This window comes from Bradyrhizobium sp. 62, assembly GCF_023073035.1.
Lineage (GTDB): Bacteria > Pseudomonadota > Alphaproteobacteria > Rhizobiales > Xanthobacteraceae > Bradyrhizobium.
Genome location: NZ_JADPIT010000015.1, coordinates 539645 through 589824, shown reverse-complemented (window position 1 = coordinate 589824; position 50180 = coordinate 539645). Strand labels below are relative to the sequence as shown.

General features: G+C 63.6%; 68 protein-coding genes and 2 tRNA genes. 34 read left to right on the top strand and 36 right to left on the bottom strand.

Going from position 1 to position 50180, the window contains the following annotated elements; translation table 11 throughout:
* Together IVB47_RS13265 and IVB47_RS13260 are read right to left on the bottom strand one after the other, a co-directional pair.
* Nucleotides 1-664, bottom strand: a 664-nt coding sequence (locus IVB47_RS13265; RefSeq protein ID WP_276576870.1) for a carboxyl transferase domain-containing protein, incomplete at its 3' end; no start/stop codon positions are given.
* Between the two features lie 24 nt (nucleotides 665-688).
* On the bottom strand, nucleotides 689-1861 hold the full coding sequence (locus tag IVB47_RS13260) for an isovaleryl-CoA dehydrogenase (protein WP_027569937.1): 1173 nt from the start codon (nucleotides 1859-1861) through the stop codon (nucleotides 689-691).
* Nucleotides 1862-1973: 112 nt separating this feature from the next.
* Between IVB47_RS13260 and IVB47_RS13255 the strand changes: the two genes are divergently transcribed.
* Nucleotides 1974-3002 (top strand): AraC family transcriptional regulator, encoded by a 1029-nt coding sequence (locus tag IVB47_RS13255; protein WP_247462047.1) that lies wholly within the window; start codon nucleotides 1974-1976, stop codon nucleotides 3000-3002.
* Nucleotides 3003-3087: 85 nt separating this feature from the next.
* On the opposite strand, the gene IVB47_RS13250 is transcribed toward IVB47_RS13255, so the two are convergent.
* The 3 genes from IVB47_RS13250 to IVB47_RS13240 form a co-directional block, all read right to left on the bottom strand.
* A complete protein-coding gene (locus IVB47_RS13250) occupies nucleotides 3088-3387 on the bottom strand; it encodes a DUF3551 domain-containing protein (RefSeq protein ID WP_027569935.1) in 300 nt (99 codons plus the stop codon).
* Nucleotides 3388-3659: 272 nt separating this feature from the next.
* Nucleotides 3660-4145: an Lrp/AsnC family transcriptional regulator gene (locus IVB47_RS13245; RefSeq protein WP_247463149.1), complete on the bottom strand. Its 486-nt coding sequence runs from the start codon at nucleotides 4143-4145 to the stop codon at nucleotides 3660-3662.
* Nucleotides 4146-4405: 260 nt separating this feature from the next.
* A complete protein-coding gene (locus tag IVB47_RS13240) occupies nucleotides 4406-4711 on the bottom strand; it encodes an ETC complex I subunit (protein WP_007591346.1) in 306 nt (101 codons plus the stop codon).
* 259 nt (nucleotides 4712-4970) lie between these two features.
* Between IVB47_RS13240 and IVB47_RS13235 the strand changes: the two genes are divergently transcribed.
* Complete coding sequence (locus IVB47_RS13235; protein ID WP_027569934.1) at nucleotides 4971-6140, top strand: OpgC domain-containing protein; 1170 nt, start codon at nucleotides 4971-4973, stop codon at nucleotides 6138-6140.
* A 41-nt stretch (nucleotides 6141-6181) separates the two neighbouring features.
* On the opposite strand, the gene IVB47_RS13230 is transcribed toward IVB47_RS13235, so the two are convergent.
* Entirely contained in the window at nucleotides 6182-6376 is a 195-nt protein-coding gene (locus IVB47_RS13230; protein WP_027569933.1) for a hypothetical protein, read from the bottom strand.
* A 334-nt stretch (nucleotides 6377-6710) separates the two neighbouring features.
* Between IVB47_RS13230 and IVB47_RS35415 the strand changes: the two genes are divergently transcribed.
* Nucleotides 6711-6842, top strand: coding sequence for a hypothetical protein (locus IVB47_RS35415; RefSeq protein ID WP_256374433.1), 132 nt, complete (start codon nucleotides 6711-6713; stop codon nucleotides 6840-6842).
* A 367-nt stretch (nucleotides 6843-7209) separates the two neighbouring features.
* On the opposite strand, the gene IVB47_RS13225 is transcribed toward IVB47_RS35415, so the two are convergent.
* The 4 genes from IVB47_RS13225 to IVB47_RS13210 form a co-directional block, all read right to left on the bottom strand.
* A tRNA-Pro gene (locus IVB47_RS13225) sits at nucleotides 7210-7286 on the bottom strand.
* A 126-nt stretch (nucleotides 7287-7412) separates the two neighbouring features.
* Nucleotides 7413-7898: a DUF192 domain-containing protein gene (locus tag IVB47_RS13220; protein WP_247462045.1), complete on the bottom strand. Its 486-nt coding sequence runs from the start codon at nucleotides 7896-7898 to the stop codon at nucleotides 7413-7415.
* Between the two features lie 111 nt (nucleotides 7899-8009).
* Nucleotides 8010-8642 (bottom strand): cold-shock protein, encoded by a 633-nt coding sequence (locus IVB47_RS13215; RefSeq protein ID WP_018457757.1) that lies wholly within the window; start codon nucleotides 8640-8642, stop codon nucleotides 8010-8012.
* A gap of 195 nt (nucleotides 8643-8837) precedes the next feature.
* The gene (locus IVB47_RS13210) at nucleotides 8838-9599 is read right to left on the bottom strand and encodes an NAD-dependent protein deacetylase (RefSeq protein ID WP_247462043.1); all 762 of its coding nucleotides are present in this window, start codon (nucleotides 9597-9599) and stop codon (nucleotides 8838-8840) included.
* A gap of 294 nt (nucleotides 9600-9893) precedes the next feature.
* On the opposite strand from IVB47_RS13210, the gene IVB47_RS13205 reads away from it, so the two are divergent.
* On the top strand, nucleotides 9894-10058 hold the full coding sequence (locus IVB47_RS13205) for a hypothetical protein (RefSeq protein ID WP_007610153.1): 165 nt from the start codon (nucleotides 9894-9896) through the stop codon (nucleotides 10056-10058).
* 67 nt (nucleotides 10059-10125) lie between these two features.
* Here the strand turns inward: IVB47_RS13205 and IVB47_RS13200 are convergent, their stop codons facing one another.
* Nucleotides 10126-10419, bottom strand: a complete 294-nt coding sequence (locus IVB47_RS13200) for a hypothetical protein (RefSeq protein WP_035975008.1) — start codon at nucleotides 10417-10419, stop codon at nucleotides 10126-10128.
* Between the two features lie 281 nt (nucleotides 10420-10700).
* Here IVB47_RS13200 and IVB47_RS13195 point away from each other — a divergent pair, with 281 nt between their 5' ends.
* Nucleotides 10701-10931: a hypothetical protein gene (locus IVB47_RS13195; protein WP_247462041.1), complete on the top strand. Its 231-nt coding sequence runs from the start codon at nucleotides 10701-10703 to the stop codon at nucleotides 10929-10931.
* A gap of 76 nt (nucleotides 10932-11007) precedes the next feature.
* Nucleotides 11008-11133, top strand: a complete 126-nt coding sequence (locus IVB47_RS35410) for a hypothetical protein (RefSeq protein ID WP_106943514.1) — start codon at nucleotides 11008-11010, stop codon at nucleotides 11131-11133.
* Here the strand turns inward: IVB47_RS35410 and IVB47_RS13190 are convergent.
* Nucleotides 11130-11327, bottom strand: coding sequence for a hypothetical protein (locus IVB47_RS13190; RefSeq protein ID WP_247462039.1), 198 nt, complete (start codon nucleotides 11325-11327; stop codon nucleotides 11130-11132). The genes IVB47_RS35410 and IVB47_RS13190 overlap by 4 nt on opposite strands.
* Here IVB47_RS13190 and IVB47_RS13185 point away from each other — a divergent pair.
* Nucleotides 11326-12033, top strand: coding sequence for a hypothetical protein (locus IVB47_RS13185; RefSeq protein WP_247462038.1), 708 nt, complete (start codon nucleotides 11326-11328; stop codon nucleotides 12031-12033). The two genes, IVB47_RS13190 and IVB47_RS13185, sit on opposite strands and share 2 nt — an antisense overlap.
* 56 nt (nucleotides 12034-12089) lie before the next feature.
* Here the strand turns inward: IVB47_RS13185 and IVB47_RS13180 are convergent, their stop codons facing one another.
* Nucleotides 12090-12242, bottom strand: a complete 153-nt coding sequence (locus IVB47_RS13180) for a hypothetical protein (RefSeq protein WP_197031199.1) — start codon at nucleotides 12240-12242, stop codon at nucleotides 12090-12092.
* 302 nt (nucleotides 12243-12544) lie between these two features.
* Here IVB47_RS13180 and IVB47_RS13175 point away from each other — a divergent pair, with 302 nt between their 5' ends.
* A complete protein-coding gene (locus tag IVB47_RS13175; RefSeq protein WP_247286144.1) occupies nucleotides 12545-12772 on the top strand; it encodes a hypothetical protein in 228 nt (75 codons plus the stop codon).
* A gap of 238 nt (nucleotides 12773-13010) precedes the next feature.
* On the opposite strand, the gene IVB47_RS13170 is transcribed toward IVB47_RS13175, so the two are convergent.
* The gene (locus IVB47_RS13170) at nucleotides 13011-13187 is read right to left on the bottom strand and encodes a DUF2934 domain-containing protein (RefSeq protein ID WP_084462276.1); all 177 of its coding nucleotides are present in this window, start codon (nucleotides 13185-13187) and stop codon (nucleotides 13011-13013) included.
* A gap of 160 nt (nucleotides 13188-13347) precedes the next feature.
* Nucleotides 13348-13644 (bottom strand): HU family DNA-binding protein, encoded by a 297-nt coding sequence (locus IVB47_RS13165; protein ID WP_007591377.1) that lies wholly within the window; start codon nucleotides 13642-13644, stop codon nucleotides 13348-13350.
* Nucleotides 13645-14055: 411 nt separating this feature from the next.
* Here IVB47_RS13165 and IVB47_RS13160 point away from each other — a divergent pair, with 411 nt between their 5' ends.
* The 7 genes from IVB47_RS13160 (at nucleotide 14056) to IVB47_RS13130 (ending at nucleotide 17937) form a co-directional block, all read left to right on the top strand.
* Nucleotides 14056-14241 (top strand): hypothetical protein, encoded by a 186-nt coding sequence (locus IVB47_RS13160; protein WP_007591378.1) that lies wholly within the window; start codon nucleotides 14056-14058, stop codon nucleotides 14239-14241.
* A 245-nt stretch (nucleotides 14242-14486) separates the two neighbouring features.
* Nucleotides 14487-14789 carry a hypothetical protein gene (locus IVB47_RS13155; RefSeq protein WP_247286145.1) on the top strand — a complete coding sequence of 101 codons (303 nt, stop codon included), beginning with the start codon at nucleotides 14487-14489 and terminating at the stop codon, nucleotides 14787-14789.
* 126 nt (nucleotides 14790-14915) lie between these two features.
* Nucleotides 14916-15188, top strand: a complete 273-nt coding sequence (locus IVB47_RS13150) for a hypothetical protein (protein ID WP_027569928.1) — start codon at nucleotides 14916-14918, stop codon at nucleotides 15186-15188.
* Between the two features lie 309 nt (nucleotides 15189-15497).
* Nucleotides 15498-15704 carry a hypothetical protein gene (locus IVB47_RS13145; RefSeq protein WP_035962874.1) on the top strand — a complete coding sequence of 69 codons (207 nt, stop codon included), beginning with the start codon at nucleotides 15498-15500 and terminating at the stop codon, nucleotides 15702-15704.
* A gap of 206 nt (nucleotides 15705-15910) precedes the next feature.
* Complete coding sequence (locus IVB47_RS13140; RefSeq protein WP_027569927.1) at nucleotides 15911-16420, top strand: hypothetical protein; 510 nt, start codon at nucleotides 15911-15913, stop codon at nucleotides 16418-16420.
* A gap of 170 nt (nucleotides 16421-16590) precedes the next feature.
* The gene (locus IVB47_RS13135; protein WP_155809978.1) at nucleotides 16591-17601 is read left to right on the top strand and encodes an acyltransferase; all 1011 of its coding nucleotides are present in this window, start codon (nucleotides 16591-16593) and stop codon (nucleotides 17599-17601) included.
* A 132-nt stretch (nucleotides 17602-17733) separates the two neighbouring features.
* A complete protein-coding gene (locus IVB47_RS13130) occupies nucleotides 17734-17937 on the top strand; it encodes a DUF3072 domain-containing protein (protein ID WP_051462968.1) in 204 nt (67 codons plus the stop codon).
* 139 nt (nucleotides 17938-18076) lie between these two features.
* Here the strand turns inward: IVB47_RS13130 and IVB47_RS13125 are convergent, their stop codons facing one another.
* The 3 genes from IVB47_RS13125 to IVB47_RS13115 all read right to left on the bottom strand — a co-directional run bounded on the left by IVB47_RS13125 (nucleotide 18077) and on the right by IVB47_RS13115 (nucleotide 19120).
* On the bottom strand, nucleotides 18077-18307 hold the full coding sequence (locus IVB47_RS13125; protein WP_027569924.1) for a hypothetical protein: 231 nt from the start codon (nucleotides 18305-18307) through the stop codon (nucleotides 18077-18079).
* A gap of 337 nt (nucleotides 18308-18644) precedes the next feature.
* Nucleotides 18645-18914, bottom strand: a complete 270-nt coding sequence (locus IVB47_RS13120) for a hypothetical protein (protein ID WP_247286148.1) — start codon at nucleotides 18912-18914, stop codon at nucleotides 18645-18647.
* 5 nt (nucleotides 18915-18919) lie between these two features.
* The gene (locus IVB47_RS13115) at nucleotides 18920-19120 is read right to left on the bottom strand and encodes a hypothetical protein (RefSeq protein WP_027569923.1); all 201 of its coding nucleotides are present in this window, start codon (nucleotides 19118-19120) and stop codon (nucleotides 18920-18922) included.
* A 302-nt stretch (nucleotides 19121-19422) separates the two neighbouring features.
* On the opposite strand from IVB47_RS13115, the gene IVB47_RS13110 reads away from it, so the two are divergent.
* The 3 genes from IVB47_RS13110 (at nucleotide 19423) to IVB47_RS13100 (ending at nucleotide 21449) form a co-directional block, all read left to right on the top strand.
* The gene (locus tag IVB47_RS13110; protein ID WP_247462035.1) at nucleotides 19423-19821 is read left to right on the top strand and encodes a VOC family protein; all 399 of its coding nucleotides are present in this window, start codon (nucleotides 19423-19425) and stop codon (nucleotides 19819-19821) included.
* Nucleotides 19822-20049: 228 nt separating this feature from the next.
* A complete protein-coding gene (locus IVB47_RS13105; RefSeq protein WP_247462033.1) occupies nucleotides 20050-20502 on the top strand; it encodes a VOC family protein in 453 nt (150 codons plus the stop codon).
* 308 nt (nucleotides 20503-20810) lie between these two features.
* On the top strand, nucleotides 20811-21449 hold the full coding sequence (locus IVB47_RS13100; RefSeq protein ID WP_247462031.1) for a glutathione S-transferase: 639 nt from the start codon (nucleotides 20811-20813) through the stop codon (nucleotides 21447-21449).
* Between the two features lie 109 nt (nucleotides 21450-21558).
* Here the strand turns inward: IVB47_RS13100 and IVB47_RS13095 are convergent, their stop codons facing one another.
* From IVB47_RS13095 to IVB47_RS13085, 3 genes are read right to left on the bottom strand one after another with little or no spacing between them, the layout of a single operon-like run.
* Nucleotides 21559-21726 carry a hypothetical protein gene (locus IVB47_RS13095; protein ID WP_155809976.1) on the bottom strand — a complete coding sequence of 56 codons (168 nt, stop codon included), beginning with the start codon at nucleotides 21724-21726 and terminating at the stop codon, nucleotides 21559-21561.
* Between the two features lie 5 nt (nucleotides 21727-21731).
* On the bottom strand, nucleotides 21732-21977 hold the full coding sequence (locus IVB47_RS13090) for a hypothetical protein (RefSeq protein ID WP_247462030.1): 246 nt from the start codon (nucleotides 21975-21977) through the stop codon (nucleotides 21732-21734).
* A 57-nt stretch (nucleotides 21978-22034) separates the two neighbouring features.
* Nucleotides 22035-22289 carry a PilZ domain-containing protein gene (locus tag IVB47_RS13085; RefSeq protein WP_007610106.1) on the bottom strand — a complete coding sequence of 85 codons (255 nt, stop codon included), beginning with the start codon at nucleotides 22287-22289 and terminating at the stop codon, nucleotides 22035-22037.
* 224 nt (nucleotides 22290-22513) lie between these two features.
* On the opposite strand from IVB47_RS13085, the gene IVB47_RS13080 reads away from it, so the two are divergent.
* The 7 genes from IVB47_RS13080 (at nucleotide 22514) to IVB47_RS13050 (ending at nucleotide 28086) form a co-directional block, all read left to right on the top strand.
* Nucleotides 22514-22588 (top strand) — tRNA-Glu (locus tag IVB47_RS13080).
* Between the two features lie 103 nt (nucleotides 22589-22691).
* Nucleotides 22692-23339: a hypothetical protein gene (locus IVB47_RS13075; protein ID WP_247462028.1), complete on the top strand. Its 648-nt coding sequence runs from the start codon at nucleotides 22692-22694 to the stop codon at nucleotides 23337-23339.
* A 165-nt stretch (nucleotides 23340-23504) separates the two neighbouring features.
* A complete protein-coding gene (locus IVB47_RS13070; RefSeq protein ID WP_027569917.1) occupies nucleotides 23505-24131 on the top strand; it encodes a pilus assembly protein PilZ in 627 nt (208 codons plus the stop codon).
* A gap of 104 nt (nucleotides 24132-24235) precedes the next feature.
* Nucleotides 24236-24493, top strand: coding sequence for a hypothetical protein (locus IVB47_RS13065; protein WP_027569916.1), 258 nt, complete (start codon nucleotides 24236-24238; stop codon nucleotides 24491-24493).
* A 577-nt stretch (nucleotides 24494-25070) separates the two neighbouring features.
* Nucleotides 25071-26111: a PrsW family glutamic-type intramembrane protease gene (locus tag IVB47_RS13060; RefSeq protein ID WP_247462026.1), complete on the top strand. Its 1041-nt coding sequence runs from the start codon at nucleotides 25071-25073 to the stop codon at nucleotides 26109-26111.
* A 74-nt stretch (nucleotides 26112-26185) separates the two neighbouring features.
* Complete coding sequence (locus IVB47_RS13055; protein ID WP_027569914.1) at nucleotides 26186-26764, top strand: HdeD family acid-resistance protein; 579 nt, start codon at nucleotides 26186-26188, stop codon at nucleotides 26762-26764.
* 236 nt (nucleotides 26765-27000) lie between these two features.
* On the top strand, nucleotides 27001-28086 hold the full coding sequence (locus IVB47_RS13050; RefSeq protein ID WP_346730794.1) for a 3-deoxy-7-phosphoheptulonate synthase: 1086 nt from the start codon (nucleotides 27001-27003) through the stop codon (nucleotides 28084-28086).
* A 55-nt stretch (nucleotides 28087-28141) separates the two neighbouring features.
* Here the strand turns inward: IVB47_RS13050 and IVB47_RS13045 are convergent, their stop codons facing one another.
* From IVB47_RS13045 to epmA, 3 genes are read right to left on the bottom strand one after another with little or no spacing between them, the layout of a single operon-like run.
* The gene (locus tag IVB47_RS13045; RefSeq protein WP_027569912.1) at nucleotides 28142-28393 is read right to left on the bottom strand and encodes a hypothetical protein; all 252 of its coding nucleotides are present in this window, start codon (nucleotides 28391-28393) and stop codon (nucleotides 28142-28144) included.
* Between the two features lie 30 nt (nucleotides 28394-28423).
* On the bottom strand, nucleotides 28424-29518 hold the full coding sequence (locus IVB47_RS13040; RefSeq protein ID WP_247462024.1) for a lysine-2,3-aminomutase-like protein: 1095 nt from the start codon (nucleotides 29516-29518) through the stop codon (nucleotides 28424-28426).
* Entirely contained in the window at nucleotides 29515-30579 is a 1065-nt protein-coding gene (gene epmA, locus IVB47_RS13035) for an EF-P lysine aminoacylase EpmA (protein WP_247462022.1), read from the bottom strand. Before epmA ends, IVB47_RS13040 begins: the two co-directional genes overlap by 4 nt.
* Before the next feature lie 162 nt (nucleotides 30580-30741).
* On the opposite strand from epmA, the gene efp reads away from it, so the two are divergent.
* The 3 genes from efp (at nucleotide 30742) to IVB47_RS13020 (ending at nucleotide 34024) form a co-directional block, all read left to right on the top strand.
* On the top strand, nucleotides 30742-31308 hold the full coding sequence (gene efp, locus IVB47_RS13030; RefSeq protein WP_027569909.1) for an elongation factor P: 567 nt from the start codon (nucleotides 30742-30744) through the stop codon (nucleotides 31306-31308).
* A gap of 23 nt (nucleotides 31309-31331) precedes the next feature.
* Complete coding sequence (locus IVB47_RS13025) at nucleotides 31332-32954, top strand: M23 family peptidase (RefSeq protein WP_247462020.1); 1623 nt, start codon at nucleotides 31332-31334, stop codon at nucleotides 32952-32954.
* A gap of 83 nt (nucleotides 32955-33037) precedes the next feature.
* Nucleotides 33038-34024 carry a DUF808 domain-containing protein gene (locus tag IVB47_RS13020; RefSeq protein ID WP_247286159.1) on the top strand — a complete coding sequence of 329 codons (987 nt, stop codon included), beginning with the start codon at nucleotides 33038-33040 and terminating at the stop codon, nucleotides 34022-34024.
* 30 nt (nucleotides 34025-34054) lie between these two features.
* Here IVB47_RS13020 and IVB47_RS13015 read toward each other — a convergent pair whose 3' ends face one another.
* Nucleotides 34055-34558 (bottom strand): cupin domain-containing protein, encoded by a 504-nt coding sequence (locus IVB47_RS13015; RefSeq protein ID WP_027569906.1) that lies wholly within the window; start codon nucleotides 34556-34558, stop codon nucleotides 34055-34057.
* A 21-nt stretch (nucleotides 34559-34579) separates the two neighbouring features.
* Nucleotides 34580-35059, bottom strand: coding sequence for a carboxymuconolactone decarboxylase family protein (locus tag IVB47_RS13010; RefSeq protein WP_027569905.1), 480 nt, complete (start codon nucleotides 35057-35059; stop codon nucleotides 34580-34582).
* 54 nt (nucleotides 35060-35113) lie between these two features.
* On the opposite strand from IVB47_RS13010, the gene IVB47_RS13005 reads away from it, so the two are divergent.
* On the top strand, nucleotides 35114-35638 hold the full coding sequence (locus tag IVB47_RS13005; RefSeq protein WP_247462017.1) for a MarR family transcriptional regulator: 525 nt from the start codon (nucleotides 35114-35116) through the stop codon (nucleotides 35636-35638).
* A 28-nt stretch (nucleotides 35639-35666) separates the two neighbouring features.
* Here the strand turns inward: IVB47_RS13005 and IVB47_RS13000 are convergent, their stop codons facing one another.
* The 3 genes from IVB47_RS13000 to IVB47_RS12990 all read right to left on the bottom strand — a co-directional run bounded on the left by IVB47_RS13000 (nucleotide 35667) and on the right by IVB47_RS12990 (nucleotide 36513).
* A complete protein-coding gene (locus IVB47_RS13000) occupies nucleotides 35667-35843 on the bottom strand; it encodes a hypothetical protein (RefSeq protein ID WP_247286161.1) in 177 nt (58 codons plus the stop codon).
* 85 nt (nucleotides 35844-35928) lie between these two features.
* Nucleotides 35929-36180 carry a hypothetical protein gene (locus IVB47_RS12995; protein ID WP_247286162.1) on the bottom strand — a complete coding sequence of 84 codons (252 nt, stop codon included), beginning with the start codon at nucleotides 36178-36180 and terminating at the stop codon, nucleotides 35929-35931.
* Nucleotides 36181-36252: 72 nt separating this feature from the next.
* On the bottom strand, nucleotides 36253-36513 hold the full coding sequence (locus IVB47_RS12990) for a hypothetical protein (protein ID WP_027517762.1): 261 nt from the start codon (nucleotides 36511-36513) through the stop codon (nucleotides 36253-36255).
* Nucleotides 36514-36646: 133 nt separating this feature from the next.
* On the opposite strand from IVB47_RS12990, the gene IVB47_RS12985 reads away from it, so the two are divergent.
* Nucleotides 36647-37876: a lytic murein transglycosylase gene (locus IVB47_RS12985; protein WP_247462015.1), complete on the top strand. Its 1230-nt coding sequence runs from the start codon at nucleotides 36647-36649 to the stop codon at nucleotides 37874-37876.
* 6 nt (nucleotides 37877-37882) lie between these two features.
* Here IVB47_RS12985 and IVB47_RS12980 read toward each other — a convergent pair whose 3' ends face one another.
* The 3 genes from IVB47_RS12980 to recJ form a co-directional block, all read right to left on the bottom strand.
* Nucleotides 37883-38680, bottom strand: coding sequence for an aldolase (locus tag IVB47_RS12980; RefSeq protein ID WP_247462013.1), 798 nt, complete (start codon nucleotides 38678-38680; stop codon nucleotides 37883-37885).
* 109 nt (nucleotides 38681-38789) lie between these two features.
* Nucleotides 38790-39599, bottom strand: coding sequence for a glucose 1-dehydrogenase (locus IVB47_RS12975; protein WP_247462011.1), 810 nt, complete (start codon nucleotides 39597-39599; stop codon nucleotides 38790-38792).
* Nucleotides 39600-39642: 43 nt separating this feature from the next.
* Nucleotides 39643-41484 (bottom strand): single-stranded-DNA-specific exonuclease RecJ, encoded by a 1842-nt coding sequence (gene recJ, locus IVB47_RS12970; protein ID WP_247462009.1) that lies wholly within the window; start codon nucleotides 41482-41484, stop codon nucleotides 39643-39645.
* Between the two features lie 280 nt (nucleotides 41485-41764).
* Between recJ and IVB47_RS12965 the strand changes: the two genes are divergently transcribed.
* Nucleotides 41765-42841 carry a methyl-accepting chemotaxis protein gene (locus tag IVB47_RS12965; protein WP_027569898.1) on the top strand — a complete coding sequence of 359 codons (1077 nt, stop codon included), beginning with the start codon at nucleotides 41765-41767 and terminating at the stop codon, nucleotides 42839-42841.
* Nucleotides 42842-43000: 159 nt separating this feature from the next.
* Here IVB47_RS12965 and IVB47_RS12960 read toward each other — a convergent pair whose 3' ends face one another.
* Nucleotides 43001-43987 (bottom strand): helix-turn-helix domain-containing protein, encoded by a 987-nt coding sequence (locus IVB47_RS12960; protein WP_027569897.1) that lies wholly within the window; start codon nucleotides 43985-43987, stop codon nucleotides 43001-43003.
* Between the two features lie 501 nt (nucleotides 43988-44488).
* On the opposite strand from IVB47_RS12960, the gene IVB47_RS12955 reads away from it, so the two are divergent.
* From IVB47_RS12955 to IVB47_RS12945, 3 genes are all read left to right on the top strand, one after another.
* Nucleotides 44489-45499, top strand: coding sequence for a formylglycine-generating enzyme family protein (locus IVB47_RS12955; protein WP_247408721.1), 1011 nt, complete (start codon nucleotides 44489-44491; stop codon nucleotides 45497-45499).
* A gap of 237 nt (nucleotides 45500-45736) precedes the next feature.
* Nucleotides 45737-46480, top strand: coding sequence for an SDR family oxidoreductase (locus tag IVB47_RS12950; protein ID WP_027569895.1), 744 nt, complete (start codon nucleotides 45737-45739; stop codon nucleotides 46478-46480).
* A gap of 10 nt (nucleotides 46481-46490) precedes the next feature.
* Complete coding sequence (locus tag IVB47_RS12945; RefSeq protein WP_247462008.1) at nucleotides 46491-46907, top strand: cupin domain-containing protein; 417 nt, start codon at nucleotides 46491-46493, stop codon at nucleotides 46905-46907.
* 20 nt (nucleotides 46908-46927) lie between these two features.
* Here the strand turns inward: IVB47_RS12945 and IVB47_RS12940 are convergent, their stop codons facing one another.
* The 3 genes from IVB47_RS12940 to IVB47_RS12930 are packed head-to-tail and all read right to left on the bottom strand — an operon-like array spanning nucleotide 46928 to nucleotide 49985.
* Nucleotides 46928-47932 carry a 4-hydroxythreonine-4-phosphate dehydrogenase PdxA gene (locus tag IVB47_RS12940; RefSeq protein WP_247462006.1) on the bottom strand — a complete coding sequence of 335 codons (1005 nt, stop codon included), beginning with the start codon at nucleotides 47930-47932 and terminating at the stop codon, nucleotides 46928-46930.
* Entirely contained in the window at nucleotides 47929-49491 is a 1563-nt protein-coding gene (locus IVB47_RS12935) for a tripartite tricarboxylate transporter permease (protein ID WP_247462003.1), read from the bottom strand. The genes IVB47_RS12940 and IVB47_RS12935 overlap by 4 nt, the downstream gene beginning before the upstream one ends.
* Before the next feature lie 11 nt (nucleotides 49492-49502).
* Nucleotides 49503-49985: a tripartite tricarboxylate transporter TctB family protein gene (locus tag IVB47_RS12930; RefSeq protein ID WP_249806628.1), complete on the bottom strand. Its 483-nt coding sequence runs from the start codon at nucleotides 49983-49985 to the stop codon at nucleotides 49503-49505.
* Nucleotides 49986-50180 lie beyond the last annotated feature (195 nt).

The following is a 50180-nucleotide window of genomic DNA, read 5'->3' as shown; positions in this document are numbered from 1 at the left end:
TCGCCGCCTTCACCAGCGGCGGCCCGCCGAGGAAGATCGTGCCCTGGTTGCGCACGATGATGCTCTCGTCCGACATCGCCGGCACATAGGCGCCGCCAGCGGTGCAGGAGCCCATCACGATCGCAATCTGCGGGATGCCTTGCGAGGACATCTGGGCCTGGTTGTAGAAGATGCGGCCAAAGTGACGCTCGTCCGGAAAGATCTCGTCCTGCAGCGGCAGGAAGGCGCCGCCGGAATCGACCATGTAGACGCAGGGAAGATTGTTCTGCCGCGCCACGTCCTGCGCGCGCAGATGCTTCTTCACGGTCATGGGATAATAGGTGCCGCCCTTGATGGTGGCGTCATTAGCGACGATCACGCATTCGCGGCCCGCGATGCGCCCGACCCCGGTGACGACGCTCGCCGAATGCACGTCGCCGCCGTAAAGGCCATAGGCCGCGAGCGGCGACAGCTCCATGAACGCGGTGCCGGGATCGACCAAGAGGTCGACGCGCTCGCGCGCCAGCATCTTGCCGCGCGAGGTGTGGCGGTTGCGCGAGACCTCGCCGCCGCCGCCGGCGACCTGGCTCAGCTTTTCGCGCAGATCCGCGACGAGGGTGCGCATGGCCTCGGAATTGCGCGCAAAGTCCGATGAAGACGTATCGATGCTGGAATGGAGCGGCATGTTTATTCCAATTGCGTGAAGGTTTTAAGCCGTCTCAGCCATCAATTCGCGACCGATCAGCATGCGCCGGACCTCCGAGGTGCCGGCGCCGATCTCGTAGAGCTTTGCATCGCGCCACAGACGTCCGACCGGAAATTCGGAGGTGTAGCCGACCCCGCCCAGCGCCTGGATCGCCTCACCCGCCATCCACGTCGCCTTCTCGGCGGAATAGAGGATCGCAGCGGCGGCGTCCTTGCGCAAGCTGCGCGCGTGATCGGCGCGGTCGCAGGCACGCCCCACCGCATAGACATAGGCGCGCGTGGCCTGCCAGGTCGCATACATGTCGGCAAGCTTGCCCTGCATGAGCTGGAAGTCGCCGATCGGCTGGCCGAACTGCTTGCGCTCGTGCATGTAGGGCACCACCGCGTCCATGCAGGCCGCCATGATCCCGAGTGGCCCGCCAGAGAGGACGGTACGCTCATAGTCGAGGCCGGACATCAGCACCCTGACGCCCTCGCCGACCTTGCCGAGCACGTTCTCCTCCGGCACCTCGCATTCGTCGAAAAACAGCGGATAGGTGTTGGAGCCGCGCATGCCGAGCTTGTCCAGATGCTGGCCGTGGGTGAAGCCCTTGGCCCCCTTCTCGACCAGGAAGGCGGTCATGCCGCGCGGGCCCGCTTCCGGATCGGTCTTTGCGTAGACCACCAGCACGTCGGCATCGCCGCCATTGGTGATCCACATCTTCGAGCCGTTGAGTACGTAGCGGTCGCCGCGCTTGTCGGCGCGCAGCTTCATCGAGACGACGTCTGAGCCGGCGCCGGGCTCGGACATCGCGAGCGCGCCGACAAACTCGCCGGAGATCAGCTTTGGCAGATAGCGCTCGCGCTGCGCATCATTGCCGTTGCGGCGGATCTGGTTGACGCAGAGATTGGAGTGCGCGCCGTAGGAGAGCCCGACCGCGGCCGAGCCGCGCGAAATCTCCTCCATCGCGACGATATGGGCGAGATAGCCCATGTTGGAGCCGCCATATTGCTCCGGCGCGGTCATGCCGAGCAGGCCGAGGTCGCCGAAGCGCTTCCAGAGGTCCGCCGGGAACAGATTGGCTTTCTCGATATCGGCGGCACGCGGGGCGATCTCCGCCTCCACGAAGGCGCGCAGCGTGTCGCGCAGCATGCTGATATCTTCGCCCAGATCGAAATCGATGCTCGGGATATTCAAGGCGATTCCTCCGTGTTTTGGGGACCAAACCTAGCGGCATCGGGGCCCTTCTGCGGTCGAAAAGGTTGCATTTTCCGCCAAACTTGGCGAGGATTCTTCCAGAGGATGTCCGATGCCTTTTCAAGTCGCAACCGCGATCCCGCGCCGTGCCGTGACCCCTGCCGCCTTCGTCCGCGGCGTCGTTGCCGCTTACGAACGCTACGGCCGCGATCCGACCGAGGCGCTGAGCCGGGGTCAGGTAACGCCAGACCTTGTCAATTCTCCGGATGGGCGGGTCACGGCCGGCCAGTTCGAGGCGCTGGCCGGTCATGCCATGCGCGAACTCGACGACGAGGCGCTCGGCTGGTTCTCGCGGCGGCTGCCCTTCGGCACCTACGGCATGCTGTGCCGCGCCTCGATCACCGCCCCGACGCTGGAGGTCGCGCTCAAGCGCTGGTGCCGGCACCACCGCCTGCTGACCGAGGACGTGCTGCTCGATCTCGCCGTCGGCGAGGAGACCGCCGTGGTGTCCATCCGCGAGCTGCGTGACCTCGGGCCTTTACGCGAATTCTGCCTGGTCACCCTGCTCCGCTATGCTCTCGGCTTTTCCTGCTGGGCCGTGGATTCCAGGATCGCGCTTCGCGCCGCGGAATTTCCGCACCCCGAGCCCGGCCACGTCTCGGTCTATCCGACCATCTTTTGCCGAAACATCCGCTTCGATGCGGACCGAGCTTCCATCACCTTCGACAAGCATTATCTGTCGCTGCCGCTCACCCGTAGCGCGGCGGACCTCGACAACATGCTCAAGGGCGCGCTGCGGCTGACCGTGCTACCCTATCGGCGCGACCGGCTCCTGGTCGAGCGCGTTCGCCGCGTGCTCCGCAATGCGCGCGGACGCAGCCTCGGAGCCGAGGATGTCGCGAGCGAGCTGGCGCTCTCCACCCGCACCATGCATCGGCGCCTGCGCGATGAAGCGACCTCGCTGCGCGATCTCAAGGAAGAGGCAAAATTCGAGCTCGCCAAGCAGGAGCTGATGCGCGGTCGTAACCCGATCAAGCGGATCGCGGAGATCGCGGGCTTCCGCAACGAGAAGAGCTTTTCCCGCGCCTTCCGCACCTGGGCCGGCGCCTCACCGCGCGAGTTTCGCGGCAGGTATCGCTGACGGTATCGCTGACGCGCGGGCTGTCATGCTGTTGTAGCCTCCGAGATCCAACTCGGAGGCCGCAACATTTCGAAACCGGTCTCGATCAGTTCGAGTTGGTCTGCCCACCCGGGCGAAGCTTGGTGCGCGACTGCGTCTGCTTCGGCTGGAAGGCAAGCGCGTCGGTCGAAGTCTTCGCGCCGCCGCTCTGCGAGCACGAGCCGCCGATGCCGCCGGCCGCGGCCCGGCAGGCCTCCATCGTCGGATAGCCGCAGCCGTGTGCGGCCTGGGCGCCATTGGTGATGCAGTAGTCTTCTGCCTGGGCAGCCGGCGCGGTCATCATGAGAAACGCAGATGCAAACAGCGTCGCAGCGGATGCGACGAACGTCTTCGAGGTCGGGGTCATGTTGTCTTTTCCTGCTTCAGGGTCCCAGAAAAGAGGCCTCGGCATGCGACGCAGGCTGAGGTTCACAGCTCGCATGTAGGCCAGCGCCAGGAACCGGCAATCACGGCTCGGCGCATTGCAGAACTTCCCAAATCACATGTCACAGTTAGGTGAGTTACTTATGTTTTATCCGTCTTATCCGAACCTGTATCCCGACAAGGGGATCACTCCCGCGCCTTCGGAATATTGGATGTCGTTGTGCCCGCCACGCTTTGGCACCCGTCCCCGCCGAACTATCCTGCCGCCGCGATCTCCTGCAACGGCAGCGGCACGTCCTTCGCCACACCCAGCACCGGGAAGCTCCGGACGTTCTTCACGTTCGGCATCGCGGCGAAATGCAGGAGCTGCTGGCGCATGCTCTCGACGCTCGGCGCCACGCATTTGAGAAGATAGTCGGTGTCGCCCGAAATCCGCCAGCACTGCTGGATGCGCGGGATCGCGGCGATCGAGCTCTCGAACGCCGCCAGCACCGGCTGGGCCTGGCTGCCGAGCTGGATCGAGACGAACGACACCACCTCGTAGCCGAGCAGCCGCTCGTCGATGACGGCGCGCACCGCCCGGATCACGCCGCTACTGAACAGCGATCTCAGCCGCCTCACGCAGTTGGGCCCGGACACCCCGACGCGCAGCGCCAGCTCGTTGTTGCGAACCCGCCCGTCCTGCTGCAATTCGGAGAGTATTTTCAGATCGACGCCGTCGAGTTGGTCACGCCCCGCCATACCCCACCTCGCCATGAGCCTGTCTTGCGCGGCAGCGAAGCACGGGGCGGAATGGCTGCCAAGGGCAGGACGATAGGAGGTATCCGCATGGTTGGCCGAGCTTGTCCCGGCCATCCGCGGCTTTTCACGGGGAGGCTAAAACGTAGATGCCCGGGACCCGGCTCCATCAAGGCTTCGCCGGGCATTCGGTGTTGGGCCGGCGACGCTTCAGCGAGACGGCAAGCCCGGGCACGACGAGAGTCTCGACGCGTGGCCCGCCTTCAATGCGTCCAGGGCTCGCCGCGGCGGAACGAGAAATTGTCCGCATAGGCGACTGGACGGCGCACCGATTCCTTCGGCTCGATCACCTGATAGGCGATGCCCTTGCGCTCGCAATAGGCGACCGCCTCTTCCTTGCTGTGGAAGTGCAGCGTGATCTGCTGCTTCATGTCGCCGGACGAGGTCCAGCCCATCAGCGGCTCGACCGCGCGCGGCTGCTCGGGCTCGTAGTCGAGCTGCCATTCCTTGGTCTTCGACCGGCCGGATTGCATCGCGTTCTTGGCGGGCTTGAAAATGCGTGCGGTCATGGATGATCCGGGCCTCTTGTTCGTCTTTTCGTCCGATTTCGATGCGTCACGGTAGCAGTTGGTGGAAACCGCGGGCATAGTATAGAGACACCTTTTGGGAACTGATCGGTGATTCCGGCCCCCGGGATGGCTCGCCGATGGGTATAATCATTATGCTGCATCGTGACAATTGCGTACCCGCCTTCCGCGCCGGGGTCTCGCCCGGCGCCCCTGCTTCGTTGACATCTCCCTGTCCGTCCCCTCCGAAAGCTCCCGTCGCATGTCCTTCCTGAACATCAACGCCACGCTCCCCGAGAAGGGCCGTGACCTCAGGCTCGACCTGTTTCGCGGCATTGCGAACTGGGCGATCTTCCTCGACCATATCCCCGACAACGTGGTGAACTGGATCACCACCCGCAATTACGGCTTTTCCGACGCTGCCGATCTGTTCGTCTTCATCTCCGGCTACACCGCATCCTTCGTGTATGCGCGGATGATGCTCGAGCGCGGCTTCCTGGTCGGCGCCACCAGGCTGACCAAGCGGGTCTGGCAGCTCTACGTCGCTCACATCATCCTGTTCGTGATCTACATCGCCTCGATCAGTTATCTGGCGCTGCGCTTCGGCGATTCAGAGATGATCAACGAGTTCAACGTCGCCGGCCTGGTCGACAACGCCACCGAGACGCTGCGCCAGGGCCTGTTCCTGCGCTTCAAGCCACTCAATCTCGACGTGCTGCCACTCTACATCGTGCTGATGGGACTGTTTCCGCCGGTGCTCTGGTTCATGCTGCGCAAGCCAGACCTCACCATGGCGCTCTCAATCGTGCTGTGGCTCGCCGCCCGGCATTTCGGCCTGAACCTGACCGCCTATCCGGCCGGCCAGTGGTACTTCAACCCGTATGCCTGGCAGGTGCTATTCGTATTCGGCGCCTGGTGCGCCATGGGTGGCGCGCGGCGCTCGATGACGCTGATCAACGCGCCGGTCACCCTGTGGCTCTGTCTCGGTTACATGCTGTTCGCGCTGGTCATGACCATGGCTGGTCGTTTCCCGACCCTCGGCGGCATGTTCCCGGAATGGCTGTTCTCGGCATTCAACCCGAACGACAAGACCAACCTCGCGCCCTACCGCTTCATCCACTTCGTCGTGATCGTGATCCTGGTGATCCGCTTCGTGCCGAAGGACTGGCCGGGCCTGGAATGGAAAGGGTTCGACCCCATCATCGTGTGCGGCCAGCAGTCGCTCGCCGTGTTCTGCGTCGGCGTGTTCCTGTCCTTCGTCGGTCATTTCGAGCTGTCGATGAGCTCGGGCTCGCTGTTCGCGCAGATCTTCGTCAGCGTCGCCGGCATCGCGATCATGACGACGGTGGCCTATTACATCTCCTGGTCGAAAAAGCAGGACAAGCCGCTGAAGCCGCCGCCGCCCAAGCCTGCGGCCGCAAAGGCCGCTTGAAGGGCAGCAGCGATACCGCGCCGGACGACAGCGACGCCGCTTCAGGCCGCCGCTTCGCTATCGTACTCGGTGAATTTCTTGTAGATCCAGTCGCGGCCGTCGTGGCGGCGCCAGACCTTGCCGTAAACGAGCTGCCCGTTGATCGAGCGGCGCGGCACGAGCACGGTCCAGAGGTGCCAGATCTCGGTCCAGCTCGCCTGCGGACCGGTGGTTCGGACGTTGCGATCGAAAGACATGATGCAGAACTCACAGGATACGAGCACTGCGACGAACTGTGATGTCGTGTGAGCACGAATTCAGGCAACCCATCGCGAGCCGGACCGATCTGATAACAGCCGCGAAGGCGGCCGCAACAACCGCTCGCCCTTAACCTAACCGGTCAACCTTACTTCCTGTGAGCGCGTGGCAAGACCGGTTGAAAGCGCTCGCCGATTTTCCTAGACTGTGTGCGATTTGAGAATGAGCGCGTCGTTTTGAGGACGCGCGGTGATTTCCAGGCTGACGCGAATTTTTGAAAACGATTGATGGGCGGGGGCCACCACGATGAATTTGCAATGTGCATGTCTGCGCTTGGCGCTGCATTCGACGCCGCCTGCTCTGCCCGCCAAGACGCCGGAGCAAGAGCCGCGGAAGGTCGCCAACGACAATCAGCTGGCCTGGCCGTTCCTGCCGTTTCCGTTCGGCTGGTACGCGACGAACTGATGGTTGGAAAAGCGTAACGCCGCGCAAGCGGAATATCATCGCTTGGCGGCGTCCGTTAGGCATTGGGCGCTGAAATCCCCCAACACCTATATGTCTAGGGCGACGCCTAAAGGTTCGACAAAGTTTTACGATTTCCGCGCCGTCCGACCCGCCCAATGCCTTGAAAAATCGCGCGGAAGTCGCGTTGCGCAGGGAATGAGCGCCGAGGGTTTAGGAAGGCTTTGGCAGCTCCGGCATCTGCATCGAACGCGGCTGGTCGGCTTGGCCTGGATCGCCGCGCTCGGCTGGAAACCGCGCTCGCCTGGATCGCCTGGCGCCTCGCCGAATGGCTGTTGTTCTCTGGTGCCGTTCCGACCCACCTCCGGACTGGTCGGGGCAGCTGGATTCGAACCAACGACCTGCAGTACCCAAAACTGCCGCGCTACCAGGCTGCGCTATACCCCGAATGTCCGGCGAGCCCCGTCGATACACGCTTCCCAAAGCGCCAGCAAGCCTTCCAAAGGCGCCAGCAAGCTTCCCAAAAGACCGTCAGGACGGGGGCAATGGCCCTGCCAATAGCCCCTTGCCCGCCTACTTGCTGCCGAACAGCGGGTGGCCGACGCGGTCGCCGGCGCGGATACCATATTTTTGCGCCGTCCCCGCCACCACCTCCAGAACGGCCCGCGCGGGCCCCCTGGATGAGATGATCTTTGTCGACATCGGCTCGGTATTTTCGGCGATGCGCAGGATGCGGCCGTCGGCGCGAATGAAGATCATGTCGAGCGAGACGTAGGTGTTCTTCATCCACATCGACACCTCCTGCTCAGGATTGAAGTCGAACAGCATGCCTTTGCCGTCCGCCAGGTCCTTGCGGTACATCAGGCCGGTCTGCTTCTCCTCCTCGGTGGTCGCGATCTCGACCGAGAACACCTGCACGCCGTTCCTGGTGACGATCTCGACCGGCTGCAAGCTGGCGGCGCGGACGGGTGCGCTCCCGACGGCACAGCCGGCGATGACGAGGATGGCGGCAAGCCAGCCCTTCGCAACGGCGAAGACGGCCTTTCGATCGAAATTCATGGATGGCTCTCGAGGCGTGGGACTGGACCAGTCCTTACGTGTCGGTCGCCGGAAAAGCCAGAGGCGCGCCGGCCAGCCAGCGCGCCTCTGCTCACGATCGCGGGAATGGAATTAGTGGGACGAAACCGGCGATCCCGTCTCGGGATGGATCTCGGCCGCCATCATGCCCTTGGAGCCGGGTCCGAAGCGGACTAGGACATACTGGCCGGGCCGCAACTCGGTCATGCCGAAGCGGCGCAGCGTCTCCATGTGCACGAAGATGTCGGGCGTGCCCTCGCCGCAGGTCAGGAAGCCGAAACCGCGCAGCCGGTTGAACCATTTGACCTGAGCCCGTTCCAGCCCGCTGGTCGCGGTCACCGTGACATGGGTGCGCGGCGGCAGCATCTGCGCCGGATGGATCGCCGTGGATTCGTCCATCGAGACCACACGGAACGCCTGGTAGCCCTTGGCGCGCTGAATGCACTCGACGACGATGCGGGCGCCCTCGTAGGCGGTCTGGAAGCCGTCGCGCCTAAGCACGGTAACGTGCAGGAGCACGTCGGGCCAGCCATTGTCGGGAACGATGAAGCCGTAGCCCTTTGAGGCGTCGAACCATTTGATGACGCCGTGAACCTCGACGAGGTTGGCGCTGCTCTCACCAAGTCCGGTGAACGGACTGAGTGCGCTGTCGCGACCGCCACCGCCGTGTTCGCCCACCGCGGGAACTCCGACCTTCTTGGACTCAAATCCGTCCGACGACCCCATAACCCCGGACCCCACACATGCCATGCAACCCGCCTGAATGGCGGCGCCGAATCACGCGTCTTTAGAGAATCTTCTCAACTCGACGCGACGCGAATCTTTCGACTCAAAAGATAACACTCCCGGTTGCGACGCATAGACAAAAAAGAGATTCGGCGGAACCTATGAACAGCTTGCACAGCCGCGAATCAAATTGCCTCAATTACCAACAAAGGGCCCGAGCGTTTCGCCGATGTCGTGGCGGATCACGAGGTCGGCGATGTCGTCCTGCTCGGTGGGCTCGCGATTGACGATCACCAGACGTGCGCCTGATCTCTTCGCCATCATCGGAAAGCCCGCGGCCGGCCATACCACCAGCGAGGAACCGATCGCGATGAAGAGGTCGCAGGCTTGCGACAGCGCGGTCGCGCGCTGCATTTCGTCCTCAGGCATCATCTGGCCGAAGGAGATCGTGGCGGTCTTCACCGGCTCGTCGCACACGGTACAGTTGGGCGCGGCGCCCTCCTCGTCGAAGCGGCGCTTGACCCAATCAAGCGGATAGGCCTGACCGCATCCGATGCAGCGCGCATACGTGGTGTTGCCGTGAAGTTCGATCACGTGGTCGCTCGCGACGCCTGAGGCCTGGTGCAGATTGTCGATGTTCTGGGTGATGATCGCGGGAACCTTGCCGGCACGGTAGAGCGAGGCGAGCGCGCGATGGCCGCGGCCGGGCCTGGCCGCCGCAAAGACCTCCTCCATCGCGAAGCGCCGGCGCCAGGATTCGTCGCGCGCCTCCTGGCTGGCGACGAACTCGTCGAATGGGATCGGGCGGTTGCGCGTCCAAATTCCGCCCGGCGAGCGGAAGTCGGGGATGCCGCACTCGGTCGAGATGCCGGCGCCGGTGAACGGCACGATCCGTTTGGCTTCGGCGATCATGTCGCCGAGACGCTCGACGCCGCTGCGAAGATCCGATGCAATCAACGCGGCCTCCCGTTTTGCTTTGCCGATTGGCTTGGCCGATCGGTTTTGCCGATTTGTTTTTGCGCTAGCTGCAACATGCGCAAGCGACAAGATTGTTGACGCGGTTATCCACCGCGGCGCACGACGTGGTCGGCAATTTTTTCCGCCCCTCGCTTATCACAATCCTGCAATGCCTCCTCCCCATTGACGCCCCAATCAGAAGCGCCAATGCATGTGTTGACGCGACTCAACGTGATTGCGGCGGCAGTGCTTGAGTTCAGTAGGACACATGCTCACGTGCAGAGGGGATTTGAAATGACCGAGGACGAACAACGTAAAATCCGCGAACGCGAAGAGATCGCCGCCCGTGTCGCCGCCTTCCGTGCCACCCAGGAAAAATTCAAGCGCGAGCGTGACGAGTATTTCGTGTCGACGCTCGACAACGCGCGCAAGGTGGAGCGGCCCTCGCTCTGGCCGTAACGACACCACATCACCGAGCATGAAAAAAGCCCGGAGCGTTGCTCCGGGCTTTTCATTTGGTCAGCCGTTACCAGTGACGGTAATAATGGTGGCGGCGGTAGTACGGTCCATCGCCGTAGTAGGCGTACGGACCGGGGCCGTAAGCATAAGCGGGGCGGCCATAGTAGCCGTACCCCGGGCCGTAGCCGTAGCCGTAAGGATGGGACGCGGCGACGGCGCCCGCGGTGATGGCGCCGGCAGCGAGGCCGAATGCGAGACCCGGACCGATGCCGCGGCCGCGCGCCTCGGCAGGCGCAGGCGCCGCGACCGCGGTCACGCCGACGGCCGCAACGGTAGCCAGAACTGCCAGTGTCTTTCTCATCATCAATCTCCTCCTTCGTATCTCGCATAGACAACGCCGGCGCGGTGCGATGGTTGCGTGCAAGGCTGTGGAACCGGGCTGGGATTAAATCCGCCACGCATGGAACAGGCGCGCGTTCCGCGAATTGCTTGTTCAAGTGCGGACGCCTCCGCCATCCGGTTGAGGCAACAGCACGAAGACCCCGTCAGCATCACCAATGCTGGCGGGGTTTTCAGTTTCACGGACGGCAAATTGGCAACGCAGCACAATTGCTGCCAGCGGGGAGCGTCCAGGAGGATAAAGTGCCGATATCCAGATTGCTGGCCCGTATCCGCAGGCTGGTTCCCAGATCCGGCGATCAGCATTACGACGAGATCGTCCGCAGTTTCGGCGTCGGCACGCTGCGCCCGCCGCCGACGCCGATGAGCGACGGCGAGTTGGCGCGGGCCATTGCCGAGTTCCTTAAGGAACAGCCGTCGAGCGAGTCCGTAGGCGCCCTCGGCCGGCGGCTCGACCCCAGCACCCCGCTTTGAGGCGCCAGTCCGTCTTGTCCGGGAACAGGCGCTTCGCGCGCACGTTGCCGTAACTTCAAGGAGAAAAGAGGCCGACATGCCCGTTTGGCTCGAAGTCCTGCTCAACCTGTCCGGTTATGCCGGTTTCGTGGCGCTCGCCTCACATGGCACCGCGTGCCCAGGGAATTGCGCCGACCATCAGATCTCCGGCGACGACCGTTAATTCGTGTGAGGTGGCTGGCCCGCCGTGCGCATCAGCCTGTCGGCCTTGACCGCGACACGCGTGTCCTCGAGCTGTGGCCGCAGCGAGAAGCTGATCACCACGAACGCCAGACAAAAGAGCGTGCCGACGATGGCGACGCGCCGGTAGGTGTGGCGGTCGCCCTGATAAAAGCTCGGTTGTGAAAAAGGTGTCATGAATTCGTTCTTGGCAAAATTGCTCGTTGGCCAAAGTCGCTTGTTGGCAAAGTCGTTTCCAGACGTCGCCAGACACACCTATCCCAAGCAGCGGCAAGCGCAACGCGATTGGGCTTTTAACCTAACCGAACAGGGTTATCGGCTTCGCGGCAATCTTCCGTTAGGAATTGGCCAAGCGTCTCCAGAACTTGGCGAGCCGCCTCAAGCTCTCGCGAAAGCCGCGGCTGCGGAGCTTGTGGCGATCCGCCGTCCGGCTTTGTTCCAGCTTCACCTGCCTTTCGTTCTCGAAGAACGAATCGGAATCGCAGAAATCGGCGCGAAGCAGGTCTTAACACTTCGTTTGTACGCAAACGGTGGCATCATCGCCAACGATCGCGCGCTCACATCGCGTCTTCGGATTTCGATCGCGGTGGCACCTGCGGCACCGACGGCCTGCCTTTGCGCAAGCGCGGGTGCCGGTCATACCAAAACACTTTTGCGATCTCGGCAAACATCTCGAGAAACCAGCACGCATCCATGTCGCGTCTCCCTCGCCTCATCTCGTAGCGAGGAGACGCCAACGGGACTGTGCCAAGCATCACGCCGGCTTGGTCAGGAAGGGCATGTCCCGCATCGACACAGAAGCCACGGCTTGTTCTGCATCCGACTCTATTTCGTTCGCAAGGAACGAATCGGAGTCGAGGAATCAGCGCAAAACGATCCCTAACGATCGGTGAAGGCAGGCGCGATTGGCCTGTTATCATCGACGTAGTGCGACGCTCATCACGCCGCGCGCTTCACCGTCTCCTTCCCCGACAGATCCTTCTCCGAAAAGCATTCGAGGATCTGGATGCGGAGTTCTTCCGCGGCCGGACCTTCGAGCTTCCTGAGCTGATTCCAGAGCCTGATCACTTCGCGTTGTTTCTCGACAGTCATGGGCACCTCCAACCAAATGGTCGCCGCCAAAAGAGATACTTCACTAGAACAAACTAAGAACAAAAAGTCCAGCCTTTCCCCGCGAAATTCGCGGGGTCCATCGTCTCGAGCCTTTCTGAGCCTTCCGCGCGTCGGCGCGGTTGCTTTTTGGTTTTTCAACCTTAAGTTCGAGAACGCGGCCGGCGGCGCGGCGCTGAAATCCCATCGCGGCCAGCCAGGAAGGCCCCGTGCGAAAGCGCGGGGTTTTTCTTTTGGGGAACGCGCCATGGCCCTCCCCGTTAGTCATTCCGGAGCGAGGGACCGTGACCAGAAAATACTACGCCGTCGAGGTGGTGCGTCAGATCGAGGAGACCGTGGAAATCATGGTCGAGGCGCCGGATCAGACCGCCGCACATGATGCAGCGCTCGCGCACCTGAAGGCGCGCGGCTCCGAGTATCAGTGGCTCAATCCCAAATGCGATCTCGTCGTCTGGCGCGAGCGCCAGGTCGATACGCCGGCGATCGTCGACGTCTCCGTGTCGGCGGAGTAGCCGCCGGAACGAATTTTTTCGTCTCGCGTTGTCAAGCCGAACTCAGTGGTGCTGGCGGCATGTCGCGACGCGGCCGACCAGCTTGAAGAGCCCCGGTCCCTAAGCCCGGGGTTTTTCTTTTAGGCGGCCGCCATCCAAGCGGTGGCCGAACAGCAAAGCAGCCACCCGGGCGTTACGCCGGGTGGCTGCTTTGAGAACTGTCGACGCTCGCGCCTGTCCGCCTCTTAGACCAGCAAAGTCAGACCGGCAGATTGTCGGTCATCCCGGGCGGGACTTCGCTTTGCTTGGTCCGCTCGGCGAGAAGCTCCTTTTCGGCCTCGTACCAGAAGGTGTCCATCGTGCCCGCGGGCTCGCCGGCCTCCTTCCAGAGGTGATAGGCGCGGTTTCGAATCTCTACTTCACTGAGACCAGTCATGTGATTTCTCCCTTTCGGAAGCAAAGCCTGACGACGCCCGAGAGTTCCCTAAGAGAGTTCCTTATTGGTTCAGCACAAGCAAGCGGTCATTGCAGCACTCCGCGGCAGCACTCCGCGAAAAAGAGGGTCCACAACGAAAACGCGAGCCCTTGGCGAGCCCTTAGACGGAGTCCTTGGCCACCTTCAGCGGCGAGGCCTTCACCGACTTGCTCGCCGGCTTCGCGGCGAACTGCATCGGCTCCTTGGTGAAGGGATTGACGCCCATGCGGGCTTCGGTCGCCGGCTTGTTCACAACCGACATCTTGACGAAGCCGGGAATGACGAACTCGCCGGACTCGTTGAGCTCCTTGTAGCCGACGGTTGCCATGTACTCGATGACCGACTTCACGTCGTTCTTCGACAGCTGCGTACCCTCGGCAATTGCATCGATCAACTGAGTCTTGGTCATCTTCGCCATGTCTGAATTTCCTTCTGTGCGCGCGAGCAGGCTTTGCTCAGGACGCGGTCCAACCGCGCAACGCGCTTCTGATTCATGCCAACTTTCATGAAGTGACGGGGCTTAGAACCCATCGACGCCCAAAACGCAAGCAGGGGGTTCTGGGGGAGCCCGGACGCCCCGGCAAAGATGCCGCAGCTTGCGCCGTTTCCGCGTTGAACCATTTTCTTCCTGAGGCGTCTAACTCTTTGAAGTCCCCAAGCTTCACCCCCATCAGAGAGCCCCGCTTCCCCCAGGCGGGGCTTTCGCCTTTTCCGGGGGACCCGGCCGCGCAATGCCGATCAGGCTGGCCCCCAGGTCTGCGCCTGGGGCCCCGCGGGTGACCGTCACAAGGCAGGTTCTCTTTTCCGGTCATCTCCTGCATAATGCGGCATGGCAAAAACAAAAGTGACCTTCAAAACCGTCCGCATTGCAGACAACGACTGGAAAATCCTGGCGGATTACCCGGACAGCGAACAGCGCGAAATCAAGGGCTTCACCAGCAAGGCAGATGCCGACGACTGGATCAACGGCGACCGCAAGATCGCGTGGCTCCGCTCCCAGGGATACGCCAAGTAAAGCGCGCATAAAGTCAGGCGCGCATCGTGTGACGCCCTTAGGGGTATAGGCGCGCTTCGTCCCTCCCCGTTCCAGATGTTCTTTCCGTGCCGGCGCATTGCCGAGCAGGCGGCAATGCCCGCTTGTCTATCGCCTCGCGGGGGGCGCCTGCTCGAGAAACCTGTGGCCGGGCATGCGCCGTTGAGACTTCGGTAACCTAACGCCTCCAAGCTCCTCTCAGTATCGTTGCGTTGGAGTAACTCAAAGTGCTGGATTTTAACGAGCTGCGTGAACTCGCGGCCGATGTTCGCGTGTTCGTCGAAATTGCCGAAGACAAGGCCGAAGCGCTTCGCGCCGTCATCACCGCCTATGACGTGGTGCTCGCGATCTTCCCGTCCGGAGAGGGCATGGGCCTCCACGTCATCAAGGGCGGCGAGATCCTGGACCAGATTGCAAAATCACGAACCAATGCGAGCTACAGCCACACGGCCATCGCGGTTCCCGACCTGGAGCATGCGGAAGTGCTCAAGCACCTGACGGGCCCGGCCGACCAGCGCATTGCGGCTTAGAGCGTTTTCAAAGGAAGTCGATAGCGGTTCGCGCGCAGACGAGAATTTTTGCACTCCGGAACGCCCAGTTTTAGGAACACGGCTTCTGCACTCCCGTTGGCCCACTCAACCAACCAGGAGTTTGAGATGAAGAAGTTCATCATTGCGACCGCCGCCCTCGGCCTCATGTGCGGCTCTGCCTTTGCCCAGACCCAGACCGGCCCCGCCGCGCAGTCGGACAACATGCAGAAGCCCGGCATGAACAACACGGACAAGGGCACGATGACGAGGGGCACGACGGGCATGAGCCATGACGGCACGAGCAAGGGCGGAATGGTGAGGCCCGACGCCTCCGGCCAGGGCGGCTCCGGCCCCGGCAGCGACCAGGGCGGCACCAAGACCCGCAGCAACATGAAGTAAGCCGGTTTCCTGTATCGCTTGCCTCTTGGCCGCGTCGCTTTCCAAAAGGCGGCGCGGCCATTTCATAACGGGTCCCCGATGGAAACCTGTCGCCCGAAGCCGCGTTGTCCAACGCACTGCCGGGTGACAACCGGACGCAATGGGGATGTTGGACGCGGCGCATTTTTCCGGTTTCTGCCCGCGACATCAACGCATCGGTACGCGCTGACAACTAACCTGTTCCCGGCAAGTGCACTCTTACAAAGTGCACCCTCAATACTGCACTCCTCACATAGGTGCGCGCACCGGAACGGTCAGGTCTCGCGCGAGTTGACCTATTACCAGGACAAGGAGATCGTCATGAGCGTTGAAGGTAAAGTGAAGGAAGGCGCCGGGTTCATCAAGGAAGAGATGAACGAACACGGCAAGTCCCCTGAGAGCCAGAAGAAAGCCCAGGAAGGTCGCGACTTGCGCAACGAAGGCCGGATCGAAGATGGCAAGCCGCCGAAGACGACGAAGCCCGGCACCGGTCACTAGACCGCGTTTCGAAAACCCCGTTTGCTAAAAAACCGCCCCTGGTCATGTCAGGGGCGGTTTTTCACGTTCATGACCAGGCGATATGTGACCATGCGATCTTTCGGTGGTGCAATCCTCCAACGATAGCGGACGTCTCGAACCATGCAGCGCGATGGTGGTAGAACGCTCCGGCTGTTGTATGGTCGGACGTTTCTTACGAGGGGCTGATGAAGATTGCCATTGTTGTCGCCGGCGTGATCGTTGTTGCCGCGGCCGTTCTCGTGGCGGTCCAGCCGAGCTTTCTGAAGCCTGCGTCACTGGCACTCGTGCAGAAGTCCGACATCCTCGGCTTTTCGCCCGGCATGACATTCGACGAGACCAACAAGCTCATCACGCAACGTCGCTACCGCTGCCGTCAGCTTCGCGATTCCTACGTCCTCGAATGCGCAGTCGACGGCGCCAAGGTCACGATCTTTGCCGACGACGTCGACCCCAAGAATCCGGACCCCAAACATCCCATCTGGCGCGTCAACGCGGAGTTGAGCAATCCGGGCCCCCAAGACGCTGCCGTCAAATCGATATCCGACCAGTTCAACGCCCAGCCAACCGGGGATGCCCGGGAGGGATGGATATGGACCGTCGGGCGTGGGCTGAAGCTGAGCTACGACGGCGCCGCCTTGAAGCTGGTGGACGAGGCAGAGGAAATCAGGCGGGGCAAGCAGGAAGCAAAGCGCTAGGGAGTGCTCCTGTGGTCGTGCCTTGGAGGAAGGGCACAGCAATCAATCCGCCTCAGATGCATGCCTCACCCTAACGCATCCGACACCCATTCTATCGCATCCGCGCAACTGTTCCTTAATGGGTTTCTCGCCTAAATTGCACTATTCTGGAATGAACGTGGCGAGGCTTGGTGCGAATCTTCGCGGGTGTACAGGCGATGCGCGGCGTCGCTGCGCTGTCGGTGGTCTGCGGACACGCGATCAGTGCGCGACCCGACATGGTCGGGCCGGAGCTTGCCGAGGGTGCGCTGACGATACTTGCGAGCGGCGTCGACATCTTTTTCGTGATCTCCGGCTTCATCATCGCGACCACCGCGACGGCACAACACAACCCGCTGGATTTCGCTTTCAGACGGGCCCTCCGAATTTTTCCGCTCTATTGGCTGGTGTTGCTGGCGGCGTTTGTCAGCTCCTCCTGGATCGCGCTGGCGCCGGGCGGCCGACCCGCTCTCGATCTCGGAACCATCTTCGCATGGACCTATCCGAACTGGTACCTTGGCCCAGCCTGGTCGCTGGCTTTCGAACTGCACTTCTACGTCGCCGTCGCCATCGTCCTGGCGATCAAGCCGGACCGGCTGTTCGAGATCTTGTTCGCTGGATTCGCCCTGGTCATTCTTGCTCTCGTCTTCGGCCTGGAGGCCGGGATCTACTTTCATCCGCTGGTGCTGGAATTCGGTGCCGGCGTTGTCATCGCCTATCTCCAGAGAAGCGGACGATTGCGCTTTTCGCGCCACTTCCCCGCCGTTTCCGCGGGCCTGTTCGCGGCCGGGTGGTACTGGATTTTCGTGCGCGGCGCGGCCGACCCGCAATTCGCGCGCGTCCTGACCTATGGCCTCGGCGCGGGATTGCTGATCCATACCGTGGTCGCTGTCGAGATCGAAGGACGCTCCTTCTCACCGGTGCTGCAATGGCTCGGCAAGATCTCGTACGCGTTGTATATCGTCCATTATCTGGTGGTGAAATGGATCGCCAGCTTCGACGGACTGTGGCTTCTGTCGACCGTCGGGACAATCATCGCGGGCATCCTGCTCTCCATCGGTCTCGCCGCCGCCTTGCACGTCGCCGTTGAGGCACCGATCCTCGATTGGGGGCGCAAGCTAAGTCTGATGCGCAGACGCCGATCGCTGCCGGCCGTTCCGTGATCATCTCCCGACGCTGATCCGGGCAAAGTGCGCCCCTGGCTGCGTCAGGGGCCGGCCACGAACAAATAAGGAACAAAAAGCATCAGTCGGCATTGAGCCTGAAAAGGAGAGATCGCCGTGACTGACAACAAGATGGCTGGCAACACCGCAGGCAACACCCAAAAGGATCCGAAGGATTGGGTCTCCGGGGACGACCCGATGACCGGCGCCCAGGAATCCTACCTCAAGACCCTCGCCGAGCAGGCCCACAAGCCCCTCCCCAAGGAGGATCTGACCAAGGCAGAGGCGTCAGAGCTGATCGACACGATGCGGCAGAAGGCCGGGCTCGAGAAGTAAACGGCGCTGCATTTCGAAACCCGAAAGATGGGCGGCGGCTGACAGGGAGGCCGCCCATCGCCGCCTCTCACGAAGCGCCAATTCACCCCCATCATCGCCGGCGAGCGCGGTCCTCTGCGGCAGGTTCGCGGCCAGACAGCTAATCGCTTTCGACGACCCTCACAGCCAGCTCAGCGACCGCACGCCGGCCGGCGGCGACGAGGCCGTCGATCTCGCGTGTCTCGTGCTTGGCGCAGTGGATGATCCGTTCGGCGACATACCGGCGCGCGGTGTAGGCTTCCATCACCTCAGGCATCATCTCGCTGACGCGCTCCAGCGCCCTGTCCATGTGCGACAGCGTTCGTTCGTTGAACTCCTCCAAAAGCAACATCACCTGTCCTCAATCTCATAATGAATACGGCTAGTGTGTTGGCGGGCGGACGCCGATCGAGGCATGCACGCTCCGTCCCGCGAGACGGGAGAGCCTGACTCCACCGATGATCTGAAGTGCCGCCAATACTGGAGAATTGCAGGCGTTCGGCCAACGCGGCATTCACAAACGTTAAGCGTGATGCGTTTCGTTGGCACCTGCGGCGTCAGTGCACTGTCCCGTAAGGTAGCCGTCGGTGCTTGCGAACAGCACCGCGATCACGCAGTTAACTGCGTGTCACCGTAATGCGTAATTCCCGACGCATAGGCCAAGATCTGACCCCACGGTCATTGCCAGATCACTTCGGCAGACCGCGAATTGCCAGCTTGACGACTGTAAGGACAACGAAGGCGGGCGCGCCGTAAACGATTGCATTCACGGCCCAAGTGATGGCGACGCCCAGGAAAACGGAACTGCCAACCGCTCCCCAGAAAAGGTAGGCTGCGGATATGCCCGGCATCTCCCATGCCATCACAGCGATGGAGTAGTCGGTGAGCTGCTCCATGACGAGCAGCACCGTCGAGACGAGCGCCCCGATTGCCAGTGCGACGATGAGAACGGATTTCATTGTGTTCAAAGGCCCAACAGCCCCATCAAGATCGGAATCATAAAATAAGCTGCCAAGCCGAGGAGGCCTCCTACGGCAAGCTTCACCCAACGCCGTTGGATTTTCGGCTCGAGCCATGTCGCCAGTTTGACCCAGAGCGCATACGCCCATCCAGCAACAATCGAGCGGATCAGTGCAAACAGAAGCTCACCTAGGATATTGGCCATGGCCGTTAGTCGCGTCATTGCCGCGAGGAGTTCATCTGCGAGCGGCTACACAAGCCTGTCCACCCGTGAGTGAGGTGGCCAATTCTGCGGTTTGCGTCACCGTTCTGACGGCCCGGTTCGCGCTGTGGGGCGCTTCGCGTGAAGGGGCTCGTGGTCTAGCGCTTGAGCACTGCCATCGCAATTCATGCCCTTAGTTCGCTCGCTCGGCGCGGCGTCGTGACTGCTGACATCAGGGTGGCAGCAGCGGTGTGCGACGAGCCCCGCGATGCCGCTCAAATCTGCGGTCAACCAAAGGACATGCCATGAAGTTCGCCTCCACTCGCCTGATCGCCACCGACATCAAAAGCATGGTTTCGTTCTACGAAACGATCACCGGAGTTTCCGCCGAATGGCTCGCGCCGGTGTTCGCCAAGATCGTGACGCCGGGCGCCAACCTGGCAATCGGCGCAGCCGAGACGGTCGCGCTCTGGAAAGAAAACAGTGCCGAGCCCGGCGCCAATCGGACCGCCGTGATCGAGTTTCAGGTTGAAGACATCGATGCGGATTATGAGCGCCTGAAAGATAAGGTCACGCTGGTGCACGAGCTGAAAACGATGCCATGGGGCAACAAGACGTTCCAGTTTCGTGACCCCGAAGGCACCGCAGTATCGCTCTTCATGCCGCCGGCCGAGCAGGCCGGAAAGCGCCTCGCGACGCAATAGGCCGCGGCAGCAGACCGCCCCGCACACACTGCCAATGGCGCGTGGGCGCCACTGGATTTACGGTGAAAGTGCATTGAAATTTCGCCGGCTGATTTACTTCATCAGCCGGCTTCGCCCTCATGCACATGTGCACCCGCCCCCTGCCCCTCCTCGGATTTTCCTGCTATCTCCTACTCCCCTCGGCTCGGCCGAACCAAAAACCCTCCATCCACCCAGGGAGCAACAACCATGCGATACCTCCACACCATGCTGCGCGTGCGCAATCTCGATGTCGCGCTGAAGTTTTACCAGGATGCGCTGGGGCTGAAGGAGGTGCGGCGGATCGAGAACGACAAGGGGCGTTTCACGCTGGTGTTCCTGTGCTCGTCGGACGATCTCGAGGCGCTGAAGAAGCAGCCGCAGACGCGCGGCGCGCCGCTGGTCGAGCTCACCTGGAATTGGGACGGGGAAAAATACGGCGAGGACCGCTTCTTCGGCCATCTCGCCTATGAGGTCGACGATATCTACGCCACCTGCGAGAAGCTGATGAAGGCCGGCGTCACCATCAACCGGCCGCCGCGCGACGGCAACATGGCCTTCGTCCGCTCGCCGGATCTGCACTCGATCGAGATCTTGCAGAAGGGCGACCCGAAGCCGCCGCAGGAGCCGTGGTCGTCGATGCCCAACATCGGCCATTGGTAGAGCCTTTCCGCGGGAACCAGCCCCTGCCCTAAGCGTTCTCTCTTCGACAATGCAATTGGAGGAGGACACGATGGGACGCGGAATTTTGTTGTGGATGCTGGGTGTGCCGATCCCGGTGATCATCTTGCTGTGGCTGTTCTTCGGCCGCTGATCGCCTGACCAGCTTGACCTTGCAATGAAAGCTCCGCCTCGGGCGGAGCTTTTTGCATGCGGACCTTTGGCATGAGAGGATCGGCGCAATCAAGCGTCGCTCGCCGCAGTGAATTCCGCTATTACCCGCGCCGAAAGAAACGCCTGGGGAGGATGATGTGCCGGACCAAAAACTGACGATCTGGGGCCGCGCCAATTCGGTCAACGTGCAGAAGGTGCTGTGGTGCCTCACCGAGCTCGGCCTGGCTTACGAGCGCATCGACGCCGGCATGGCTTTCGGCAAGACCCGCGAGGCCGACTATCTCGCGATGAACCCCAATGCGCGGATCCCGACGCTGGTCGAGGGCGACTTCACGCTGTGGGAGTCCAATTCGATCATGCGCTATCTCTGCCTCGCGCACGGGCGCGGCACGCCGATCTATCCCGAGGCGCCGAAGCTGCGCGCCAGCGTCGACCGCTGGCTCGACTGGACGCTGTCGATGGTGCAGCCGGTCGACCGCCCGGTGTTCTGGGGCCTCGTGCGCACGCCGCTTGCCGAGCGCGACATGATCCAGCTGCAGAAGGATGCGGATGCCGCCGCCGAGGTCTGGGCCATCGCCGACCGTCTGCTCTCCACGCGTCCGTTCATGGACGGCGATGCATTCACCCTCGCCGACATCGCGATCGGCGCCTATGCGCGGCGCTGGCGCGGCGTCGAGGGCATCACCCGGCCCGCGCAGCCGCATCTGACGCGCTGGCTCGACGATCTCGGCAAACGGCCCGGTTTTGCGCAATTTGTGGCACCGCCGATGTCGTGAGCGGTGACGCCGCTTAAACCTCGTTGAGAGCACGATGAATCGGCACTTCGCCGCGTGCCGCCGGAAGGTGGCGGCTACTGTGCATGGGGTTGTTTTCGCGTTTTTTTGTTTAGGGCCAACCGCGCTCGAAAAGCAGCACGCAGAAAATCAGCACGAGCGTCACGGCCGCGGTGGCGAGCCGCGCGGTCCAGCTCAGGCCGCGGCCGATCCACCACAGCAGCGCGCAATACATCACGAACGGGACGATGATTTCGGGCCGCATGATATCCGGTGGCATCGAGGTCAGCGCCTGATCGTGGTCTCGACGCTGATCGAGCCGCCGATCTTGACGCAGGTGCCGGTGCTCTCGACCAGATGGAAGCCGCGGCCATAGGCGGCGCAGGAGCCCGCTTTCGCGCTCCCGCCGGCACCCTTGAGCGGCAAGGCCTTGCCGGCCTGTGGACGCTCCGCAGGCGGCAGACGCAAGGCTTCCGCCGCGGCCGCGGACATGGTCAGCAACGAGATCAGGATGAGGAGCGGCGCACGCATGCGGGCCGTTCTAACCCGAACCGGCGCCGCGCGCCATCGAGGTCACTTTGCCCGGGGTCAGATGAACTTGATGCCGGCCGATTTGCCGCGGCGCCATACCACCTGGCAGCTCCGCCCGGTCCGCGCATCGCGCGCGAACGCCATCCGGATCACGCCCGGAAGCTGGCTCGCATCCTCGTCCAGCGTGATCTTGGCGCCCGTGGCGGAGATGTCCTGGACCAGGCATTGCCGCGCCGCGAATCCGCCCTCGAGCGTGATCCAGGCATGCTGCGACAGCGACTTGCGGGCTGCGCGCTTCTTGGGCGGTGGCATCGGCTCAAATTCTCCCCCTCCAGCGCTAGCTCAGGGAACCTAAGAAACCGTTGAATTCGCCCCGAATGATCCGGCGGAGGATGCTATCCACCGGTGCCAAAAGACCGTTCCCGAACGGCTTGCCCAGGGCGCCAAAGGCCATTATAGGTTCGCCCGCTGCAGCCGCCGGGCATGACTCGGGCGGCCAGCGGCCGTGCCGCGAAAAGCGGCGGGGCCCTGGGTTTGCTCCCTTCGTCTATCGGTTAGGACGCCACCCTTTCACGGTGGAGAGAGCGGTTCGATTCCGCTAGGGAGCGCCATTATCCGGGCGTTTTGGATGACGCGGCGATATCTGCGGCCCCCGCATGAACCTCCCTGCCCCTCGGCTCCGACCAATGTCCAGATGGAACCGGATGCAGGCCCATGGCGCAGGAGAAATCTCCCTCGGACGACCAGGCCGGGATTGCCTCGCCGGCGCCGCCGCCATGGATCCACCGCACGGCAGCCTACGCGCCGGAGCGCCGCGCTAGAATGCTCGAGCACATGGCGCGCGCCAGGTCGCTGCCTCGCGCCACGGCTGCACCGGAGCCGTCGCAGGCGGCCGGCACGACCATCGTCAGTGACGCTTTCGGCTACGCCGTCCTGTTCGGCATGGTCGCGCTCCTGTTTCAGTCGCGCGTCCCGCTCTACCTCGGCGCCTTCCTCTTCTTCACCGATGGCGAGCGCATCGAACTCGCTCTTGGAAAGATCGGCATCCGTCTCGAGCCCGGCACGATCGGTCCCGGCATCATCAAGGGCTTCGTATCGCTGTTCGGATGGTTCGCGCTGCTGGCATCGCTGAAGGCGTCCGTTCCCGCGTGGCTCGCGGCATGGATGCTGCCGGATGCATCATGGTCCTTCCTCGCCGGCATCGCTCTCTTGTTCGTCATCGTCGAAGCATTCGCAACGCGCGCGATGCGGCATGCATTGCCGTGGTTCGGATTAGAGCGCGGACCCGGCAGCCAGACCTGCGCGACGATCAAGCTCGTCATGGCCATTGGCGTGCTGGCGCTGCTGGTGCTGCTCGGATGACGCAATCGTGAGATCGCGGGCCTGCTAATCGCGGCGCTATGCCGCCCATCCCGACCCGCGCGTTTACCAAAAATTTACCCCTGCTCGTGAGCGCCGGTATCATTTGCTTAGAATTTGATTGCTACCGTGGAATTACGGAAAACCTCCGCAACACGATTGGCGCCCATGTCCGTCGCAGAGTTCCTCAGACAGCGTGCCGTGCAAGTCACCGTGAGTGGCAGCTACTCGCTGCCGCGTTGGTACGATTGCGAGGGCAAGCTCCGTACCTTCGCCTGCCGCACCAGCCGCGTTTCACCGTTCCGCATGATGGTCGACGTTCCCGTGGTCGGGAAGGTCGGCGAGCGCGTGACCTCCTACTTCCAGGACTTTGGGGAATTCCAGTGCACCATCAGCGCGACGCTGAAATCGGGCTTCCTGATGGAGCTCGACATGACGCGGGCCCGGCGCGCCTGGATGTCGGAAAAGCTGACCTGGCTCGAGAAGAAGCAGAAGGACGCCAGCGTCCAGGAGCTGCGGAATGACGCGCGCTTCGTTCCGCAGGTCGCGCACACCTTCCTGACGCTCGCCGACGGCAGCACCCATGCCTGCTTCATCATCGACGTCTCCACGGCCGGTGTTGCGATATCCTGCGAGTACGATCCGCCAGTGGGAACTCCGCTTGCGGTCGGCGCTTGCGTCGGGCGCGTGATCCGCAAATTCGAAAACGGGTTCGCGGTCAAATTCGCGGAAAAGCAGTCGCGGGATGACGTCGTCCGGCTGATCGTCCGCACGCCCATGCTGCAATCGGCCTGATCCTCGCGCCGCGCCGCCCTATCGCAGCCCCATTCCGGGGTCAGCTTTTGAAGGTCCGCGGCTCTTGCCGGGCATCATCTGCAGACTTGCGATCGGGGGACCGAATGGCAGTCGAGAAAATCACAGTCGAAAAGATCACCTGGGACAGGGTCGGCCGGGTCACCGAGCCCGGACGCTACATGTACACCTTCGGCTGGCTCACCATCACCGCCGGCGATCTCGACATCTGGAAGCAATACCCGCAGGCCGCGTTCACGCTGATGGCGCAGCATTCCGAGCCGGACGCGTCCATCGGCGAGGAATTCCATCTCGGCGCCTTCGACGTCGCGCCCGACGCACCGCCGCCGTTCACCACGCATTGAGTCAAAGCGGGCTTGGGAGCGGCGGCCCTTGCAGATAGCACAGGCCGCGGCGGGAACGCGTGGCACGGGCGTTGCTTTATCATTGCCATGACTCCCATCCCCACTCACATCCCTGCCGTCGACCAGGCCTTTCTGCTGTTGCTCATCGTGCTCTGTCTCGGCGCGTGCCTCATACGCGCCTTTTGGGAGCTGGAGCAGATCCGGGCACACCGGATCTCGTCACCCTCTCGTGCAACGAAGCGTGACTAGGCCGGCTTGCCAAGCCATGCCTCGCCCGGAGGGGCTATCCCGGTTCTGGACTTGCCGCGGCGACACGTTCATCGTGAATCGAAGAAACCTGCACATTGCCTTGATCTAACTTACCAATCACGATCCGACGACGGGCGCGCGACCGTTGTCAGGGATGACGAGGTGGTTCTGTCATGCGATTGATTGCACTCCATATTCTACACTTCGGCGACCGTCTTGATGAACGCAGGCTGTCACGCTTGTTAAGAGACGCGACAGCAAGCGCATGACAGAAGGTCGCATCGGACGATGTGGATAAGCGGATCAAGGGAACCTATTTTCGGCGCCGATGTACCTGATTGAAGCGTTACCCACCGTCATCGGAACGGCCGCCATTGCCCCGGCGCTGCTGATGCTGTGGCTTGTCATCGCCGCCGAGGAACGCCCGGGACCGCCGGCCCAGGTCTGGACCGCGTTCCTGCTCGGCGCGGCCAGCATTTCGCTGCTGGGCCTAGCCCGCGCCCCTTTCGCCAAAATGGTCGCGGCCCCGGACAACCTCTGGGCGGCGCTGGCCATGCATTCGATCTTCGGAGTCGCGCTGCCCGAGGAAGCGGTCAAGGTGATCGCCATCGTGCTGGTCGCCTCGACCAAGCGGCGGACCTTCGCCAATCCGATGGACACCGTGGTCTATGGCGCCGCGGTCGGCTTGGGCTTCGCCGCCTACGAGAACCTCGCCTATCTGGTCCAGCACGCCGAGATGTGGCGCTCGCTGGCCGCCTTGCGCAGCGTGCTGACGGTGCCGTTCCACGGCGCGCTCGGCATTATCGCCGGCGCTTATCTGACTATCGCGCGCGCCGGCACGGCGCTGGGTGCGAACCGCCATCATCGCGACTGGGCCCGTCTCTCCAGCCGCCTGCTGATCTTCGCAGGCCCGCTCGCCCTGCATTCGGCCTTCGACTTCCCGCTGCTCACACTCCAGCGCATGCCGGATCTGGATCCGACGCTGCGGATGTGGTTGGGCGGCGCGAGCCTGCTGATCGGCTTCAGCTCGATCGCCTTCGCCATCCGACTGGTACGGCGCGTCGCGCGCCATCACGCACCCCGAACCGACGTCGCGCGGGAGCGCCTCAGCCAGCTCCGCCGGATGTGGGCGCTGCTGCTGGCCGGTGGCGGCGTCGGGTTTCTCGGGCTCGCCTTCGTGCTGACCTCGATCCATCACTGGCTCATCAACCCCGAGCGCAATCTGACGCTGGCCCTGATCCCGATCGGCCTGGTCTCGATCCTGCTCGGCCTCGCACTTCTGATCGTCACGACCGCGATCTATGTTCTCGGCCGCAACCGCATCCGCACCAGCGGCGAAGGTTTTTCGTCGGCGCACGGCGGCGGCTGAACCGCGGGATGGCAAGCGCGGTGTGCGCGTACTAGACTAGATCGAGCACACACGTCTCGATCCGGAGCCTGCCCATGACATCGCCTGAGGATCTTTCCCGGCTGCAATCCGCCTTGAGCCGGAGGGTCAAGGCGCATTGGAAGGCCTTCCTGTTCGAAGGCATCCTGCTTTCCGTGCTCGGCGTAGCCGCGCTGATCCTGCCGCCGCTCGCAAGCCTTGCGATTGCGATCTTCCTGGGCTGGATGTTCTTGATCAGCGGCATCGGCGGATTGATCGCCACCTATTGGGCACGCAGCACGCCGGGCTTCTGGTGGTCGCTGATCTCGGCCGCGCTCGCCGTGCTCGCAGGCATGCTGCTGCTGGCGCGGCCGATGCAGGCCGTGCTGACGCTGACCATCGTGCTCGGCGCCTATTTCCTCGCCGAAGGCGTCGCCACCATCATGTACGCACTGGAGCATCGTCGCGAGCCGGGCGGCCGCTGGTCGTGGCTCCTGATCTCGGGCCTCGTCGACATCGCGATCTCGTTCATGGTGATCACGGGATTGCCGAGCTCGGCGGAATGGGCGATCGGCATCCTCGTCGGGATCAACCTGCTGTTCGGCGGCGCCACGCTGATCGGCATGGCGCTGGCGGCACGCAAAAGCAACAGTTGAGGCGCCCCGTGGCCGTCACGTCCATTCGGGGGGTGACAAGCCGCCGCCCCCGCGCTATATGACTGGCCATGATCACCGCCACCACCAGCTTCTATTGGTATTTTAGCTACGACAGCTCGCTGGCGGTGGGAGGATCACGCTCAATCTGACAAATTGCAGCATCTAGTCCGAACAAGCCGCCAGACCTGGCGGCTTTTTTATTGGCCGGCAGGTTCTCAAAATGACAGGAGCCCGCCGTGCTGAGCACGACCGACGATCTTCGTATCCGCGAACTGAAAGAGCTGAGCACGCCGGAAGAGGTGATGCGGGAAGTCCCACGCACGCTCACGGCGACGCGCGTGGTGATGGCGGCACGCAACGCCATCCATGCAATCCTCAATGGCCAGGACGACCGGCTTCTGGTCGTGGTCGGCCCGTGCTCGGTGCATGATCCCAGGGCCGCACTCGACTACGCCGAGCACCTCGCGAGCTTGCGCGAAGAGCTTGCCGACCAGCTCGAGATCGTGATGCGGGTCTATTTCGAGAAGCCGCGGACCACGGTCGGCTGGAAAGGCCTGATCAACGATCCTGATCTGGACGGCAGCTTCGACATCAACAAGGGCCTGCGTCTGGCGCGCAACGTGCTCTCGGCGGTGAATAATCTCGGCCTGCCCGCCGGCACCGAATTCCTCGACATGACCACGCCGCAATACATTGCGGACCTCGTGTCCTGGGCCGCGATCGGCGCGCGCACGACCGAAAGCCAGATCCATCGCGAGCTGGCCTCGGGGCTCTCCTGCCCGGTCGGGTTCAAGAACGGCACCGACGGCAATGTGCGCATCGCGGCGGACGCGGTGAAGTCGGCCTCGAATCCCCATCATTTCATGGCGGTGACCAAGCTCGGCCGCTCGGCGATCGCCTCAACCGCGGGCAACGAGGATTGTCACATCATCCTGCGCGGCGGCAGCACGCCGAATTACGATGCGGCGAGCGTCGCAGCGGCCTGCAACGATCTGGCGAAAGCGAACGTCGCACCGCTCGTGATGGTCGATGCGAGCCACGCCAATTCGAGCAAGAAGCCGGAAAACCAGCCGCGTGTGACAGCCGACATCGCCGGCCAGATTTCCGGCGGCGAGAACCGCATCATGGGGGTGATGGTCGAGAGCAATCTGGTCGCCGGGCGCCAGGACGTGGTGCCGGGCAAGCCGCTCACCTATGGCCAGAGCATCACGGACGGATGCATCGACTGGGCGACCACGGCAACCGTGCTCAAGCAGCTCGCTGACGCGGTCGAGATCCGGCGCAACACCAAGCGCGCTGGGCTGCACGAGCGCTCCGCCTGACCGAACGATCGCGGGCGGGGTGAGGCTGTCGCACCCTGCCCGCTTTCCACGGCGCCTAGCAGCCGCGGCAGATGCTCTTGATCTTCTTGTCGAGCGCCTGATTTTCCTTGCTGAGGGGATCGTTCGGGTCGCTCAGGTTCTTCTCGTTTGGCACGTCGCCGACGCGCGGCTGCCGATGGCCCACGGGCGCAGGCGGCAAAGAACCCGCCGATTGTCCCGAGGTCGTCGATCCCTTGCTTCCCGTCTGCGCGAAGCCGGCGCTGCCGAACACCGTCAGAAGCGACAGTGCCAAAATGATGCTTCTCATTTTACCTCTCCATTTCTCAAGCCGGCATCTTCAGGTCTCGGGCGGATAGACATGAATGTCGCCGCAATAATCCACGATACGATAGCGCGTTTCCGATGCCGCATCACCCGCATCAGGTGCGGTATTTTGCATCGGCACCAAGTAATTCGGCCCCACCGGCGACTTGCCGGCGCCGCCGGGAATGTCGATGACATAGTCGGGCTGACACAGTCCGGACACCCGTCCGCGCAGCTGCCGCATCAAATCCTGCCCCTCGGCGAGCGTCGTTCGCAGATGCGCCGTGCCGGGCGCGAGATCGCCGTGATGCAGATAATAGGGCTTGATCCGGCATTCGACGAAAGCTCGCATCAAATCCGACAGAGCGGTCAAATTGTCATTGACGCCGCGCAAAAGCACGGACTGGCTTACCATGGGGATTCCGGCATCGACCAGCCGCGCGCAGGCGGCACGCGCCGGCCCTGTCAGTTCGCGCGCATGGTTGGCATGCAGCGCTACCCAGGTGGTGGCGCCTTCGGCCTTGAGCGCCGCGACCATCTCGTCACTGATGCGCGCGGGATCGGCCACCGGCACGCGGGTATGAAGGCGGATGATCTTGACGTGATCGATGTCGGCAATATCCGCCATGATCTCGCTCATCCGCCGCGGCGACAACATCAGGGGATCGCCCCCGGTCAGGATCACCTCCCAGATCTCGCCGTGCGAGCGGATGTAGTCGATCGCCGCGCGATAGGCGGCGTCCGAGAGCGCGCTCTCCTTGCCGGGTCCGACCATCTCGCGGCGGAAGCAGAAGCGGCAATAGACCGCACAGACGTGAACGAGCTTGAACAGCACGCGGTCGGGGTAGCGATGCACGATCCCGGGAACCGGCGAGTGCGGATGATCGCCGATTGGATCTGCGTTCTCGCCCGGTTGCATCTCCAGCTCCGCGGCCGTCGGAACGAATTGCCGCGCGATGGGATCGTCGGGATCGGACCTGTCGATCAGATCGACCAGCGCGGGGGTGATCGCAACTGCGTAACGCGCGGCAACACGTTCGAGCGCCGGCAGCGCTTCGGCTGATACCAGCTGCTCGGCCACAAGTTCGGCCGGCTCGCGCAATGTGCGCGCAAGATTGCTCTTCATCATGTCTCGCTTAACGTTTCATTTGCAGGCGGCGTCCAGACCACCTGATCAATTCGCGATGCGCCGCTCGCCAGCATCACCAGCCGGTCGAAGCCGAGCGCGACGCCGCTTGCCTCCGGCATGGCCGCGACCGCGTCCAGAAAGTCCTCGTCCAGCGGATAGGCTTCGCCGTAGCGGCGTTGCTTCTCCGCCATCGATTGCGTGAAGCGCTTGCGCTGCTCGTCGGCGTCCGTCAGTTCGCCAAAGCCGTTGGCGAGCTCGACACCGCAGGCATAGACCTCGAACCGTTCGGCAACGCGAGGATCGCCCGCCTTCAAGCGCGCCAGTGCCGCCTCTGGAGAGGGGTATTCGAACAGAATGGTCAAACGCCCATGCCCCAGATGCGGCTCGACATGCTCGACCAGGACCTTGCTGAAGATGTCGGACCAGGTGTCATCCTCGGCGACGCGGACCTTGCCGGCAGCGGCCCGGGCGAGCGAGGCGCGGTCGCCCTCGCCGCCGGAAATGGTCGCAAGCAGGTCGATTCCCGCAAGCTGCTCGAAGGCGCCGGCCACCGTTACGAGCTCCGGCTCGGCGAAGGGATCGGCGGTCCGGCCGCGGAAGGCGAACGTGCCGATACCGGTCGCCTGGGCCGCGCGGGCGATGAGGACGACGCAATCGGCCATGATGGCGTCATAGGGGGCGTCTGCCCGGTACCATTCGAGCATGGTGAATTCGGGCAAATGCAGGTCGCCGCGCTCGCGGTCCCGGAACACCCGGGCGAACTCGAAAAGCCGGGTCTCTCCGGCCGCCAGCAGCTTCTTGCAGGCGAATTCCGGCGAAGTCCGCAAATATCGGCTCACACGGCTGCCGTCGGGTCGCATGATCTCGGTCCGGGGGGCATGCAGATGGGTTTCGTTGCCCGGAGAGATCTGGAGAACGGAGGTTTCGACCTCGATGAAGCCCTGCTCGGCGAAAAATCCCCGTAGAGCCCCTGTGATGGCCCCCCTGGCCTGAAGGAACGGCCGGCGGTCGAGATGCCGCGAGGGGGACCAGAACGGCGACATCGGCTTGTCCCCAGCCATTAGCCGACTGCTCCGTTGGCCAGCAAAACGCTGGCATCCAACGGCAAAACCAGTATGTTGCGGCCCGAAACGGGTGCCGCGGTCTGATTTGGGGCCCCAGGTCCCCCATCAATTTGACCACCTCCTGGCCCGAGCCGGGCCAAGCAAGCAGGAAATACAGCTTTGAGAGTCATCGCCAGTTCTATTCGCAAGGGCAACGTGATCGAGCAAGACGGCAAGCTATATGTCGTCGTGACCGCCGAGAACATCCATCCCGGCAAGGGCACCCCGGTCAGCCAGATCGAGATGCGCCGAATCTCGGACGGGGTAAAGATCTCCGAGCGCTACAAGACCACCGACCAGGTCGAGAAGGCCACGATCGAAGAACGCAACTTCACCTATCTCTATGAAGACGGTGATGGTTTCCACTTCATGAACCCTGAAACCTATGACCAGGTCCAGGTGTCGAAGGACGTCATCGGCGACGCCGCGGCCTATCTTCAGGAGAGCATGACGGTCAAATTGTCGACGCACGACGTCAATGTGGTGTCGATCGCGTTGCCGCAGCGCGTGACGCTCGAAGTGGTCGAGACCGAGCCCGTGACCAAGGGCCAGACCGCCTCCTCGTCCTACAAGCCCGCGATTTTGTCCAACGGCGTGCGCACCACCGTGCCGCCGCACATCGCCGTCGGCACCCGAATCGTCGTGATGACCGAAGACGGCTCCTACTCCGAGCGCGCCAAGGACTGACGGGGCCAAAGCGAGCGCAACAGGTGCCGCCGGGGGGCGAGACAGTGGTTGGGAAAAGTTTCCGCTTCGTCTCGCAACTTCTGGCGTCGCTTTCGCTCTTCATTGCCTCTCCGCTTGCTGCGGATGAGTTCCGCAGCCCCTCGCTCACGGCGCTGCGCGTCGATTGGCGCGCGGCGCTCGACCAGCTCCGCACCGAAATCAACGCCCATCCCCGGGTCGCGGACGACTTCATCTTCGCCCCCCGTCGTTCGGTGCCGCGCTATGATTCCCGCGCAATGCCGGCGCTGGTGCAGCTCAATGCGATCTCCTCGCAATTCTTCACCGGCATCGCCCGGAGCTCCGTGCCCGTGCTGCTGCCGTTCGACGCTGCCGCGTATTTCGAAGCACGGCGGAATGGCGCGCCGGCGACCCTCGCGCTGTCGCGCTACCAGGCCGACTTCAATTCCGTCGACATGTTCGATGCCGGGCCCGCCGGCTACAGCGCGACCTTTTCGTTCGAGCCTGGTACCGGAGACGGCATGCCGAGCCGAGTCTTCGCAAGGCCGGTCGAGGTGCAGATTACGGGTTCGGCGCTCGTCTATGACATTGCCGATCCCTCGGGCGGCAAGGGCGAGCCGGTCAAACCGCTCGCGGCGCTCTACCCGGACCTGCGCAAGTTCATCCGGGAAGGCTATGTACGCTACGCTTTCACCCGTTTCGGCGTCACCTATGTGGTGTCGATACAATGCCTCGACAGCGTCGCAAAACCGCGGCGGCTTGCCTGCAAGGAGGCCTATCCGGTCGCCGAACGCTTCCTGAAGGCGCTACGCGTGGCCGGCGGCCAGCGCATGCGGCCGCTGACGGACATCGCTTCCAACATTCTCGATCGTCCCAGGGCACGTTCCCCGGACTTCACCTACCGGCCGAGCGGCGACATCATCCCGAACACCGGCTATCGCAAGCAGGGCGGCCATCCCGACGTAATGGCCTACGCACAGATCCGCTTTCCTCTTGAGAAGGCGCCCGCCTTCGTACACTCGCAATCCTATGCCAAGCGCGACAAGATGGAGAGCACGACCGCCTATCCCTGGCGGGACAATTTCTGCGAGTCCCGCAGTTTCGAGGTCTGGCAATGCGGCGGCGGTTATGGCCATCAAGGCGAGGACATCCGCGCGGCTGAGTGCCCACCGCCCGGTGAAGGCCGCCAAGCCTGTGATCCCAAGCAGCGCGCCGTCGTCGCCGTGCGCGATGCGAGGGTCATACGCGCTTCCAAGGACCAGGCTGTGACGCTGCAAATCAACAGCCGGAGCGAGCACATCCGTTTCCGCTACATGCATATGAACCCGCAGGCGCTGAACGCCGATGGCCTGCTCAATGGCCGCATCGTATCGGAGGGCGAGAAGATCGGCGTGGTCTCGAACTATCTCGATCATCCCGCCGGCACCTCGATGCACCTGCATTTCGACGTGCAGGTGTTCACCCGCGACGGCTGGATCTGGGTCAGTCCTTACGTCACGCTGGTCTCGGCGTACGAGCGCCTGATCCGCGCCCGCGGCCGCGAGGTCGGCCCGGAGATCGCCGGCACGCCACAGCCCGTGGCGCATGCGCTGCCGGAGGACGTGCTCAAGCCGGACCTGCGCGAGGGATCGGGCGGCGACGAGAACTAACGGCTTGCTCCTTCCATTGCCAGGTAGTGCAACAGCGTGTTGTCGCACACACCGCCCGCTGGAAGGCCGAAGGAACTGGGTTGATGAGTGTCGGACTGATTGGTCTTCTCGACGATATCGCAGCGATCGCAAAGGTGGCGGCAGCCTCGCTCGACGATGTCGCGGGCCAAACGGCCAAGGCGGGAGCAAAGGCGGCTGGCGTGGTCATCGATGACGCAGCCGTCACGCCCAACTACGTGATCGGCTTTGCCTCGAAACGCGAACTGCCGATCGTAGGCAAGATTGCGGTTGGGTCGCTCCGCAACAAATTGCTGATCCTGCTGCCCATCGCTTTGTTGCTTGGTTATTTCCTTCCCGCCGCAGTCACGCCGCTGCTCATGCTGGGCGGCGCCTTTCTCTGCTACGAGGGTGCCGAGAAGGTGCTCGAGGCCGTGATGCCGCATCATGCGCACGACCACGAAGCTCAGCCCCAGCCGATTGCGTTGAATGCCAGGTCGGTCGAGGACGAGAAGGTCGCGAGCGCCATCAAGACGGATTTCATCCTGTCAGCGGAGATCATGGCAATCACGTTGGCAGCCGTCCCGGCGGGCAGCATCTGGACGCAGGCGCTCGTGCTGGCCCTCGTCGCCATTTTCATCACAGTTGGTGTCTACGGCGTGGTCGCCCTGATCGTGAAGGCGGACGATGTCGGCCTGGCCCTTGCGCGGTATAGCGGCGCCTCAGTCATTGGCAGCGCAATCCGCTTGCTTGGACGTGCGCTCGTCCGCGGCATGCCGGCCTTCCTTGCGGTGCTGAGCACCATCGGCACCGCCGCCATGATCTGGGTTGGCGGCGGCATCATCCTGCACGGCATCGAACAATACGGCCCACCAGTGATCGGTCATACGGTCCATGCCGCCGCCGAGGCCGCCGCGCATTTCCTTCCCTCCATTGCCGGCATCGTCGAATGGTCGGTCGAGGCAGCCATCTCGGGCGTCGTTGGCCTCCTCGTCGGCGCGGTTGCGATACCGGCCGTCACATACGGTCTTTCACCACTATGGAAGCGTCTTAAGCGATCGCAGCCGACCTGAACAAAAGCGGCTTCGGATTGTGAGTTCCAGCTACTCCAACAGCGTCGTGAGTTGCGCGCCCTCGTCCGCCACGAACACCGCGATCAATTCCGCCGGCTCCGTGGTGCTCGCATTGGCCGAGACCAGATGGGTCGAGCCGGGCGGCTCGAAGAAGGACTGACCGACGCCGAACGTTTCGACCGGGCCGCCGCCGAGCTGGGAGCGGATCTCGCCCTTGGTGATGTAGGCGGTGACGGATCCCGCGTGACGATGCGGCCGCGAGAACCCGCCGGGACCGTAGAACACGCGCACGATGGTGACGCGTTTGCCCGGTACGTTCGGCAGCGCGTAGGAGCCAATCGGTTCGACCTTGTCGAGCGGCGAGCTTTCGGCAGCTGTGGCGCAGAGCGGCGAGAGTGCGCCGGATATGGTGTCCATCGTTACCGGCAGCGCCTTGCCAATCCCAAGCGCGCAGGCGAGCCCGCCGATAACGGCGATCGCCATCGAGCGCGATGGCAACGGGCGCGGTGTGGTGGGCAGACTCATCGTTGTCATCATGATCTCCCTTCGTTGCAATCAGGATGCCGCCGCATTCGCTGCGACCGGCCGCTTCGCCGGCGTCCAGCGAAACGCCGCACCAAAACGGTTCCAGACGTTGATCGAGGCGACCGCCGAGGTCAGGTATGTCAGCTCGGTCTCCGAGAATTCACGGCTCGCCTCGGCGTACACGTCTTCGCCGACTCCGTCGGGCAGGCAGGTCAGCGCCTCGGTCCACGCCAGCGCGGCACGTTCCCGCGCGGAAAAGATCGGCGCCTCGCGCCAGACCACGACCAAATTGAGCTTGTCCACTGGGACGCCGATCCGCTCCGAAAGCAGGATGTGATGCTGCAGGCAGAAGGCGCAGCCGTTGATCTGCGATGCGCGCAGCTTGACCAGTTCGAGAAGCTGCTTGTCGAGGCCGGCCTTGGCCGCGACCTGGCCGAGCGCCAGCACCAGCTCGTACGCGTCGGGCGCGATCCTCTTGAAATCCTCGTATTCGCTGCGGGCGTGTGACATTGCCGTTCACCTCGTGGTATTGTAAGAGTGCTGACACATTATAAGAGCACTTACATGACGCGCAAGCCGCCTGATATCACGAGATCGCAACCGCGGCGGCAGGCAGCCACGGCCGCCCCGGCGGTGCGCGTCCCAGCCCCAGGGGAAGGCAAGCGCGGCGAGCAAGGCTATCTCGGCTATCTGCTGCGCCAGGCCCACGCCGCAGTCCGTCTGACGATGGAGCGGTCGCTGGCCGATCTCGGTGTCACCTCTCCGCAATTCGCGGTGCTGACCATGCTCAATGCTTATCCGGCACTGTCTGGGGCCGACGTTGCCCGCCTCACCTTTCTGACGCCCCAGACCGTCGGCGTCATCATCCGCAATCTTGAACGTGACGGTGCGATTGTGATGACGCCCCATCCCGTCCACGGCCGCATCCAGCAATGGACGCTGACGCCGCGCGGCACGACGCTTTTGAAGGCGTGCCGGGAACGGGTGATTGCGTTGGAGAAGCGCCTGGCCGCCGGGCTCGACGCCAAGGCCGAAGCAAGCATTCGCCGCTGGCTCGCAGGCATCGCAGCCGATTTGCAGGAGGACTAGGCGAAGCGCGTTCGGCCGCTGACCAGCCCTAGTCGCCTCCTCCGTCGCCGCAGCCGCCACCGTCCGAATCCGAAAAGTCACTGACTGCGCCGTCGCCTTGAATACCGCGCCCAAAGTTCTCCGCGAGGATCATCAGGATGACGACGAACAACCCGGCCCCGAACGGCCAGGGATTGGCGCGGATAATGTCGAACAGCTCCTGCATTCACGCATTGTGCGCAGACGGAGGCAAACCGACCGTAAAGTGACAGGCTCAAAATTGGGGATATCCGACCTGTTGCAGGCGCGCCCTACCCGCCCTTCAACACTTTCTTAACCTCGCCATCAGGCCAAGTCTCGCCCGCTGCGATCACCCGGACGCGGCTTTGATCGGCGTCATTCACCAGCTCATGCGAACTCACCCGCTCGCCGCTTCGCTCCAGGTGCAGATCGGTTTCGGGCTCCCAGCTCAGCGTGGTCGCGAGATCGCCGGGAAAGATCTGCCATTGCGATCCGTCGTCCAGTTCGACGACATGGCTCTCCGCGTGCGCGCGTATCTTCATTCCACCCCGAATTCTCGATGAACGGACTGCGACCGACGGAGGGCCCCGGCGATCGGCCGGGGCCCCACTCCATCAGTCGTTGTCGTGATGAATCACGGTCTTGCTGCGATTGCCGAATTCATCTTCCTTCTTGATCACCGTGGTGCGGTCGGCGGGCTCGCGCTCCCTGATGACGGTGGTGCGGTCGCGATCGCGGTCCCGCTCACGATATTCGTGAGACTGTCCGACGGTCACACCGGCACCGACCGGACCGACGTGAACGCCGACTTCGTCGGCCAACGCAGGCGCGGCGATGGCGGTGACCATGGCGGCGGCAAACAGATATTTCCTCATCTTCTCCTCCTCAAACGTGATGCTGGGGGAATGCGGGAGTGCGACAGTTTGTTCCGGGGAACGCGGGCCCGCGTCTGTTCCTGCAGTTCCAGGAACTGGTCACAGCCACCATGTTTCCCGCTAGAATGGGTCCATGAAACACGCTGATTCCATAGCCTCTCGCAGCCGCCGCGCTCTGCTTCGATCCACGCTCGGCGCAGCCGCACTCGTCGCAATCCCAACGCGCATCCTGGCCGCGCCTCCAGGCTTCGAGGAATGGCGTGAGGGTTTTCGCGCCCGTGCCATGGCGAAAGGCATTTCGGCCGCGACCTGGCAGCGCGCGATGGCGCGGGTCGAGCCCGACATGAGCGTGTTCAAGCAGATGCGCAACCAGCCCGAATTCCATGAGCAGGTCTGGCAATACATCAACCGTCGCGTCTCCGACTGGCGCATCATCAACGGCAAGATCGCGCTGAAGAACAACGAGGCGCTGCTCGCACGCATCGAGCGCGATTTCGGCGTCGAGCGCGGTACGCTGCTGGCGCTGTGGGGCGTCGAGTCCGCCTACGGCGATCCACTGGTGCAGCAAAACCACATGACGCCGGTGTTTCCCTCGCTTGCCGCGCTCGCCTGGAACGAGCCGCGTCGCAAGGCCTATTGGGAGACTGAGCTGATCAACGCGCTGCGCATCGTCGACAAGGGCTGGAGCACGCCGGAGCAGATGCAGGGATCCTGGGCCGGCGCGATGGGGCATTCGCAATGGATGCCGGAGGTCTGGCTCAATGTCGGCATCGACTATGACGGCGACGGCAAGGTGTCGCCGTTCGGCAAGCCCGACGACGCGCTGGGCTCGACCGCAAAATATCTCGTCAACCGCGGCAAATGGCACCGCGGCGAGCACTGGGGCTACGAGGTGCGCGCGCCCGGCGAGATGAGCGGCAGCCGGACCTATGCGGCTTGGCAGGCGGCCGGCGTCACCCGCGCCGACGGCCAGCCATTCCCGCAACCCTCCGCATCGGCGCAGATATGGACTCCGGTTGCGGGCGGGCCGACGTTTCTGCTGGGGCCGAATTTCAACGCGGTGAAGAGCTACAACCCCTCGATGAACTACGCGCTGGCGATCTGCCATCTCGGCGACCGCTGCCTCGGCGCCCCGCCTTTCATCCAGCCGTTCCCCGGCTCCGAGCGCGCGCTGACGCTCGCCGAGGTGCAGGAAATGCAGACGCGGCTGACCAAGGCCGGCTTCGACACCGGCGGCACCGATGGCCGTGTCGGGAACGACACCATGAAGGCAATCAAGGATTTTCAGCAGCGCGCGGGGATCACACCTGCCGATGGCTATGGCGGGCTGAAGGTGCTGGCGAAGCTGCGCCAGGGGTCGTAACGCGCCTCAATGTCGGTACTGCGGCTCTTCCGCATCGAGCTGGCGACGGATCGCCGCAAGATGCAGCCGGGCGGATTCGGAATCGCCCTCGCGCATCTGCTTGTAGGTCTCGGCCGCAATCGCGGGATCGACCGGCAGCACTTTCCGGCCCGTCGACATCGCCAGCACCTGCACCTCGGCGGCGCGTTCGAGATAGTAGAGATCGTCCCAGGCGTCCGCGATGGTCGGTGCCAGCACCATCACGCCGTGATGCTTCATGAAGATGATATCGGCATTCCCGACGCTGGACGCGATGCGCGCGCCTTCACGGTTGTCGAGCGCGAGGCCGTTGTAGTCGCGGTCCACGGCCGTGCGACCGTAGAATTTCAGCGCGGTCTGGCCGGCCCAGATCAGCGGATCGCCCTCGGTCATCGACAGCGCCGTGGCGTAAGGCATGTGGGTGTGGAAGGCGACCTTGGCGCGCGGCAGGCGCTTGTGCATCTCGGCATGGATGTAGAACGCGGTCGCCTCGGGCACGCCCTCGCCGTCGAGCACGTTGCCGTGGAAGTCGCAGATCAGCAGTTTTGACGCGGTCAGCTCGCGGAAGGCGTAGCCGTAAGGGTTGACCAGGAAGAGATCGTCATGGCCCGGCACCACGGCCGAGAAGTGGTTGCAGATGCCCTCCTCAAAGCCGCTGCGCGCGGCCATCCGAAAGCAAGCGGCAAGATCCTCGCGCGCACTGCGGATCGCGTCGGTCACGAGGTCCGGACGGTTCGAGCGGAACGTTGCTGGCGTGGATGACGAAGAGTGAAGGCTGTGCGCCATGGCGGAAAGATACCTCTGTCGGCCGGAAGACGCCCGCGTTGTACAGGTCCGACGCCTGCGCGTCAGCCCCCGCGGGCGCCACCCTGCCCTTCGCAGCCCGCGCGGCGGCCTACTGCCGCCGCGGCACGCCGCCGGCGTTCATGCCGCCGTCGATGACGAGCTCGCTGCCGGTGACGTAGCGCGAGGCATCAGAGGCCAGATACAGCACGCCGGAGGCGATCTCACCGGCCTGGCCGGCGCGGCCGAGCGGCGTGACGAGGCGCGCACGCTCGTCTGGATCGATCGGCGCGTTGCCCTGGTTGCCGGTCGCGCCGGTCGGGATCTTGCCCCAGATCGGCGTGTCGATGATGCCGGGATGGACGGAGTTGACGCGGATGCCGTCACAGGCGGCCGCGCACTCCATTGCGATCGACTTTGCGAACAGCCGCACGCCGCCCTTGGTCGCCGAATAGGCCGACAGCCCGGGCGCGCCGCGCAGGCCCGCGAGCGAGGACATCATGACGATCGAGCCGCCGCCGGTCTTGCGCATCAGGGGCAGGCAATGCTTGACCGAGAGGAAGACGCCATCGAGGTTGATCGCGTTCTGCTTGCGCCAGTCGCTGAGCGTCATGTCGACGATCGAGGGTACGGCAATGCCGATGCCGGCGTTCGAGACGAGAATATCGAGCCGGCCAAAGCGCTTCGCGATCTCGGCTGCGATCTCGATCCATCGCTCTTCGCTGGTGACGTCCTGCTCCAGGAAAATCGCCTTGCCGCCGGCCTTGGTGATGCGATCGGCGAGTTCTGGACCTCGCAGCTCGTCAATGTCGGTGGCGATGACGGTGGCGCCCTCGCGCGCGAACAGCTCGACGACGGCTTCGCCGATGCCGGAGGCGCCGCCCGTCACCAGCGCCACTTTACCCTCAACCTGCCCTGCCATGCCCACTCCCTTTTTTCTATTCGTTTTTTGTTGTTTGCCGGGCCTATCTAATCATGGACGGTCCCTGGTCGGGTAGCGCGACATCCATGACCCGGAATTGCACACGCTCGGCGCCCTGGTAGCGATCGACCGACAATGATCCCGCGACATGCAGTTGCTGGCCGCGATTGGCAACGAGCGCGTTGCCAAGCTTCTGTCCGATCGAACGGAACGCGATGCCGTTGACGATGGCACCGTCGCCCGACTTGAAGCGCAGCCTCAAATGCGCCTGTCCCACCTCGTCGGCGTAGACGAGCTGGTGCGCCGGCAGCGCCAACACGACTTCCGGATTGCCGCTGCCGAAGGGACCTGCGCGGTTGAGCGTCGTTGCAAGCTCGGTCGTCACCGCGCGCGCGGAAACCGCGCCGTCGATGTAGAGCTCGTTGACGTGGCGCGCCTCGGCAACGTCGCGCGCCAGCGCATGCTCGAGATAGGCACGAAATTCGGCGAGCTTTTCCTTCCGCAGCGTGACGCCCGCAGCCATCGCGTGGCCGCCGCCCTTGAGCAGAATGCCGTCGGTGACCGCCTGGCGCACGGCCTTGCCGAGATCGACGCCGGCAATCGAGCGGCCGGAGCCGGTGCCGATGCCGCCAGGCTCCAGTGCGATCGCGAAGGCGGGCCGCGAGAACTTTTCCTTCAACCGGGACGCAACGAGACCGACCACTCCGGGATGCCAGCCTTCGGAGGCCGTCACGATCACGCCGATCTTGTCCTCGAGCCCGATCGAGGCGAGCGCCTCGGCTTCGGCCTGCGCTTCGGCGGCCTGCTCGATAATACGGCGCTCGCTGTTGAGGCGGTCGAGTTCGGCGGCGATCCGCGCGGCCTCGACGCTGTCGCCCTCCAAAAGCAGCCGCACGCCGAGATCGGCGCGGCCGATGCGGCCGCCGGCATTGATGCGCGGCCCCAGCATGAAGCCGAGATGCCAGGCCTCCGGCGGGCCGTTGAGCCGCGCCACGTCCATCAGCGCGGTGTGGCCGACATGGTCGCGCCGCCGCATCGCGATCAGGCCTTTGGCGACGAAAGCGCGGTTGAGACCGATCAGCGGCGCGACATCGGCAACCGTGCCGAGCGCAACGTGATGCAGCATGCCGAGCAGGTCAGGCTCGGGCATCTCCGCATTCCAGAAGCCGCGCTGGCGTAATTCGCGATTGACCGCGACCAGCGTCACCAGCACGAGACCGACGGCGGCGAGATGGCCGAGGCCGGAGAGATCATCGAGCCGGTTCGGATTGACCAGCGCGTCGACCTCCGGCAGCTCCGTGCCGGCCTGATGATGGTCGATCACGACGACGGACATGCCGAGACGTTTCGCTTCGGCGAGCGGCTCGATGCTGGTGGTGCCGCAATCGACGGTGACGAGCAGCGTGGCGCCCCTTGCGGCCAGCGCACGCACGGCTTCCGTGTTGGGCCCGTAGCCCTCGAAGATGCGGTCAGGAATGTGGATCAGCGGGTCAAGCCCGCAATGGCGCAGATGCCAGGTCAGCAGCGCCGCCGAGGTCGCACCGTCGACATCGTAGTCGCCGAAGATCGCGACCTTCTCGCCGTTCGCCGCGGCATCCGCGATCCGCTTCGCGGCGGCTTCCATCTCCGTGACCGTGAACGGGTCCGGCAGCAGCTTGCGGATGGTTGGATCGAGGAAATCGACAACGGCATCGCTGTCGACACCGCGGCCTGCCAGCACCCGCGCCAGCAGCTCGGGCAGTTGGTGGCGCTGCACGATGGCAAGCGCTTTGGCCGCCCCGCGCGCATCCAGTCGGTCGCGCCAGAGCTTGTCGGTAAGCGAGCGCGCCACCCCCAGGAATGCCTGGGGCGCTTCGACGGGCAAGGCGGTGGCGGGCGGCGTCATGAATAACGGTCGGTTTGAGGAACCTTGGGAGCCGGAGGTATTGCATCGCCCGGCCAACGGAACGATTGGCCCGCAATCCCCCGGGATTTGCAACGTCTGCGCCGCACAAAGCGGTGGATTGCCGCTTTGCTACGCGGGACTGACTATCATTTGAGCATTCCGCAAAACAGCAAATTAAGCAGGCGTTAGGCGGAATCTTCGAACAAGAATCGTATTCGATCTGTCAGTGATTGTTCCGGGTTCGTTGCAGATCAGACCTCATTGCCAAGGGAAGCCCCCGATGTCTGCTGCGCTGGGTCTCAAAGCCAAGCCGATCGCAAATGAACCCGCTGATGATGATTCCGATATCTCCGCGCTGATCAACCGGCTCACGGCGGAGGTCAACCAGATCGCGGTCGACAAGACCAAGGCGATCCAGCAGATCACCAACCAGATGAAGATGCTGGCGCTGAACGCACTGATCGAAAGCTCGCGCGCCGGCGCGCAGGGCGCGGGCTTCGCCGTGGTGGCGCAGGAGGTCCGCGGCGTCGGCCAGCAGGTCGAGACCATCGCCCGCGAGCTCGAAAGCCAACTGACGAAACGGACCGGCGATCTCGTCTCCTCGATCGACCGGATGAGCCAGCGCTCGCGCGGCGAGCGCATGGTCGACCTCTCGCTCAACGCCATCGAGCTGATCGACCGCAACCTCTATGAACGTACCTGCGACGTGCGCTGGTGGGCGACCGATTCAGCGTTGGTCGATTGCGCGGCCTCGCCCGACGCCGCGGCCGTGTCCCATGCCTCGCAGCGTCTCGGCGTGATCTTGGGCGCCTACACCGTCTATCTCGACCTCTGGCTCTGCGATCTCGAGGGCAACGTCATCGCCAACGGCCGCGCCGACCGCTTTCACGCCGTCGGCCAGAATGTCGCCCACACCAAATGGTTTCGCGAGGCCAAGACCCTGCGCTCCGGCGACGACTATGTCGCGGGCGACGTCGAGAACCAGCCGCTGCTCGGCAATGCCCAGGTCGCGACCTATTGCGCCAGCGTCCGCGCCGGCGGCCAGGCCAACGGCGCGCCGATCGGGGTGCTCGCCATCCATTTCGACTGGGAGGCACAGGCCCGCGCCATCGTGCAAGGCGTGCGCGTCGGCGACAGCGACAAGGCGCGCGTGCTGCTGGTCGACTCCAATCTTCGCGTGATCGCCGCTTCCGACGGACAAGGCATTCTCAGCGAACGCATCTCGCTGTCGCTGGACGGTCGGCGCTCCGGCTTCTATCAAGACCGCTCCGGCACGCTGGTCGCGTTCCATGCGACGCCGGGCTACGAGACCTATCGCGGGCTGGGCTGGTATGGCGTGATCGTCTGCGGGGCGTGAAGCGGGAGGCGGCCTGCCTGTCCAACTCACAACCGTGAAAACAACCGCATGCACAGTAGCCATCTGGTTGTTTTCATGACGTTTTTTTCGCCGTTTGACGCGGGCAAAACGCCGGCATGCATGCGATCATGGCACCGTTCGCGGTCCGGACCCAGAGCGCTAGGCTCTGGCGATGTCGTCTTCGACTGCGTGCGGCGTCGTAATTCCAAGCGTTTGCGATGGACGCTCCCCGAACATTGCAAAGTAATACTGAGAAAACCGGCCGAGTTCGTAAAAGCCCTGTTGCATGGCGACGGCTGTCACGGTGGTCGAACCGGGTGCGCTCTGGTGCAGGATGGAATGAACAGCGCATAGACGCTTGTGCCTTAGGAAGCTGACCGGGCCGAGGCCGAATACCTCCTGAAAGGCGCGGTGGAGGGTGCGCCGCGATACGCCCAGCGCCGCGCAAATTTCCGACACGTGCACCGGACGCGTCCCGGCGTCGTCGAGATACTCCTCGACCTTGCGGATCAGCCGTCGGGCGGAAGGGAGCCAGCCGTTGCCGTCAGGTGGCAGCGACGACGCGACGTTGGCAACCATGCATTCGGCGATCGATCGTTTCCAGAAATCGGCAGTTGACGGCGTCAGCCCATATTTGTTGTCGCGCAGGTGCGACATGACCCGAACCAGGCGGCGCGAGGCGACCGCGCCGGTCGCGAGGTCCGCGCGGAAATGCCCGCGACTTCGCCATGTGTCGGGATCGCTCAACCGTAGTTCTCCGCCGAACAGCGTCGCGACCTCGTTGAGGTCGAACCGCATGGCGGCGTAAGCGGAGCCGCCGTGAAAAACACCGTCATGTTCGAGCCGCGGCGGAATGACGAGCACATCGTTGAGCTGCATGTCGAACGACCAGTGGGCGACGCGCTCTTCAGCCACGAGCAGCATCCCGATGATCAGCTTGTCGTCGCTGGAAACTCGCTGCGTGCGTATGCCGACGTTGAACGCACCAATGCTGAGCGAGAAGTCGCCGATGCCGACATGGGACAACGTTCCGCGCAACCGACCGCGGCCGAGTTGCATCACATCGACATGCGAGCCGTGGACGGCCTGTTGAAGTCCTTCGAAACCGTCCAGCTTGCGCGAATCAACCAGAAGGAATTGCCCCATGGCTGTACCCTGTTACTGAAGCGCGACAATTCTGCGGCAGGCAGCAGCGAAATACCACCACAACGCGAGGTGGGTGCGACATGCTGACTTCCCGTTTTGAGGTAAATCATCGCCGAATTTGTCGCTCGACATGCCACTGAATTGCCTCTGCACTGAGGCTTTGCGGCATGGGGCATTGGGTCTCACCAACTGGCCACGCAGACTGGCACAAACTGCACATCACAGCCGTCCAATCTTCGGGTACCGTTTGCAACCTTAGTGATATTGAGCGGACGGGCTCTGCGGATGGCAGAGCGGACGCGGCATGGATTTGCCGCGTGCTCGCAAACGTGCGTGCAAAGGAAAGAGATGTGGACGCAATGCAGTGTCCTCCTCTCCCCGAGGGCCAAAAAAGTAGGGATCAGACAATGCGTCTAATGAGCAGGGCAAAGAGCTATCGTCGAAGTCTCCCAGAGTTGGCGCAGTAGCATCGGGTGGAATGCGCGTATCGGAGCTTCCACCATGTTGCGAGCGGATCTGGATCACTGCGAGTGGTTGCCGGATGATTTGAAGAGCGGCGAGATGGTCTTCATTCCCGGCGGAACCTTTCGCATGGGTTCGGACCATCATTATTCCGAAGAGGCGCCGAGCCATCGCGTCGCTGTCGACGGCTTCTGGATTGACCGCACGCCCGTGACCAACCGGCAGTTCAAGCAGTTCGTCAACGCAACCGGCCATGTCACCGAGGCGCAGGTCGTTCCCGATCCGAAGGACTATCCAGGCGCGTTGGCGGAGATGCTCTATGCGGGATCGCTGGTGTTCTCCCCGCTGCCGCGCATCACCGATCTCACCGACTGGAGCCAGTGGTGGACTTTCCTGCGCGGCGCCAGCTGGCGCCATCCCTATGGTCCCGGCAGCAACATCAAGGACCTCGACGACCATCCCGTCGTCCACGTCTCCTTCAGCGATGCGGCAGCGTATGCCCGCTGGGCCGGCAAGGACTTGCCGACGGAGGCGGAGTGGGAGTTCGCGGCGCGTGGCGGCCTCGAGGCGGAGGAATACGCCTGGGGCGACGCGCTGATGCCGGGCGGCAAGCACATGGCCAATATCTGGCAGGGCAACTTCCCCGTCCAGAATCTCGGCGAGGATGGGTACGAGCGTACCTCGCCGGTCATGGCCTTCCCGCCGAACGGCTACGGCCTCTACGACATGATCGGCAATGTCTGGGAGTGGACCTCCGACTGGTGGTCGTCAAAGCACGCCGCCGACGCCGCAAAACCCTGCTGCATCCCCAAGAATCCTCGCGGCGGCGGTGAGCACACAAGTTACGACCCGCGCCTCCCCGACATCCAGATTCCGCGCAAGGTCCTCAAGGGCGGCTCGCACCTCTGCGCGCCGAATTATTGCCGCCGATATCGCCCGGCCGCGCGGCACGCCGAACCGGTCGACACCTCGACCAGCCATGTCGGGTTCCGCTGCGTGGTGCGAATGCCGTCTGTGACCGAACACCAACAAGGACGCGCTGCAATCTAGCGAGCGCCGCTGGCGGATGCCGGCGTCAGCGGTGCGTTCCGCGCGTCGGATGATTTCGATATGCAACTTTATCTATCGGCGATCCGACAGACGTCTTCAGCATTTTTGGACAAGGCGGGCCGGTTACAGGCAAGAGCCTGCCCCATTTCCCCGGTAAGAGTCGCCTCATCGCTTTCGCGACGCGCGCGCCGTCGACCCTGAAACGCTCGCGCCCGCAACGCCCCGAGGAGACATGCCATGAAGATCGTCGTGATCGGCGGGACCGGGTTGATCGGATCCAAGCTCGTAGCGAAGCTCAAGCAACAAGGCCACGACGCCGTCGCGGCTTCGCCGAAATCGGGCGTGAACGCCGTCACCGGAGAAGGCCTCGCAGCAGTGCTGGCGGGCGCGGATGTCGTGGTCGACGTTGCCAACGCGCCGTCGTGGGAGCCCGCCGCCGTGCTCGAATTCTTCGAGCGTTCGAGCAAGAACCTCGCCGCGACCGAGGCGGCTGCGGCCGTGAAGCATCATGTGGCGCTCTCGATCGTCGGGACCGAGCGTTCGCCCGACATCGCGTATTTTCGGGCCAAGCTGGCGCAGGAGACCATCGTCAAGGCATCTCCGGTCCCCTACTCGATCGTCCGCGCCACCCAGTTCTTCGAATTCCTCGGCGCCATCGGCGATATGGGTGCGGCCGATGGCCGGATCGTCGTTCCCTCGGCGTTGTTTCAGCCGATCGCCGCCGAGGACGTCGCCGATCGCCTCGCGGAGGTCGCAATGGGCCAGCCGCTCAACGGCACCATCGATATCGCAGGACCTGAGAAGGCGCCCTTCAATGACTTCATCGCACGGCGCCTGAAGGCGTCCGGCGACGCTCGACCGGTGGTGGGAGACCCAAGGGCGCCGTACTACGGCGCTCCCATCGACGACACGTCGCTGAACCCTCTCGGCGAGGCGCGGCTCGGGAAAACGTCGCTCGCAACCTGGCTCGCGAAACTTTGAGGAGACTCCCATGCGCAGATTGCTGATCGCAACCGCTGTTTATGCCGCATCATTCCTGACGGCCCATGCCGCCGAGACGGCGACACCCACGGCCAAGGTGACCGTCGTGTTCGACCAGGCGCTGCCCAATGTCCCCGGCAAGAGCATGAAGGGCGTGCTGGTCGAGTACGGCCCAGGAGGCTCCTCGCCCGCCCACATGCACCCGCGCTCCGCATTCATCTATGCCACAATCCTGGAAGGAGCGATCCGCAGCCGGGTCAATGACGAGCCTGCCAAGGTTTATCACAAGGGAGAGAACTTCTCTGAAAAGCCCGGCGACCGCCATGCCGTCAGCGCCAATGCCAGTGACACTGAGCCCGCGAAGCTGTTGGCGGTCTTTGTCGTGGATACTGCTGACAAGGAGCTCGTGACGCCTGTCGCGAAGTAACGCCAGGTCAGCGCGTGTAATCAGGTGGCGCGCGGAGCGGCCATCTCTGCGGCGAGCAACACCGCGGCGCGGCTGGCGCCGATTGATGCAATGCCCTGGCCTGCGATGTCGTAGGCGGTGCCGTGGGCGGGCGTGCAGATCGGGAACGGAAAGCCGCCGAGCAACGTCACGCCGCGATCAAAGCCCATCAGCTTCATCGCGATCTGGCCCTGGTCGTGATACATCGTCAGCACCGCATCGAAGGTGCCGCCCTTGGCACGCAGGAACACCGTGTCGGCAGGGAACGGCCCCTCGGCGGCAATGCCCTCGCGCTGGCCGGCCGCGACCACGGGCGCGATGACATCGATCTCCTCACGGCCGAAATTGCCGCCGTCGCCGGCATGCGGATTGAGACCGGCGACCGCGATGCGCGGCCGGGCGAAGCCGGCGTTGCGCATGCAGGCATCGGTCAGCTTGAGCGCGCGATGGATGCGTTCGCCGGACAGTCGCGCGGCGACGTCCTTGAGCGGGATATGGGACGTCACGCGGGCGTTCCAGAGCCGGTCCAGCACGTTGAACTCGCTTGCGGGGGTTTTGAGCCCGACCACTTCCGCGGAGAACGCGATCTCGTCGTCATACTCGGCGCGGGCCAGCCGCATCGCCTGCTTGTTGAACGGCGTGAAGCAGACGGCATCGACCCTGCCGTCGCGGCCGAGCTCGAGCGCCTGCTTGTAGTTGGCAAGCGCGAACCTGCCGCCGGCGAGGCTCGCGACCCCCTGTTGGACGTCGCTGGGATCGAGGTGCCCGAGATCGACGAACAGCGTTTCGCCCTCCCCCAGGCGCAGATCGGCCCCCTGCTCCACTGTTGTCAGCTCTGGCTTGACGCCGGCAATGCGCGCGCCTTCGTCGAAGATGCGGCGGTCGCCGATCACGACGATCCGGCTGCGCGCGCGGATGTCGTCCTGCACCACGAGCTTGGCGGTCAATTCCGGGCTGATGCCGGCGGGATCTCCCATTGCCAATGCAATGAGCGGCTGTGCGGTCATATGATCACTTTCTCCCGAGCAGTCTCTTGAGCTCTCTCTTGGGCTGTAATCTCGTCAGCGGACGGCGCAGGCTTGCGCACCAGGCGCGCAAGCTGCAACACGAGCGGGAGCAGCAACAGCACGATGCCGGCCACGATCAGGCACGTCACGAGCTTGTTGGCGAAGAATATCCCGAGCGATCCCTTGGACATCAGCATCGACTGCCGAAACGCATCCTCGGCCTTGTCGCCGATGACGATCGCGAGCACGAGCGGCGCCAGCGGATAGAACAGCTTCTTGAAGAGGTAGCCGACGATGCCGAAGCCGAGCATCATGACGACATCGAGATAGGAGTTCGACACCGAATAGGCGCCGACAACGCAGATGATCACGATCAGCGGCGCGATGATCACGAAGGGAATCCGCATCAGGGCGGCGAAGACCGGCACGGTCAGCAGCACCAGCACGACGGCGACGATGTTGCCGACGTACATCGAGGCAATCAGGCCCCAGACGAAGTCCTTCTGGTCCACGAACAGCATCGGCCCGGGATTGAGGCCCCAGATCATCAGCCCGCCCATCATGACGGCCGCAGTGGCCGAGCCGGGAATGCCGAGCGAGAGCATGGGCAGAAGCGCACTGGTGCCGGCGGCATGATCGGCCGTCTCCGGCGAGATGATGCCCTCGACCTCTCCGGTGCCGAAAGATCGACCGCGGCGCGAGAAGCGGCGGGCGATGCCGTAGCTCATGAAGGATGCCGCGGTCGGGCCGCCTGGCGTGATCCCCATCCAGCATCCGATGGCCGCGCTGCGCAGCAGTGCCACACTATGCCGCGGCAGGCGGCCGATCGCGCGAAATACCTCGCGCCACTCTATCTTCGACGAGACCGCGCGGGCATGAAACTCCTCTTCGACGGCGACGAGCAGCTCGCCAATGCCGAACAGCCCCATCACCGCGACAACGAAGTTCACGCCCTTGACCAGTTCGTCGACGCCCATGGTGAGACGCACGCTGCCGGAAACGGTGTCGATGCCGATGGCGGCAATGGCGAAGCCGATCGCCAGCGCGACGACGGTCTTGATCGGCGCCGTCCCGCCCATGCCGACGAAGCTGGCGAAGGCCAGGAAATAGACCGCGAAATATTCCGCCGGCCCGAAGGCGAGTGCGACCTGCGCCACCCATGATGCGAGGAAGGTGATGAGGATGACGCCGATCAGCGCGCCGAACGCCGCCGAGCCGAAGGCAGTGGCGAGGGCCGTGGTCGGACGGCCGTCGCGCGCCATCGGGTAGCCGTCGAAGGTGGTGGCGACAGACGACGGCTCGCCCGGGATGTTGAACAGGATCGAGGTCACGGATCCCCCGAACAACGCGCCCCAATACATGCTGGAGAGCAGGATGATGGCAGAGACCGGCTGCATGCCGAAGGTCAGCGGCAGCAGCAGCGACACCCCGTTCGGAGCACCCAGCCCGGGCAGCACGCCGACAAGAATGCCGAGCAGCACGCCGATCACCATCAGCGCCAGATGCGGCAGCGTGATCGCGATGCTAAAGCCGTGAAGGAGTTCCTGGAGATTGTCCATCGGCCTCTCCGTCAGAAGCCGAAGGCCGCGGCGAGCGCGCCGTGCGGCAAGCTCACCTGGAACATGCGCTCGAACACGATGTAGAGCGCGAGCGCCGTCGCCGCCGCCATGCCAAGCGCGCGCGGCACGGATTGTTGTCGGGGGATCGCCAGCACCGCGAAGATGTACAGGGCTGAGGCGACGTACATCCCGGCCAACGGGATCGCAGCCACAAAAACTGCCGCCGGCACGAACAGGCCGGCAAGGCGGCGCAACTCAATCGACGTGATCGCGATGGGGACATTCGCCAGTGACGTAACCGGCATCAAACCGCGCACCAGATTGTAGAGACTTCCAAGCAAGATGATGATGCCGGTCAGGAACGGGAACGTGCCGGCGTCCACGCCCGCGCTCGACCAGCCGATACCGTTATCGAGGCTGGAGACAACGACGGCCACACCAAAGCTGCCGGTGAGGATTGCGGTCGCAAGTTCGAGGGCGCGGCGCGATATCATGGGAGGCTCCGGTCAGGCTAAGTACAATGGCCGGCTATGGCGCACATGTTCCCCAACGCTCGGTGTCGTCCCGGCCTAGTGCGCAATTGCGCACGGGGGGCCGGGACCCATAACCCCAGGAAGGCGTTTGACGACGACTTGACGTTAAATCCACGTCGGTACAACGACCAACCCTCCTCGAGAGATCACGCGGTA

Bases quoted from the DNA above. Each gene is read 5' to 3' on its own strand.
- IVB47_RS12975 (WP_247462011.1), bottom strand. From the start codon at position 39,599: ATGGCAGGGCAGGTTGAGGGTAAAGTGGCGCTGGTGACGGGCGGCGCC.
- IVB47_RS13040 (WP_247462024.1), bottom strand. From the start codon at position 29,518: ATGATGAAGAGCAATCTTGCGCGCACATTGCGCGAGCCGGCCGAACTT.
- IVB47_RS13165 (WP_007591377.1), bottom strand. From the start codon at position 13,644: ATGGCGAAGATGACCAAGACTCAGTTGATCGATGCAATTGCCGAGGGT.
- IVB47_RS13190 (WP_247462039.1), bottom strand. From the start codon at position 11,327: ATGACACCTTTTTCACAACCGAGCTTTTATCAGGGCGACCGCCACACC.
- IVB47_RS13150 (WP_027569928.1), top strand. From the start codon at position 14,916: ATGAAGAAGTTCATCATTGCGACCGCCGCCCTCGGCCTCATGTGCGGC.
- IVB47_RS13055 (WP_027569914.1), top strand. From the start codon at position 26,186: ATGACATCGCCTGAGGATCTTTCCCGGCTGCAATCCGCCTTGAGCCGG.
- IVB47_RS13230 (WP_027569933.1), bottom strand. From the start codon at position 6,376: ATGTCTTTCGATCGCAACGTCCGAACCACCGGTCCGCAGGCGAGCTGG.
- IVB47_RS13115 (WP_027569923.1), bottom strand. From the start codon at position 19,120: ATGGCCAATATCCTAGGTGAGCTTCTGTTTGCACTGATCCGCTCGATT.
- IVB47_RS13010 (WP_027569905.1), bottom strand. From the start codon at position 35,059: ATGTCACACGCCCGCAGCGAATACGAGGATTTCAAGAGGATCGCGCCC.
- IVB47_RS13240 (WP_007591346.1), bottom strand. From the start codon at position 4,711: ATGACCGCACGCATTTTCAAGCCCGCCAAGAACGCGATGCAATCCGGC.
- IVB47_RS12935 (WP_247462003.1), bottom strand. From the start codon at position 49,491: ATGGACAATCTCCAGGAACTCCTTCACGGCTTTAGCATCGCGATCACG.
- recJ (WP_247462009.1), bottom strand. From the start codon at position 41,484: ATGACGCCGCCCGCCACCGCCTTGCCCGTCGAAGCGCCCCAGGCATTC.
- IVB47_RS13160 (WP_007591378.1), top strand. From the start codon at position 14,056: ATGGCAAAAACAAAAGTGACCTTCAAAACCGTCCGCATTGCAGACAAC.
- IVB47_RS13015 (WP_027569906.1), bottom strand. From the start codon at position 34,558: ATGACAACGATGAGTCTGCCCACCACACCGCGCCCGTTGCCATCGCGC.
- IVB47_RS12930 (WP_249806628.1), bottom strand. From the start codon at position 49,985: ATGATATCGCGCCGCGCCCTCGAACTTGCGACCGCAATCCTCACCGGC.
- IVB47_RS12965 (WP_027569898.1), top strand. From the start codon at position 41,765: ATGTCTGCTGCGCTGGGTCTCAAAGCCAAGCCGATCGCAAATGAACCC.
- IVB47_RS13205 (WP_007610153.1), top strand. From the start codon at position 9,894: ATGACCGAGGACGAACAACGTAAAATCCGCGAACGCGAAGAGATCGCC.
- IVB47_RS13105 (WP_247462033.1), top strand. From the start codon at position 20,050: ATGCGATACCTCCACACCATGCTGCGCGTGCGCAATCTCGATGTCGCG.
- IVB47_RS12955 (WP_247408721.1), top strand. From the start codon at position 44,489: ATGTTGCGAGCGGATCTGGATCACTGCGAGTGGTTGCCGGATGATTTG.
- IVB47_RS13235 (WP_027569934.1), top strand. From the start codon at position 4,971: ATGTCCTTCCTGAACATCAACGCCACGCTCCCCGAGAAGGGCCGTGAC.
- IVB47_RS13125 (WP_027569924.1), bottom strand. From the start codon at position 18,307: ATGTTGCTTTTGGAGGAGTTCAACGAACGAACGCTGTCGCACATGGAC.
- IVB47_RS35410 (WP_106943514.1), top strand. From the start codon at position 11,008: ATGCCCGTTTGGCTCGAAGTCCTGCTCAACCTGTCCGGTTATGCCGGT.
- IVB47_RS13245 (WP_247463149.1), bottom strand. From the start codon at position 4,145: ATGGCGGGGCGTGACCAACTCGACGGCGTCGATCTGAAAATACTCTCC.
- IVB47_RS12980 (WP_247462013.1), bottom strand. From the start codon at position 38,680: ATGGCGCACAGCCTTCACTCTTCGTCATCCACGCCAGCAACGTTCCGC.
- IVB47_RS13085 (WP_007610106.1), bottom strand. From the start codon at position 22,289: ATGCCACCGCCCAAGAAGCGCGCAGCCCGCAAGTCGCTGTCGCAGCAT.
- IVB47_RS13065 (WP_027569916.1), top strand. From the start codon at position 24,236: ATGGCAGTCGAGAAAATCACAGTCGAAAAGATCACCTGGGACAGGGTC.
- IVB47_RS13060 (WP_247462026.1), top strand. From the start codon at position 25,071: ATGTACCTGATTGAAGCGTTACCCACCGTCATCGGAACGGCCGCCATT.
- IVB47_RS13200 (WP_035975008.1), bottom strand. From the start codon at position 10,419: ATGAGAAAGACACTGGCAGTTCTGGCTACCGTTGCGGCCGTCGGCGTG.
- IVB47_RS12960 (WP_027569897.1), bottom strand. From the start codon at position 43,987: ATGGGGCAATTCCTTCTGGTTGATTCGCGCAAGCTGGACGGTTTCGAA.
- IVB47_RS12950 (WP_027569895.1), top strand. From the start codon at position 45,737: ATGAAGATCGTCGTGATCGGCGGGACCGGGTTGATCGGATCCAAGCTC.
- IVB47_RS13045 (WP_027569912.1), bottom strand. From the start codon at position 28,393: ATGAGAAGCATCATTTTGGCACTGTCGCTTCTGACGGTGTTCGGCAGC.
- IVB47_RS13090 (WP_247462030.1), bottom strand. From the start codon at position 21,977: ATGCGTGCGCCGCTCCTCATCCTGATCTCGTTGCTGACCATGTCCGCG.
- IVB47_RS13140 (WP_027569927.1), top strand. From the start codon at position 15,911: ATGAAGATTGCCATTGTTGTCGCCGGCGTGATCGTTGTTGCCGCGGCC.
- IVB47_RS13255 (WP_247462047.1), top strand. From the start codon at position 1,974: ATGCCTTTTCAAGTCGCAACCGCGATCCCGCGCCGTGCCGTGACCCCT.
- IVB47_RS12940 (WP_247462006.1), bottom strand. From the start codon at position 47,932: ATGACCGCACAGCCGCTCATTGCATTGGCAATGGGAGATCCCGCCGGC.
- IVB47_RS12990 (WP_027517762.1), bottom strand. From the start codon at position 36,513: ATGAGGAAATATCTGTTTGCCGCCGCCATGGTCACCGCCATCGCCGCG.
- IVB47_RS13130 (WP_051462968.1), top strand. From the start codon at position 17,734: ATGGCTGGCAACACCGCAGGCAACACCCAAAAGGATCCGAAGGATTGG.
- IVB47_RS13250 (WP_027569935.1), bottom strand. From the start codon at position 3,387: ATGACCCCGACCTCGAAGACGTTCGTCGCATCCGCTGCGACGCTGTTT.
- IVB47_RS13180 (WP_197031199.1), bottom strand. From the start codon at position 12,242: ATGACTGTCGAGAAACAACGCGAAGTGATCAGGCTCTGGAATCAGCTC.
- IVB47_RS13170 (WP_084462276.1), bottom strand. From the start codon at position 13,187: ATGACTGGTCTCAGTGAAGTAGAGATTCGAAACCGCGCCTATCACCTC.
- IVB47_RS13095 (WP_155809976.1), bottom strand. From the start codon at position 21,726: ATGCCACCGGATATCATGCGGCCCGAAATCATCGTCCCGTTCGTGATG.
- IVB47_RS13215 (WP_018457757.1), bottom strand. From the start codon at position 8,642: ATGGGGTCGTCGGACGGATTTGAGTCCAAGAAGGTCGGAGTTCCCGCG.
- IVB47_RS12945 (WP_247462008.1), top strand. From the start codon at position 46,491: ATGCGCAGATTGCTGATCGCAACCGCTGTTTATGCCGCATCATTCCTG.
- IVB47_RS13020 (WP_247286159.1), top strand. From the start codon at position 33,038: ATGAGTGTCGGACTGATTGGTCTTCTCGACGATATCGCAGCGATCGCA.
- IVB47_RS13185 (WP_247462038.1), top strand. From the start codon at position 11,326: ATGAATTCGTTCTTGGCAAAATTGCTCGTTGGCCAAAGTCGCTTGTTG.
- IVB47_RS13070 (WP_027569917.1), top strand. From the start codon at position 23,505: ATGTCCGTCGCAGAGTTCCTCAGACAGCGTGCCGTGCAAGTCACCGTG.
- IVB47_RS13120 (WP_247286148.1), bottom strand. From the start codon at position 18,914: ATGAAATCCGTTCTCATCGTCGCACTGGCAATCGGGGCGCTCGTCTCG.
- IVB47_RS13110 (WP_247462035.1), top strand. From the start codon at position 19,423: ATGAAGTTCGCCTCCACTCGCCTGATCGCCACCGACATCAAAAGCATG.
- IVB47_RS12985 (WP_247462015.1), top strand. From the start codon at position 36,647: ATGAAACACGCTGATTCCATAGCCTCTCGCAGCCGCCGCGCTCTGCTT.
- IVB47_RS13075 (WP_247462028.1), top strand. From the start codon at position 22,692: ATGGCGCAGGAGAAATCTCCCTCGGACGACCAGGCCGGGATTGCCTCG.
- epmA (WP_247462022.1), bottom strand. From the start codon at position 30,579: ATGGCTGGGGACAAGCCGATGTCGCCGTTCTGGTCCCCCTCGCGGCAT.
- IVB47_RS13220 (WP_247462045.1), bottom strand. From the start codon at position 7,898: ATGAATTTCGATCGAAAGGCCGTCTTCGCCGTTGCGAAGGGCTGGCTT.
- IVB47_RS13005 (WP_247462017.1), top strand. From the start codon at position 35,114: ATGACGCGCAAGCCGCCTGATATCACGAGATCGCAACCGCGGCGGCAG.
- IVB47_RS13000 (WP_247286161.1), bottom strand. From the start codon at position 35,843: ATGCAGGAGCTGTTCGACATTATCCGCGCCAATCCCTGGCCGTTCGGG.
- IVB47_RS12995 (WP_247286162.1), bottom strand. From the start codon at position 36,180: ATGAAGATACGCGCGCACGCGGAGAGCCATGTCGTCGAACTGGACGAC.